This window comes from Bacteroidota bacterium, assembly GCA_016699695.1.
Lineage (GTDB): Bacteria > Bacteroidota > Bacteroidia > Bacteroidales > UBA10428 > UBA10428.
This window is the reverse complement of the sequence record CP065006.1, coordinates 57,672-115,342: the sequence shown is the minus strand read 5'-3', so window position 1 is coordinate 115,342 and position 57,671 is coordinate 57,672. Positions and strand designations below refer to the sequence as shown.

Sequence of the window (57,671 nt, the reverse complement as noted above, 5' to 3'; positions counted from 1 at the left end):
AAAGCCCTTCGGTATTTTGCCTGAAAATCACTACATCGACCAAGGGTTCTTCAATCTGTTCACCTTTGCCCCTTCTGATAAAATTGAGTGGGTTTCCTTTGTAGGTGCGACAAGGTCGTATGCAAATATCTAAATCGAAATACTGGCGCATGCCAACAATGGGACTTGAGTAAACCAAGTCTTTACCTTTCAGGGCTGGCGAAAGCTCCTCGTCGGCTTCGTTTTTTGGTTTGGAAGTAATGGCCCCAAACAGTCCGATTTTATGCTCTTCCAATAACTTTAATGTCCTGTCGGGCAAGGGATTTCCTTCCTTACACCAGAATTCCCAACCAATATCGCCTTCTACATAATTGGCTTCAAAACCAGCGGCATTCAGCACACGTATTGTTTCTTCAAGTACTACCCTGCCAATGCCATCGCCGGGCATGGATACAATTGTTCTTTTCGACATAGGATAAATATTTAGGCTATTCCTTATAATTAATTGATATATAAATATATAATTCTACTTATAGGATGCATAACATTATAGATTATGGATTAGGAATCACCTTCCGCACCACGTCAATCACTGTTCCATCAACCCATTTAATGGCAGCCACAATTTCTTCACCAGTAGTAAGTTTTTGTGGTTTTCCACATATAGCTTCCGCTTCCTGCTGAAGTTCATGGATTGTTTTAATGGGCAAACCGGAGTTTTTCGATTTTTCTATCAAATCAACACGTAGAGGATTGATGGCTATGCCTCGTTCAGTTACAATTACATCGATGAGTTCACCCGGGCCGCAGAGTGTTGTTACCTCATCGACAATAATGGGTATGCGGTCGCGGAAAAGAGGTACCGGCAGAATTACGGTTTTGGAAAACAAACAATTTTGCCAACCTCCGATGCCATGCAGAAGATATCCATCGGAATGGGTTACCACATTGGCATTGAAATTCAGGTCGACTTCGGTGGCGCCAAGTATGACTACATCAACCAGGCCGGCAAAGTTTCCCTTGCTGTGGTAGTTGTAACTGGTAAAAGGACTTGTCCAGACATGGTTAGGATTATCACGCATCGATCTTATTCCTTCCAGATCGAAAGTCTGACCATCGAGAATGTATTCTACAAGGCCTTCTTCCAGCATCTGCACCAGGTATTTGTTGCTCCCTCCCCGGGCAAAGCGGGCCTTTATTCCTTTTCGCCTCATGATTTCGCCAAAATAAATGCCAATTGATAAGGCGGTACCTCCGGCGCCGGCTTGAAACGAAAAACCTTCGTGAATGATTCCTGTATGCTCGCAGAATTTAGCAGTAAGCTCTGCAATGATCAGGCGATCGGGACTTTTAGTGACTTCGGTAGTGCCCGAAACTATCTTCTCCGGGAGACCTATTTTATCCACTTTTACTGTACAATCGACATAATTGCCTTGTATCTGCCAGGGAATGCATGGAAATGGCACCATATTATCTGTTACCACTATTACCTTGTCGGCGTATTGTGCATCACCTAATGCAAAACCAAGAGATCCGCTGGCAGAAGGGCCATTCAGTCCATTGGCATTTCCAAAGGTATCGGCGCAGGCTGCCCCTATAATGGCAATGTCTATTTTTACTTCTCCATCCTGTATAGCCTGATAACGTCCTCCATGAGAGCGAAGTATGGCTGTTTTTTTCATCTTGCCTTCTGAACAGTATTTCCCCAGCGGCCCATTCATGCTCCCTTCGATGTGGCTGATGGTTCCATCTTCGAGGTATTTGATCAGGTATTTGTGGCAGGGAAATGCTGCTGAAGGAAACCACCTTAGGTTTTTTATACCCAGTTCTGCTGCGGCATCGAACACCATATTAGCCAGCAAGTCGCCATCGCGAAAATGGTGGTGTGTTGAAAGCGTCATTCCATCTTTCAGACCCACTTTTACAAGCGCTTCTCTGATACTCCCCACCTGCTTGTTTCCGTCGGGTGCGAAAAGAGCATTGGAGGAAATTTTTGGAGCGTGTTTAATGCCCGTGGGAATGAATTTTCCTACGCCATGGTAGGGCACGGTGGGTTGACCGTTAATTTCCAGCGGAACCATGCGGCCAGCAGCATTTTTCACCAGTTTATTGTTCATTTTCAACCCTCCAGTTTGAATTGATCTTGCCCGTATCCACTGCCAGTTGTATTGTTTTTAATGCCCGGTGCACCACTGGTGGATCAATCATTTTTGAGCCGAGTGCTACCACACCCAGACCCTGTTTTTTGGCTTGCTCAAAGGCCAGCACAATTTTTTTCGCCTTTTCAATTTCTGTATTGTCAGGGCTATAATATTCATTTACCACTGGCACTTGTCGTGGGTGAATGCATCCCATGCCGACAAAACCCAGCGATTTCGACTCGAGCACGGTCGATTTAAGTGCTTCCATATCGCCCACATCAGAAAATACCGAGTCGATGGGCTGCAATCCGGCAGCCCTTGCAGCATTTACCACTGCTGTACGGGCAAAGAACGATTCGCGGGCTTGTTGAGTACGCTGTACTCCGAGGTCGGCTGTGTAATCTTCCAAACCTAAGGCCAGTGCCACATTGCGTTTGGAGGCAGTGGCAATTTCAAAGGCTTTCATCACCCCCAGTGCCGTTTCGATAATAGGCATCAAGTATATGTCGTTACGGTTGTTGCTGAATTTGCCAATAGCTTCGTCTACCTGCTTTACTTGCTCGGCGCTTTCGCATTTAGGCAATAGAATCAGGTTTGGGAACTGAGGTACTATCATTTTTAAGTCCTCCAAACCGGCTGGCAGCTGGTTGATGCGTACCATACGCTCGCTGCCCCTGAATTCAATAGTTCTAAGGGCATTGCGCACCAGCATGCGTGCTTCGGATTTTTTCTCAGGTGCTACCGAGTCCTCCAGATCGAGAATAATACCTCCGCTGCCATAGATTCCGGCATTTATCATCAGTTTAGGATTATTACCCGGAATGTACAGACGTGAAAAACGTTGGCAGTCTCTTGCGGTTGAATAATTGTTGGAAGGCAAAGAAGGTAAAAGAAATTCTTTATCGGCATTGATAAATTGCTTTATGGCCGATTCAATTCTGGAAGCCATCACAAACGGAAGGGCACCCTTATCGTCAACCAGCAGGCGGGCATGTTTTATTTCGAAGAATGAAAGCACTGAAAGGCACAATTCTTCGATGGACTGACCATACAGAGACTTTACTTTGCTTTGAATAGTGAGTTCGATTCCGCCCTGGTCGAGGATTTCAAGCTCTACCCAACAATCAGATCGGATTTGTTCGCCCTTATTTCCTGCGGTATATATCATATTGCTTTAGCATTGATTCATTATTTAAGGCTGATATGCATAAAAATATCTTCCTTAAAACATGGAAAATTTAAATAATTAATAAAAGCTAACTCCTGATAGTTATCAGTTGGCATGGTATGCCATGTCTGAGCAATCAACTTTTTTCTTCTTCAGCCGATTTTGTTTGCTTCAATTTGATTGAGAATAAAACAGCAATGCATATAAATATTATTTTGTAATTTTAAGAGTAAACGAATTGCAAATGAAACGCCGATCTGGAATTGTTTTGTGTCTGCTTCTCCTTATGAATCTTTATTGCAATGCCCAGGAAGCGGATTCAATTCTCTTGGAAGAGTATTGGAATATGAGCCTCGAGGAGTTGGCCAACATACAAATTTCGATTGCTTCGAAAAAGGAAGAAAGTCGTTTTGAGTCCCCTTTTTCGACCTATATTATTACCCAGGAAGATATGCAGCAGGCTGGTTGCCTGAATCTTATGGAAGCCTTTCGACTGATTCCGGGACTCATTGTGCGGCAAACTACACAAGGTGCCTACGACATTCACCTGAGAGGCTACGACAACATCCTAAATGTAAACAGGGAATTAACGCTGTATAGCAATTCCATCACACTTGTCATGATCGATAACCGACCAGTTTATAACTATTTTCAGGGAGGTACTTTTTGGGAATCCCTGCCCCTTGGTATTGCCGAAATCGAAAGTATTGAATTTATTAACGGGGCCTCATCGGCCATGTACGGCCCTAACGCAGTTTCGGGTGTCATTAACATTATTACCAAAAAGAAGGCCGCCGGAGAAGTGCGTGTAACGCAGGATTTACAAGCTAGTACCGGAAGAAATCTGGTGTCATCCACCAATGTGCTGGTACCGGTAAATTCCAAGCTCACAGTTGGAGGTTCGTTAAACCGAACTTTTTTCGAACGCGACTTTGACAAGTATTTTAGTTATTCAAAAAAGATATGGGTTCCGGTCGATTCATTGAGGTTTGGCAGTACTAGCTCCGATGCACGTTATCCGGATATTAGCAATGCCGCCGATTTAATTTCGGGTAACTTACGAATAAACTACCAGGATGATGCAGACAACTACCTTGACTTCACTGCCGGACACCAGGAATCGGAAGTACAAAAGATTTATGTGAACAACCAGGTTACTCCTCTCACCACCAATGGTTCAAAAAGCTCTTACTTCAACCTGATTACCCAAAAACAAGGTTTTCTGCTAAACCTTGCACACATGCGGGGATATCAGAACACCTATGGAATGATGGGTTGGGAATACGATTTTAACACCACCGATGCGCTAATTGAGTATACATACAACATAAAAGGTTTTAGTCTTAGACCCGGCCTGGGATTTCGAAATGCCATATACGATGATGCGAAAGCAATTGAAGAATATGGAACTGAAAGAGCCTTGTTAAGTGGCAGAAAATCCATCAACACATTTTCAGGATTAGTCAGAACCGAATATGATTTCAGCAAACTTAGGATCATTGCTGCCCTGAGGGTTGATAAATACAATGTTCCAGATAAATTTTATTTTTCCTACCAATTTGCTATTACGCACCAACCAAATGAGGATAACCTGCTCAGGTTGGTTTATTCAAAATCGAACAGAGGTTCTTTCTTTTTAGATTCATACTACAACCAGGAATTTGATTATGGTACGGTGCAGGTTAACCTGCAAGGTAATACCAATCTTGATTTGCTGACCCTGGATTTGCTTGAAGCCGGAATAAGGAATAAAAGTTCCAGGAATTTTCATTTCGATGCAGTCATCTATGGATCCCGCACCCGGCATTATGCCCAATTGCTGGAATCTCCTTTTACGACTGATAGTATAGTATTGTACGAATTTCAGAATCTTGATCTGAATGCCTTTCAGCTGGGAGCCAGCCTTGAGTTGGATTACATTCCTTCGAGAAATTTCAGAGTGAGAGCCTATTCAAACCTTCAAAACACCATGGTAGATGATTACCCACTCACCGACTCTACCTCCGAAACGCACAGCCAAGGGTCGACACCTATGTTATATGGTGGCTTAGTATTGAACTACAGCCCATTTAAGCGACTTAATATCAATCTGAATCCATACTATTTCACCAAACAAGTGCTTAATTCTGCCTCATCAAGAGACAGCCAGGGCAATTATTACTCAATCTCTACGCAACTGATTCTGAATGCCAAAATCTCTTACCAGCTAACAAAAGCGGTCATCCTCTTTGCCAATGGCAAAAACCTTTTGCATCACCAGCAGGAAGAAGTGATTTGGGGCGATAAAATAAGTGCCAGCTATTGGGGCGGAGTGCACATCGATTTATAGGCTTTTTAGTGTGGCAACTCCAGGTAATTGTTTCTTATTAATTGAGAAAAAAAGCAGACAATTCGCTGGTTGTTTCCAAAAAATGTTCCGGTTTATTTAGAAGCAAATTTTCTCTTTGTCCAAAGCCATATCCTACTGCAATAACAGCAATATCTGCTTGTTTTGCACCCATGATGTCGTAGGCAGTATCGCCAATCATTACCGTTTCTGATTTAATTAACTGATGTTTCTCCATCAAGGAAACAATTAGACTTGCCTTTGTGCGTGTGCCGGCATAGTCTGCCCCGGCCAGATCAAAGAAACAGGAATCAATTCCGAAATGTTCAAGTATTAATCGGGCATATTTTTCAAGCTTCGAAGTAGCTACAAAAAGTCTGTAGCCAGAAGCTTGCAGAGAGACCAGCAGTTCAGGAATGCCCTCGTAAATCTTATTTTCGAAAAGTCCTTTGGTGCCATAGTATTCGCGAAAAAAGGCTACTGCCTTGTGAGTAGCTTCGCTGTCGAGCTGAAATACCGTCTGAAACCCATGCTGGAGAGGCGGCCCGATAAATTCCTCTGGTACCGAATCAGGTAGGTTTTGAATTCCAAGCCTTTGTAGGGCATAACGAAGCGAATTGAGTATGCCATCTATGGGATTGCTAAGGGTTCCATCGAGGTCGAATATGATGTTTTTAAAGGGGTGCATGGTTTACTGGTATATTAATTTGCAACTATTCTATAATTTCCATTCACGAATAAGTAGATTTAATTTTGAAAATGCAAATATTTAACTCTATCTTTGCGGCGCTAAAAACAAATTATACAAACACAATGGGTAAAGGAGATTTAAGATCAAAAAGGGGTAAAATTGTTAACGGTTCTTACGGCAAAACCCGCCCCAGCAAAGATACCAAACCTGTTCAACAGGATAAAAAAGCGAACTAAGAAATACATTGCAAAGGTATGCGCCGCACATGTTTAATGATGCGGCTTTTTTTGTTTTTTGCCACCATACTATAAATCAGTAAAAAGCTTTTCGATAAAATGAAACCAATACGTAATGTAGCCATTATTGCCCACGTCGATCATGGCAAAACCACCCTGGTAGATTGCATTTTGCACCAGTGCCGGATTTTTAGGGATAATGAGCAAAAAGGCGATCTAATTTTAGACAGCAACGACCTGGAGCGCGAAAGGGGCATCACGATTCTGGCCAAGAATGTATCGGTCAATTACAACGATCACAAAATCAATATCATCGACACTCCTGGTCACGCCGATTTTGGTGGCGAGGTAGAGCGTGTACTCAACATGGCCGATGGGGTATTGTTGCTTGTGGATGCTTTTGAAGGACCCATGCCCCAAACCCGTTTTGTGTTGAGCAAGGCCATTCAAATGGGTTTAAAACCTGTAGTAGTAATTAACAAGGTCGATAAACCCAATTGCCGGCCCGACGAGGTGCAGGATGCGGTGTTCGACCTCATGTGCCATCTCGATGCCAACGACCATCAACTCGATTTTCATACCATCTATGGCTCGGCCAAAAATGGATGGATGTCGGCAGACTGGAAGAATCCGGCAACCGATGTAAAATACCTGCTCGACCAGATTATCGAGCAAATTCCACCCCCAAAAATTGAAGAAGGCACCCTTCAACTTAAAATAACCTCACTGGAGTATTCGAATTTTATCGGACGTATTGCCATTGGCCGCATAAGCCGTGGCAGCATTAAAAGCGGCCAGGCAGTTGCGCTGGTAAAGCGCGACAACAGCATTGTAAAATCGAAGGTAAAGGAGCTTTTCGAATTCGAAGGCCTCGGAAAGATTAAAGTGAACGAAGTACTGTGTGGCGATTTATGCGCTATTTCAGGCATCGACGGATTCGAGATCAGCGATACGGTGGCCGACATCGAAAATCCAGAGGGTTTACCTCCTATTCCTATCGATGAGCCTACCATGAGCATGCTTTTTACCATTAACGATTCGCCCTTTTTTGGAAAGGAAGGCAAATTTGTTACTTCGCGTCACTTGTACGACCGCCTGATGAAGGAAACTGAAAAGAACCTCGCCTTGCGTGTTGAGGCAACCGATTCGCCCGACCGGCACCGCGTATATGGCCGTGGTATTTTACACCTTGCTATTCTGATCGAAACCATGCGCCGCGAGGGGTATGAGCTTCAATTGGGTAAACCACGTGTAATTATCAAAGAACTTGATGGGGTGAAATGCGAACCGGTAGAAGTACTGAGCATCGACACACCTGAAGAATGTTCGGGCAAGATTATCGAATTTGTCAACCAGCGAAAAGGTGAACTTCTGATAATGGTACCTAAGCACGACCTCATTCACCTCGAATTTGAAATACCCGCCCGTGGACTGATTGGTTTCCGTCAGCCGGTAATGAACATTTCGGCAGGTGAAGCCATTATCTCAAGTCGTTTTAAAGAATACCAGCCATTGAAGGGAGATATTAAAGAACGCCAAAACGGATCGCTTGTGGCCATGGAAAGCGGCACCTCTATTGCTTTTGCCATTAATAAACTGCAAGACCGCGGCACTTTCTTCATTAAACCGGGCGACGAAGTGTATACCGGTATGATTGTAGGTGAGAATACCCGCGCCGGCGACCTGGTGCTGAATGTTACCAAAACAAAGAAATTGACCAACATGCGAGCCTCGGGCAGCGACGACAAGGTCCGTATAGCCCCTCCGGTTGTTTTTTCGCTCGAAGAAGCCATGGAATACATTCAGGACGATGAGTACGTAGAAGTAACCCCCAAAAGCATTCGTTTGCGTAAAATCCTGCTCGAAGAGCATGAGCGCAAAAGAGCCGCCAACAAATCGTTGAGCTAAACGATTATAAGTATTATGAAAGCCCGGTTAGATTTAACTTACCGGGCTTTTTTGTGTTGAAAGAATTTAACGAGGAATAATAGTTGCAATTAGTTTTAAAAATCCCAAAGACCTATTTCACAGGGTAATAGACAAGGGTTTCGAAAAGCGAGGTATCGCTCATAGTGCTGTCCGACGCATAAAGTGGCACTTCCCAGGGATCGCCATTTAGGGAATAGCCATTCTGGCGCATGTATTCTTTGAGCTCGCTGTGTGCTTTACCGGTATTCGAAGGTCTGCCAAAATGCGATTGTACAAGGGTTTTTCCTGCGGGAAGGGCATAATATTGAAGAGAAGCCCATACCCAGGTTCTTTCGTGCAATGGAATGCCTATGAAAAGCTCGTTGCTACCCTCCTGCTCTGCCTGTGGTACAAGCCTGAACCATTGACCTGCAGCCTGTAGTTGGCGGTTATTTAAAAAGCTGTTGAGCGTGGCTACCATATTACCAATTTGTTCATTGGTTTGGTCTGGTTTTAGCGATTCTTTGACCATTACGGTGTGCACAACAGGCATTTCAATGAGGCTAATTTCGCCTGTGCGACTGTATTTTAGTCCAATGCAATGTTGGTTTAATTGGGTCAGTCCTTGTTGCATAAAATGCTCCAGTTCTTTTTTCTTTATCCGAAATAAGATACGCTCAAACAAACCTAAATTGGACAGATTCATGGACCAGTTTACATTGCATCCCAGGCTTGTGGGTTCAAGGTACCAAAGTCCGGTTGTTTGAGATGTTTGTCCCAGGTTAAACTCCACAGCAATACTCTCGGGTGGCACAGCATGAATCATTTTCAGGTGTCCCTTACCGTAGGGGATACTCTTCCAGGTCATTTGGGCTTGTTTACCCCGGAAAGGAGGCTTTACATCCACTTGCATATTCGTGTCGTTCGCAATCCAGGGAGCCCAGCTCGTCCAGTTTCTGAAATCGACCAATTGTTCGTAAACCATCGAAGGCGGAAGGTTAATTTCCTGCATGGCAACGAGCTTTTGGTTTTTTGGTAGAAATGCTGCGACAACTGTCAGAACAACTGCCATAAATAATAGCACAACAAGGATTTTCAGAATGAATTTCATACAGTAGAGATTATTCGCCTAAAATACAGTCAATCTTGCCAACCTAAAAGCACTTGTTCACTTAATTTTCGAACAATTCTTCAACCGGTTGGTGTGATTGGTTATATTTGGGCACGAAACAAAGAAAGCATGCAAGCAGCAGTTCTCAACCAATGGGGAGATCCGGGAGTACTTCACCTGGCAGATATTCCCAAACCCAAGCCTTCCGAAAAACAATTGATGATCAGGGTTTTTGCCTCGTCAGTGAATCCCGTGGACTTTAAACAAAGGAAGGGAAAGCATCGGTTTATTTTTGGATCTCCTTTTCCGGTAGTTTTAGGTTATGATGTTTGCGGAAAGGTGGTTGAGGTAGGTAGTCTCGTGCATCGCTTTAAAGTGGGCGATTGGGTTTTTGGCGATCTGGACAATACATATGGAGGGGCATTGGCTGAATTTGCACTCGGGCATGAACAGTGTTTTGCCCTGAAGCCTGATGGAATCAGCCCAGAAGAAGCCGCAGGTTATCCCCTGGCTGCTCTCACCGCTCTGCAGGCCTTACGCGACAAAGCCGGCGTAAAACCCGGACAGACAGTGCTGATTAATGGTGCATCAGGCGGTGTGGGTCATTTAGCCTTGCAAATGGCCAAACTTATGCAGGCGAATGTAATTGCGGTGGCCAGTGGACGCAACGAAGCGTTTATATCTTCCTTCAATCCCGACCAGTTTATCGATTATCAGCGCATAAACTTGCTTTCTCTTTCAGAAAAAGTGGATGTGTTTTTCGATGTAATCGGCAACTATTCTTTTTTAAAAACAAAGCGTTTGCTCAAACCTAACGGTGTTTACGTAACAACCCTCCCACGGCCCAAAGTATTTTTCCATAAACTGTTCCAGGCTTTCAATGGCGGAAAAAAGGTAAAAACCCTGTTGCGGAAGCATTCCGCCGCGGATATGGACCAAATTGCAAGGTGGATAGAAGAAAAGAAGCTGCGTCTGCATATCGAAAAGGTATTTTCCCTTGAACAGACAGCAGATGCCCATGCCTATGCCGAAAAGGGCCGTACACAAGGTAAAAACATCATACAGATTGGAAAAGCATGAAAGAAAGTTCAGAATTTACTTTACCCATAAAAGGTTTTACAAGTTTACTGCTTAAGGTAGCAGCTATTTTTATTGTCGGTTTGCTTTTACTTATCCTATCGCTGCAATTTATGGTTCATTGGGGTATATTTGGCCCATTACCCGACGAAACCGAGTTACGCCAACTGAAAAACAACCAGGCTTCGGATATCATCTCGGTCGATAATCGTTTGTTGGGCAGGTACTATTACGAGAACCGTACCAATGCCAGTCTTGACGAAATTCCAGTGAGCTTTTTACACGCTCTGATTGCCACAGAAGATGTGCGTTTTTACAAACACAAGGGAGTCGATTTTCGCAGCTCTATGAGGGTATTGATTAAATCGGTGATTTTAGGTAATAAAAGTGCCGGTGGTGGCAGTACACTGAGCCAGCAACTGGCCAAGAACCTTTTCCCTCGTAAACAATACCGGCTGTTCAACATGCCCATAGCCAAAATCAAGGAGATAAAAATTGCCTTAAGGCTGGAGAAAATCTATACCAAAGACGAAATCCTAAGCTTATACCTCAACACCGTATCGTTTGGCGAAAACACCTATGGCATCGAAACAGCCTCGCTGGTTTATTTCAGTAAAAAGCCAGCGGAGCTCAATGTGCAGGAGGGTGCCCTGCTGGTGGGGCTTTTAAAGGCCAATACCAGCTATAATCCACGCCTGCACCGCGAAGCAGCACTTAAGCGTCGTAACACAGTGCTGGCGCAAATGAAAAAGCATAAATTCCTTATGAAAGAGGCTGCTGATTCAATCCTTGACTTGCCCCTCGAACTGCGCTACAGACCGTTTAACCATACCGAAGGTCCGGCACCTTATTTTCGCGAACAGCTGCGCCAGGAGCTAGGTGAAATTCTGAAAGACGCAAAAAAACCCGATGGAACGCCTTACAACCTCTACGCCGATGGCTTGAACATTTATACCACGGTGAATTATACCATGCAGCTATTGGCCGAAGAGGCGTTAAGCCTGCATCTGGCCAGCCTGCAGACAAGATTCGATGCGCATTGGAAAAACAAGGAGCCCTGGAAGAAGAATCCTGAAATGGCCCGTCGGCAAATAGAACAAAGCCAGACCTATAAAAGTCTCCGGAGAGAAGGCTTATCGCATAACGAGGCGCTCGCAGCCATGAAAACACCCGTTGCCATGGAGGTTTATGGCCCAAAAGGTGAGCACGACACACTCCTCTCTCCACTCGATTCGGTGCTTCATCATTTTAAAACCCTTCAGGCTGGTGTGTTGGTCATGAATCCTTTCAATGGCGATGTGTTGGTTTGGGTCGGAGGCGCCGGGTATAAGTTTTTCAAATTCGACCATGTAAAAGCCAAAAGGCAGGCAGGATCGACCTTTAAGCCCATTGTGTATGCAGCGGCACTTGAAAAAGGAATCTCGCCTTGCGACTATTTTGCCAACGACAGTGTGGCTTACCCCGATTACCAGAACTGGGTACCTCAAAATGCCGATTTAAAGTATGGTGGCTTCTATTCCATGAAAGGCGCCCTGGCTCAATCCGTAAATACAGTAAGTGCAAGAATCATTACAAAGGTTGGTATTCAGGAGACCATTGAACTTGCGCATAAAATGGGAATAAGCTCTGATCTTCCGGCTGTACCTTCTCTTGCACTTGGTGCAGGCGAAGTTTCGCTATACGAAATGGTACAGGCTTATTGCGTATTTGCCAACAATGGCCGCACGGTTGCCCCCCGACTTATTAGACGTATCGAGAACTCGCAGGGTCAGGTAATTTATTCCGATCCTGCCCATGAGCTCCAGGATTCTGTGCTGAGCGCACAATCGGCACAAAGCATGTTAGCTATGCTGAAGGGTACTGTGGAACGTGGAACTGCCCAAAGTTTGCAATCGAAATATGGCATTTCAAGTGATCTGGCCGGAAAAACGGGCACCACCCAGAACCATAGCGATGGTTGGTTTATGTGCCTGACGCCTAACCTGGTTATGGGAGTATGGGTAGGTGCTGACAATCCGGCAGTGAGTTTCCGTAATTTAAGTTATGGACAGGGAAGCGCAATGGCTTTGCCCATTAGCGCACTGTTTCTTACAAAGCTTTATGCCGATCCACTGTATAAATACCTTAAAACAAGCAGCTTTAAAATCGATCCGGAAATATCAGAAACACTTGCATGCAGCGACTATGTCGAAGAATACAAGCAACCACTCATTGATGTTTCAGCGATTAAGGAAGAAGGTGTAGGTGAATTTATTCGCAAGGTGTTTGGACGTAAGAAGAATCAATTGGAGGTAGATAAAGAATAACATTAGTGGGCACTTAAAACCCACTGATTTTTAATTGTTTAACTTGAAGTTCTTTGACATATTTGTAATCGCATTTTGTAAGTATCTCTCTTACAGGCGTTTTATCGAGTAGAGAAATGCTGAATATTTGTAATATTTCGTAGATTGGACGGTCAACTTTCAGTTTGTTTCCAATTATGGCGACTAAACAGTAAGCAATGATCCCACAATATATTTGGATCTTAACAGCATTCATTGAATTTCCCCAAAAGGATTTAATCTTTAAGTGTTGTTTCATCCATTTGAAAAATAGTTCAACTTCCCAGCGTTTCTTATACAACATGGCGATCTCTTTGGCTTCTAACTCGGTATTATTGGTTAAGAAAACAAGTTCATTTTTACTTTCCTGATCATAATACTTTATTCTGCGAAGTTTATCGGGATATTCCTTTTTCGAATAGTGTGTTTCTAGCTTTCCAACCTGATCATATTGTACTCCTTTTGTTTTGTCAACAACTCTGGAATATAGTCGCCTAAAACGCATATTTTCTTTGGCTCTTGTTACAAAATATGCGCCTTGAGAATGCAATCTATGCAAACGACGGAAGTCAATATATGCTTTATCAACCACATAAAAACTTCCAGCTTCAAATTGGATGAGATCAAGTATATTGACATCATGGACACTTGCTTTGGTGATATGTAAAAAGCTTGGGATGGATGTCTTCACATCATATAAGGTGTGAAGTTTTATGCCTCCCTTTGCCTTTCGGAACTCAGCCCACCAAAAAACACTCAAACATAGATCAATAGTTGTGGAATCTAATGCATAAACGTTACCGTCTACCTTGACTTCGAAATCGGTTTTGTAGCAACTCCTTCTGGCCTGCTCAATTAAAACGTAAGCAAACTCTTCAAATATTCTATAACTGCGTTTTGCATTTGAAGTGCCTAGATTTCGTCGGGATACTGAAGGCCCAAATCCAAGGTGATAATATTTGGGTTGATGTGCTTCCAAACTAAGCATTAGATCACGCATACTGTCTCTTGAAGTTAGCTGTCCAAAGACCATGCAAAGCATCTGATTCCAACAAGTGAATGTTCTAACATACTTATTCCCTTCATGATTTTGAACAATCCGATCAAAAACCCTGCGGGGTAAAAAATCTGTAAGTTGTGCGAAGATAAATTTACCTTGATTCATAGAATTTGCTTGTTTTGAAGCAAATATCTAACTATTCAATTCAAATCGTCACGCTATCAAAAAACGCTACAACTGCGATGTACAAAGAATTTCAAAGAACGTAACTTAATTTATAATGCCCACTAGTGAAAGAATAAATAAAATTGGCCATTGAAATGTGGCACCCAGTAATAGCATGCGCTAATCTCGAATTCGATTTAGGTAAATCAATTAAATTGAATTTTAAGAAGTTAAACATTTTATTGACTATCACGAAATCATTCTTAAACCTGAAAGAACTGTGTCAGCAAGCATCTATTCTGATAAAAACCTTAAGCCTGACGATAAGAGTTTATTCGCTGATTTGGCCGAGACGAAAGACTATTTGGATAAAATTGCAGAATTCATTGAAACGGAATATGGCAATTTTAAATCGGAGTGGAATTTTTATGGCCAAAAATCGGGTTGGATACTCAAAATGCTTACAGGGAATAGAAATGTAATGTTTGTAATACCGTGCGACAACTATTTTCAAGTAACGTTTACATTCGGCGGAAAAGCATCTGAATTGATTCATAGTAGCGATCTGCCAATTTCAATTAAGAACGAATTGCAAAAAGCAAAAAAATATGCCGAAGGTAGGTCCATAAAAATTGAAGTGAAATCAGCAATAGATTTAGATAACATTTTGAAAGTGATACGAATAAAACTTTTAAACTGATGATTCTTTTTGGCATATATAATAGAATAGAGAATACCATATGAAATAATCAGTCACCGAGCTTTGGAGGCTAATATTATTTCTTTATCGAAGTGCCTTTTTCTATAAATTGATTGTCAATCACATTTTGAAAGCAGTAACTTTAAGTAATAAACAGAATTCAATATGAAAACAATTTTTACTACCGTCGTTTTCCTTGCCATGGTTATGACCATAAGTGGACAACCAAACTTTTTGGAAATTATCGATTCGGCAAATCATATCAGCAATTTTGAGGATAGGATAACGTATATCGAATCGTATGTAGCCCATTTAGATACAGCCGGATCGCCGGTAATAGAAACGGATACGGCTAATTTTGTTTATTATGGATCTGCTACCAGCGTCGAAATTGCAGGCGACTTTAATGGATGGGGCGGCGATGGTACCTGGACTTGCAATAAAATAGATGGAACAGATTTTTTCTGGTATTCACATACATTCGAATCAACAGCACGACTCGATTATAAATTTATCATAAATGGATCAAACTGGATACTTGACCCCCTGAATCCACTTAGCGTTTCGGGAGGCTATGGTCCTAATTCCGAACTGGCAATGCCTGCTTATGTGCAACCTTGGGAAATTCATGAGTATCCGGGAGTTGAGAAAGGAACCATTGAAAGTTTCAGTATTAAAAGTCCGGAGTTGAATAAAAATTTCAGTGTTCAGGTATACCTTCCTCCTGGTTACGATGCGTCGGCTTATTCTTATCCGGTAGTCTATGTGCACGATGGTCAGGAATACCTGAGTTTGGGAGGTATGGATCATGTAATGGATAATTTGCTGGATAGCAATAAAATTGATCCGCTCATTGGAGTTTTTATCAGGCCAAATAACCGCAACGAAGAGTACGGATTTAGCCAACGTTATCAGTATGCCCAATTTATTGCCGAAACAATGGTTCCTTATGTCGATAGTGCATTCCGGACAATTGCTTCGAAGGATTTCAGGTTAACCATGGGTACCTCACTGGGTGGAAATATCAGTGGATTGATTTCCTATACCTATCCCGGGCTTTTTGCAAACAGTGGATGGCATTCTCCTGCCTTTTGGGTTAACAATTTGGAAGTGGCTAATCTCTATACAAGTGAGTATAAAGACATAAAAATCTATCTTACCGAAGGAACTTATGAAGATTTGGGCGTGGATTGGGCAGGTTTTACCGATGATTTAACACAAACAGGTTACCAGTACGATTGGGCTGAATACCACGAAGGTCATAGCTGGGGCCACTGGCGAGCCACCATTGATGATATTCTGAAGTATTTTTATCCATTAGGAAATGCTCCGCTTGCTCTGTCTGACTTAAGTTATCAGGAATCAGGAACTGTCCGGCTATTTCCAAATCCTTTATTCGATATTGCTGCTATTTCAATTGATATTAGTCAGTCAGGTAAATATACGCTGCATGTATACAACCAACTTGGTCAGACAATAAAAACTGAAAGTTACTTCCTTACTGGTCCAGGGTCTGCTACCATGAAATTCGATGGAAGCGAACTTGAATCTGGTGCTTATTATTTTACCATTTCAGGCATGAATAAATACTATTCGGGTAAGATGCTAAAGCATTAAGAATAATTTTTCGAAAGTGACGGCAAAATTGATGCAGGCTTGAAAAATTGGTACCAACCCAAAGCAGCTGTCTTTCATCCTGAACCAAATGTCATAGGCACAAGCAATCCAAAAAAAATTAAATTTGCGATATGAATTACACAGGCGAATTGGCGGCATTGCTCACCGCAGTTTTCTGGACCATCACAGCGCTGGCCTTTGAGCAAGCCAGCCTGAGGGTAGGCTCCCTGGCGGTAAATGTCATCAGGTTGCTGTTGGGTTTTATCTTTTTAAGCCTTTTCACACTGGTATACCGTGGTGCTTTGCTCCCACTCGATGCTTCGGCTGAGGCATGGGGATGGCTGGTTTTATCGGGTTTTATTGGCTTTTTGTTTGGCGATTTATTCCTGTTTAAATCATACACCCTAATCGGTTCGCGTTTTGCCATGCTGGTAATGACCCTTGTGCCACCCATCACAGCACTTACAGGCTGGTTGGTATTGGGCGAGAAACTTAGTTTGCTAAGTTATGCGGGCATGTTTCTAACTATCGCTGGCATTTCACTTGCCATTTTTAACCGCAACCGAGCCGATGGGAAGATTAGCCTGAAACTTTCGCTAAAAGGCTTGCTATTTGCCTTTTTTGGGGCTATCGGACAAGCAGTTGGCTTGGTAATAAGTAAGCTGGGCATGGGCGATTACGACCCCTTTGCCGCCACACAAATACGCATTTTGGCAGGTTTTGTGGGTTTTGTTGCTTTGGTTACCATTCTAAGGCGTTGGCCTCGTATTGTAAGTGCCCTGCAGCATACAAAGGGAATGGTAGGAATAGGCATTGGTTCCTTTTTTGGTCCCTTTTTGGGAGTTTCGTTTTCGCTGTTGGCCATACAATATACCCAAACCGGAATCGCATCCACTTTAATGGCACTTGTTCCAATACTTATTATTCCACCTGTTGTGATTTTCTATAAACAAAAAATTACCTGGGCCGAAATAGCTGGAGTAGTCATAAGCCTGTGTGGTGTCACGCTTTTGTTCATTCGTTAGTGGTTAAAGAAAATAGTATTCACATGAAAAAACTTGGCCTCATAGGCGGTATTGGTCCCGAATCGAGTATAGAATATTACCGTCAGCTAATTAAAGCCTACCAGGAAACCGCCGGAACCACAGATTACCCTGAAATGGTCATGCACAGCATCGACCTTACTGCATTGCTGGCTTATATAAATGCAAACCAACCAGAAGAATTGGTCGGTTTTCTGGCAGAACGTATCAACGTTCTCGATGCTGCCGGATGCGATTTTGGGGCCATGGCTTCCAATACCCCTCATATGGTTTTCGATAGCCTGCAAAAGAAAGTTGACCTTCCGCTGGTGAGTATTGTAGAAGTTACCTGCCAGGCTATTGCCCAAAGCGGGTTGACTAAGGTGGCACTTTTAGGCACCCGCTTTACCATGTCGCAGGGATTTTATCAAAAGGCAGCGGAAAAGTATGGTATTGAAGTCGTTTCCCCCGTACCCGACCAGCAGGAGTTTATTCATCGCATTTACATGGGCGAATTGCTTTTTAATCGTATTGTGCCCGAAACGAAAAAGCAACTCCTTCGAATTGTTTCAGACATCAAGGAAAAAGAAGCCATACAAGGACTTATTTTAGGTGGAACAGAATTACCCCTCATACTCCATCAATCCGATTTTTCAGGCCTTCAGGTTTTCGATACCACGCAAATACATGTAGCCAGTTTGGTGAAACGGATGACTGAAAGCAAATGACATAAAATGCATCTTAATGTTGTGTTATATTGGTGGCGGTAGCAAAACCCAAGTTTCCATCTTTGTCCAAAATTCACCATCTTTAACTGAAATTATATATTATTTGTGGACAAAGAACATCGCACGAGCCTGCTAAAACTTCATTTTGTAGTATTTATCTATGGTTTTACAGCCATTTTAGGCAAGCTGATCAGCATTTCTGCCATCGACCTGGTTTGGTACCGCATGCTGGTAGCGGTGGCGGGTCTAAGCGTCTTATTGTTCCTGCAGGGTTTTAATCTTAAAATATCCTTTCGTGCGGGCATACAAATTCTTCTGGTAGGGTTGATTGTGGCTGCCCATTGGATTAGTTTCTTTGGTGCCATTAAATTGTCGAATATATCCGTCACCCTCGGATGCCTGGCTTCCACCACCCTCTTCACCAGCATACTTGAGCCCCTTATTCTGAAGCGAAAAGTGAATGCTGTTGAAGTAATCATCGGACTGATTATCATTGCCGGACTTTACCTCATTTTTCAGTTCGAAATTCATTACCTCGATGGAATTCTTGTGGCACTGGCTTCGGCTTTTCTGGCAGGTTTATTTACTGTGCTTAACAAAAAACTGGTACAAAAGCATTCCACACGCCTTATAACTTTTTACGAAATGGTAGGTGGCTTTATTGGAATAAGCCTTTTCTTCTTATTCACAGAAGGCTTTAGTACAGAATTCTTTCTTCTGCCTGTAAGCGATGTGTTTTATTTGTTGCTACTTGGTTTGGTTTGCACAGCCTTTGCCTTTGCCATACAAGTCGATGTAATGAAAAAGCTGTCGGCCTACCTGGTGGCGCTTACCATTAATCTGGAGCCTGTTTATGGTATTATTTTGGCCTGGCTGTTTTTTCGCGATACCGAATTGATGTCGACAGGTTTTTACATAGGTACAGTTATAATTCTAGTGGCAGTGCTTGCTTTTCCGGTTTATCAATCGCGGCGAAGGAAGGCTGAGGTTTTGCAAAAAAAGCCTTAACTTATCGCTTCAATTTTGTTGGAGAAACCATTAAATCGATGAAAGGCATTAAATATTTGTACTAATTAGAAGAGCAAACAAAGAAATGGTTTTTTAATTGTGGATATAATGGAGTTAGAAGTAAGCACCTTTTGAATACATAGACAATTTATATGGATAGCAGAATTGATAATCTGACATCAGAAGAACGAATTGAATTGGAAAAGGAATTAAGATTGAATTATATCACATCTGCAACTCTTTTCATGATGATAATCGTATTAATTCAAATTTTTAAATTGGCTGACTCAGGGCTTTGGAATATATCAGCACTTGAGATTCTTATAACTTTTGGACTTTCATTAATTGTTTTTGTAATTACGCACATATTAACTAAGCAATTAAGGGACGACATCCATCGAGGTCAAAAAATAATTGAGTTTAGAATAATTGAAAATAAATTTGAATATCTCGACAGACAAGATAGACTTTCACCAGAGGTTAAAAAATATGTTGTGGTTGCAGATGGTGAAAAGTATGAGATTAGTGAAAAACAATATGAAGTAGCTGAGAAGACTGACTTAATTGCAATTCATAAAACAATAACTAGAGAAAAAAGACTAAAAATTGAAATCCAGAAAACACCAGCTGCCAACAGCTACTAAGAAATCTTTGAGTTGAAGCGCAGATAAGAAAGCATATATTACTCAAGTTTCTGTTTTCTTGGGGGAATAAGACGCTGCTTCGAACTCCCCTACGTTTTCTAGCAACATGCGTTTTACGTCATTGAAAATTACCCAAAGTAGTATACTTCAGATAAAATATTTACTCGGAAATAATTCAAATAAAATAAATATGTTGAAAAATGAAAATTGGCTATTAATACTCACTTTTGTTTATCCACATGAAGCACATTTTGCCAAAGCATTTCTTGAATCAGAAGGAATTGAATCGGAAATTCGAGATGAATTAACAGCACAAATGAATAATTTTTACTCTAATGCAATTGGTGGAGTAAAATTAATGGTGCGTGAAGCTGATTTTAATAGTGGAATTGAAGCACTTAAAAAAGGTGGCTATATAAATGAAACTATTGTTAATGAAGCTGATAAGATTGAAATAGTTTTTGTGGAAAAAGGCTTTAATATAAATATTTGCCCATATTGTAAATCTGAAAATATTAGTATTAAAAAGGTTCCTAATATTTGGACCGTAATTGTAATTTTCCTTTTCAATGCTGTATTTCCAATATTTAAAAAGTCATATAAATGTTATGAATGTGAAAAAGAGTGGAAATATCAAAAGAAATAATTATTAATAAAACGCTATAAAGTGCATGGTCTGCGAATAGGCTACTAAGAGAGGGCAGAATAAGTGGCTATAACATGGAAGATGGTGTACGATAATAGGTGAAAACTTTGCACTCAGCACATGACTCATAACTATCAACCAAAACCTCTTCAAGATGGAAAGTAAAATGACATATATACAATACATTTTTTCGGATAAAAAGGCAATGAAATATTGGATAAGTATTCTTGCTATTATCTCGATTTTTCCTATTATTTTCTTTTTTACAATTGGATTTAGAGAACTTTCTATTTGGGAATCCTTACGATTACTCAGAAGTTTATCTATTTTTATATTTATCTATCTGGGATTTTACACATCGGGGTACATAAAATACAGACTTCAAGAGAGATTTGAAAAATATTACAATTCAATGTTCGATAGCATTGCAAGCTTGCCAGTACTGATATTTCAAGACAAGTTAATTATTAAGCCACATAAGACGAACTATGAGGCCAAGATAAATGTCGAGCCGCGTTTAGATAATTACAAAGTATGCAGGATTGATAATACATTAGTAATTCTTGGAAAAGTTTATGATTTGGGGATATTTAGAAGACATATGAGGCCAATACAAATTAATATGGCCAATTCAGAAGTTGATAAACTGAAATATGTCTTAAAGCCAAAGATTAGAGATTTATTCTACGATGAAAATGATTTAGTAATTACATTTGAAAGAAGCATTAACGAGATAAACAAGCTAATATTAAAGGATTTTAAAAGTATTTACAGCCATTAGCTTATGAAATTGTACATGCGATTTTCGATAGTTAGTAGCTCGTAAATAAAAGTAGCTGTAAACTGATAGGAAATAGCTTCGTACTCCCGCACGACACCATACCAAAACTGTTAAGCGCAAGCCGATTAATTCTACCGTAATCACACAATATCATAACTTACGGTGAATTATATCACGAAAAGTATTATCTTCGAATAAAAAACAAAAGATGTATTCAAGATATTTAAGAGAAATAATTGAAAGTAGATTAGGTTCGGGTAAAGCTATAGTTGTTATTGGACCAAGACAAGTTGGAAAAACAACTCTTATTGAATTGATACTCGAAACAAAAGATTATTTATTGCTTGACGGGGATGACCCCAAAACAAGAACACTATTAACAGAACCTAATACTGAACAGATTAGGGCAATTTTAGGGAAATATAAATTTGTATTTATAGATGAAGCTCAAAGAATAGAAGGTATTGGGCTTACCATGAAAATTATTACGGATAGGTTTAAAGATGTTCAATTATTCACAAGTGGTTCTTCTTCTTTTGCCTTAACCAATAAGATTAATGAGCCATTGACTGGCAGGAAATGGGAGTATCAACTGTTTCCTATTTCATGGGAAGAATTCGAAAATCATCATGGGTATTTGAGTTCCGAGCAACAATTAGAAAATAGACTACTGTATGGATTTTACCCTGATGTCTTAAATAATGTTGGAGATGAAATTAGTATCCTAAGAAATTTGGTAAATAGCTATTTATACAAGGATATCTTTTCATATTCCGACATTAGAAAGCCTGAGGTGCTGGAAAAGTTGGTTCAGGCATTAGCCCTTCAATTAGGTAGCGAAGTGAATTATTCAGAATTAGCTCAGATTGTTAATGTTGATAAAAATACTATTAGCAAGTATATTGACATACTTCAACAAGCTTATATTATTTTCAAATTGGGTAGTTTTAGCAGAAATGTTCGTAATGAAATAAAAACGAACAAGAAAATATATTTCTACGACAATGGTGTTCGTAACATGGTTATAGGGAATTTTAATCCTCTGGATTTAAGAACAGACAAAGGTGCATTATGGGAAAATTTTTTAATTTCTGAGAGAATGAAACAAATCGAGTATAAGCAAAGTCTAGCTCGAACATATTTTTGGAGAACTAAACAGCAGCAGGAAGTTGATTTTGTCGAAGAAAATAGTGGAAAGATAATTGGTTATGAATTTAAATGGAATAAAAAAAAGACATCAAAATTACCTAAGACTTTTGTAGAATCATACAATGCAGAGAGTAATGTTATTGATAAAGATAATTTTAGAGAATTTGTAATATTGCCAGCGCCCAACAATGTATATACAAAATAGGCGCAAAATCAATAAATTCAAGGCTCGCAGCCCGCTTCAACTTTGTAATGGTTTGATAAGTTTGAAGCCCGCAACCGCCTACTTTGTATTTACTAAATGTTAGCCACAATTAATACAGAAGATACCGCATCATGAAAAAAATAAAAATTTACCAAATCGATGCTTTTACCGATAGACTGTTTTCTGGCAATCCTGCAGCCGTTTGCATTTTAGATAATTGGTTAGAGGATGATGTGATGCAGTCGATAGGAAATGAGAACAATCTGGCTGAAACAGCCTTTGTTGTTCCAAAGGAAAAGGATTTTGAGATACGATGGTTTACACCTACCACTGAAGTTGATTTATGCGGTCATGCCACACTTGCTGCGGCCTTTGTGTTATTTGAGATACTTCACTACCCTCCATCGGTGGTCAGATTCCATTCAGTGAAAAGCGGATTGTTAACAGTATCGAAAAAGGACGGTATGTTATTTCTGGATTTTCCAACCGACAAATTGGATATTGTGAACAACGATTTTAAAACTACGATAGAAAATTGTATAGGGATTAAGCCCATTGAACTCTTCAAAGGTAAAACAGACTATATAGCTATAATTGAAAGTGAAAAGCTATTAAAAAATCTTCAGGTTAATTTGAGCGAAATTTCAAAACTAAATGCACGAGGATTAATAGTTACGGCTAAAGGTGACACAGTTGATTTTGTCTCTCGTTTTTTTGCCCCACAATCGGGTATAAACGAGGACCCTGTGACAGGTTCGGCGCATACTTCTTTGATACCCATTTGGTCAGAAAAATTAGGAAGAAAGCAATTGACAGCAAAACAGTTGTCAAAAAGGGGCGGACAACTTTTTTGTGAGTATCAAAATGAAAGGTGTTTAATTGGGGGTCAGGTCAAATTGTTTCTTACAGGAGAAATATACCTCGATTAAAATGAAAAGAATAGCAATAGAAGGGGAAATTAAATGAGCTGAAGGGATAATGACGGTCCATTTGAGGAGGCCTGGATTATTTGCTATCGCTAATGAGAACACTGTGCTACGTTTCGAAGTTCCAACCTATCAAAGCCTAGCATTTTTTGAGTAATTGTCCAAAAAATTGTTGAAATATAATTTTAGGAATAAATTTGTTAGCTGCGAGCAAATAATTAGATAGGTATAGATTTATGAAAAGAATAATATAAGTTCAATTAATTATTGGGTATAATTAGCAGCAACATTTTATTATACAAAATCTATTGAGTTCTGAAGTATATGTTTGTTTTACCTGGCTAAATTAAACAGTAAATTTTTGCTAAAGATTTAAAGTAAATAGTAATAACAAAACTAATATTATTGTAAAAATGAGAAAAATTCACTTTATCATTGTTTTTTATGCTTTCGTAGCCATATTCTCTTCAAATATAATGGCTCAACAATTCGAACTAGGATGGAAAGGAACTGATATTCTCCAGAAGGATTTATTTACCGATAATTCCAAATGGGACCTCGCATATACTAAAGGGGACAGTTGCTATTTAACAACCGACTCGGCTAACATTTATCTTCACTGGAGTTTTGGGCCAGGTGCCCGGAAAAAAAGTATAATTTGTAAACAGATACTAAATAATCCCATACAAATTTCAGATAAACTAATAGGTGTTGATATAAAAGGGTCGATCTGCAATGATAATCGACATGTTAAATTAGGATTTGAAGACACAAAAAATGAAGCATATCATACATGGCATGGGTTAGCTAGCTTAAACAGGTGGTTTGAACGACTATCATTACTTAAGGAACAGTTCAAAGGAAATATCAACTGGAATGAAATCAATGCAATTAAATTTGAGGTATTTTCAGATAGTTCTGCTAATGATACACTAGAAGATTCTGGTGTATTGGTTATACGAAAACTTCAATTGGGCAATCCATCAGAATGGCAAAGGATAAACTATTTTGAAACATTAATTGACAGTTCTATTTTAGACACAATAAAAAACCAGGCTATTAAGGGTATCTTGGCCCGCCAGGTTCCAAACGGCCTTTTTTATACCTGGAAAGAAGACCCTACCTCTTGGCTATATGGCCACGGTATGCTTTTAAAACTTTTATCAATTGAGGGGGAATGGGAAAATTCTCTACCAATTAATGATTGCGCTAAGGCTGCAGAAAAATTAGCCTTGTTTTTTGTTGAAAATCAGGATAGCATAGGTTTTTGGCCCAGGGCCTGGTATACAGAGTCAGGTAAAATAAAATGGAGAATTGAATCTTATGGCGAGGTTTTCATGGGTGATTTTCCATGGGTTATCACAGGCCTGGTCAATTATTATGCAAAATCCGGAGATAAACGCGTTTTGAATTCCATTTCAAGGGCAAAAGCATTTCTTTACAACCTTATTGAAGAAGATGGAAGTTTTTACACGTTAAATGTAATTAAAAATACCAAAGTCGAAATTACAAGCTCCGAACTTTATTCATCTGCAATTCAAAGTTTATATGAACTGGGCGATACTGCAAAAGCCGCTAAATTGTTAAATTATATTTCTTCAAAAACATGGGACAGCAACTTAAAATACTGGAGAGAAGGAATTCATTATCCGGCGATAATTTTATTTGCAAATACATGGTTATCGCAACTTAGTTATATTAGCCATGATTATCAGAAAGCGTATGATGCTCTATCTTTTGTTGGAAAGGCACTTTATACAAAAGGATCCGGAGAGCCGGATGGCTTTGATGGAATAGGCCCGGTAGCAACCTGGTTCGAAGGTACGCTGACTTATATTTGTGCAGGTGGCCCCGGAAGCCAGGAGCTTTTTTACAACCTGGTTCAATACAGAAATCCGGATGGCACTGTACCGGCATACAACGATAATATTGGAGGTAAAGTTGATGTGTGGGCAGTTAACTGGTCGAGCCTCGATGGCACAATATGGTTGTATTTTGCAGCGTCAAAAAGTTCACCTTTTAAAATTTACTACAAATCAAATCTACCAGATTAAATTAATAATTAGCTGGCATTTTTCGAAGGTAAACCAATTTCGAAAACACCTTTAAGAGATAATTGCGGCTAGATTTAAGGATTTAATTTCGAATGAAAATTAAATATCAGCTTGAAAAATATAATGTTAAGTTTTAAACTAATTCTAAAGATTAATGCATTTGTAAACTGTTACCTGCACTTCACTAAACTTTAAAGTCATGAAAAGAGCTATTATTCTGTTAATGGGTATTATTTCCCTTTCAGCACTTCGTGCCCAAACAACTGCGGGCTGTATCGAAGGAAATTGCAAGCAGGGTTATGGAAAATTCGTGTATGCCAATGGCGATAGCTATGATGGAAACTGGGTCGCCAGTCAGCGCAGTGGCTCAGGAAAGCTTAAAAACAGCAACGGCGATACCTATGACGGCATGTGGCTGAACGATGCCTTTCACGGGCAAGGAACTTATGTGTGGCCCGATGGCTCAAAATATACCGGCGAGTGGAAAAATGGCCTGCAGGAAGGCTATGGAATCTTTTTCTATCCCAATGGTGATAAATATACTGGCTACTTCAAAGCCAACCGTTTTCATGGAAAAGGGAAATATACCTGGGCCGATGGCAGCAGCCAGGAAGGGCTTTACGAAAACGGTGATTTCATTAAATAGTTAGATTTACAGTGGGATACAAAGAAATTGAATTGCGCCTGCCGGTGGGTATGAGCGACAGTGAGCTGGAAAAACAGGTAGGTAAAAGCACTGGGCTAAAGGAATTCACTTTCGAGATTTTGCTTAAAAGTCTCGATGCCCGTAACAAGCAAAAAATATGCTGGCAGTACCGTTTGGGAGTAAAGTCCGAAGCGCTGCGCACCGGTGAGGCTCCAGCTGTTCCGCTCATTGAAATTCCACTCCAAAAGCATGTAGAAAAGGTGGTGGTGGTAGGTAGCGGTCCTGCAGGGATTTTTGCGGCTCTGGTATTGGCCGAGGCTGGAATGAAACCTATTCTACTTGAGCGGGGCAGTAAGGTAATGAAACGTAAACATAGCATCGACCATTTCGAAAGCACTGGTCAGTTCGATTCGTATAACAATTATTCTTTTGGCGAAGGAGGTGCCGGAACCTTTTCCGATGGCAAGCTCACTTCGCGCACCAAGGGCATTTCACTTGAACGCAATTACATCTACAAGAGCTTTATCGAAGCGGGCGCACCTGCCGAAATTATGTACATGACCCACCCCCATGTAGGAAGCGACAACCTGCTCGAAGTGACTACCCGCCTGCGCCAAAAGCTAATAGACCTTGGTGGGCAGGTTCATTTCGACACCATGCTGGAAGATATTGTTTTAAAAAACAAGAAAATAGAGAAAGTGCGCACCTCGAAAGGCGATTTTGAGATCGACTATCTTGTGCTGGCCATCGGCCATTCAGCTACCGAAACCTACCGCATGCTGATGAGACGTGGGGTACCCTTTCAGACCAAGAATTTTGCCCTTGGAATGCGGGCAGAACATCCGCAGGAAATCATTAACAAGGCGCAATGGGGCAAGCCTTCGCTTCCAGGCGTAAAGGCTGCCGAATACAGGCTTACAGCCCAGAGCGAAAGTGGCAAAGCGGTGTATTCGTTCTGTATGTGCCCCGGAGGTATCATTGTACCGGCCACCGCTTATGAGGGTTCGAACCTGGTAAATGGCATGAGTTATTACAAGCGCAACGGAAAATTTGCCAATGCCGCGGTAGTGGCTGCCGCGCATCCCGATGAGCTGCTGCAAAAAACAGCCACACCCGAAGAGACCCTCGACTGGTTGGAAGCGCTCGAGCAAAGATTTTATGTTTATTCGCAGGGATACAAAGCTCCTGCGGTAAGTATTGCCGATTTTACTCAGAACAGGATTACAAAAAAGCTCCCTGAATCGAGTTATCCATTGGGACTTGTGCCTGCTGAGGTAGATGCCCTCCTGCCGAATAGCATAGCAATGGCCATGCAGCAAGGATTAAAACAATTTGCCCAGAAATTAAAGGGCTATGAACTAGGATTACTAGTAGGGCTCGAAAGCAAAACCTCATCACCCGTGCAGGTGATAAGAGACAAGGAATCTTATAGTTGCGGGTACGACAACCTTTACCTTGCAGGCGAAGGCAGCGGTTGGGCCGGTGGAATTATCAGCTCAGCAGCCGATGGCATTAAAGTGGCCATGGCTGTGTTAAAAGTGGCCAGATAGTATCAGCGAGCCAGGGAACATTTGTTTAAATTCACATCCATCAGATAACCACGGCAAATACCTTTAATGCTTACCATATCCCCCACTTTCAGTGCTTCGAGGCCATGGGGAGTTTCACTAAAACCGCACAAAACTCCTGACATGGTATCCGGATTTTTCAAGTAAATTGAAACTCCGGTTTCTGTGGAACTAATTTCGGCAATGGTGCCGCTTACCTTAATTACTTTATCGAGATATAAGGTATTGGCCCTTACCTCATCCTGTTCAAAGTAAAACAACAAACTATCTGAGCTTATTTCAAGTTCTGCTTTGGCTGAATTTACGTTGGTGGCCGATTTGCGGAATACAAAAGCATAAGTGATGAGTGCCCCTAGCACTCCGAGGACAAGCACGATTAGAATAATCCTTTTCATATGGATAGGCTTTAAATTAGTTGGCCTGATAAGAAATATCTACAGTAACTTCAATCTCTTTGGCAATTTTTTCTTTTACCAGGTCTGGTATTACAATCTTATAGTCTTCGCTAATCACCATAAATTTCGATTGCACAGTGGGCAGTCCATTTTTAATAATTATTTTTCCGGGTATCGAAACATGTTTTGTTACACCATGTATGGTTAAATCTCCCTCAACAAGGGCATCATAACTTCCATCGGTTTTGAAGTTAATCTTATCAAGATTCGTAATTTTTCCTTTAAAACTTGCCTTAGGGTAGGTTTCTGATTCCATGTAATTTACATTGAAGTGCTCTTGCATAAGGGCAATTTTAAACTCAAAGGAACGAATTAAAAGACTGAATTGAATATCTCCGGTAGCAGCATCTAAAATACTGGCAGCCTGATTGTTATGCGCTTCGATATCTTCAATGGCAGTATGGGAATAAAACCAGATGTGTCCGGTTTTTGAAATGTATTTCTGGGCATTTACAATTAAAGTGGATGCAAGAAAAACCAGAATCAAAAATCTTGTTTTCATATTAATTAATTTTAAAGTGAAGTTTAAGATTAAACAATCGAGCGTGCTTTTTGCTCATTTTAAGGCAAAAACCCTCGAAATGTTGAAACCAAAATGGATATCTCCATCAAGCCAATTACCTGTTGTTTCAGCAATATAACCTTTTTCGATCATAGCCAGCGAATTGGATACATGCAACTGAAATACATGGCCTCCGGTTTCGATGTCAAGTCCAATGGACAAAGGATTGTATGTTTTCAGACTTCGAAAATCATTTTTTGGCGGAAAAACATAATAATACTCTGCGTTCACCGATAGTCTTCGGGTTAATTTATACCTGCCTCCACCTCCAATGGAAAATACATCGTTCGGGTCGAGTTCCGTTTCAACCAGGTTACGGTGAATATAGGTTGGATTGATTTCTATTGATATTTGTTCATTAAATTTCCTGGCCACTAAAATCTGTGTAGTATAGCTAAACCGGTCCCATTGAGGCAAGGTGCCTGCTTCTTCCCATTTTAGGCTGTTATAGGCTGCTGTGGTAAGCAGCGAAAACGAAACCGGAATATTTTTTTTGCCTTTCGATTGCCTTAGAATGGAAAACTTCAATAATCCATCATACGTCTTTTCATAAGTGCCACGGCCTATTCCAAGCATTAACCAGTTTGTAATACCGTAATCGAGGCCGAGATGAATATTCGCCTGGTCAAGACCCCAAAGCTCGTAGGCGCCTGAATTTAGTGTGCCAAAGCGGTGCGAAATTCGAAAATCGAGCTGGCCCGCTAACATGCGTTCTATCGAATGGCCTGTAACTATGCGGGTAGATTTAAAAGTTTCGATTACTTCTTCTGTATTCTCAGAAGTAGCTTCCGCAAGTAAATCGTCAATATCCTGCGCGCCTGTATTGGTGGTCAGCAGACCAAGTATCAGTAAAAGTATGGAATACAATTTTGGCATCGTAATAGAATTTAATTATTTGGAGCACCTGCATTAACCCATGTTTCTAAAATGCTAATGTTACAGGTGCTAAGCTTAGCAGATCCTTTGGGCATAGGAGAATAGCCAGAAGCGTGTGTTATTGATCCAATAAGTTTTCCGTTGTCAGCTTGTATCTTTACATCGGCATAGGTTTCTAATTTTATAGAGTTTCCAATCGGTACACTACCATGACAGCTCACACAATATTGGCTGATAACAGGCTCCACCGAACCAGAATAGGTCATGGAGGTTGAATCACAGGCGTTATCTGTTTGTGGGAAAAGAGACTCTTTGCTATCGTAATAGCATGCAGTGATAAGGAAAGCTGCTAAAATCAAAGCACAGGGCCAGCATTTGATAAACTTTATCATATGTTGTGTATTTATTAATTATTCAGAGACCCCTGGTCAATCCAAAGCTCAATTTGTCGAATGGTACAATCGTCCAATTCTCCGGATGGTGGCATGCCAACAAATCCAGTTTCTTTGCGGATTACTCCCAATAGAATTGGAACACCATTGCGCAAAGTATTTGCATAATAGTTAATCTGATCATAATTGCTCAGATCCACTCCACCACTCGAAGAAATAGAGTTGTGGCATCCTACACAAGAGCGGTCAATGGCAGGCCACACAGTTTGTGAATAGCTTATCGGATTTATTGTATCGCAGGTGGTTGTGGGACAGTTGCTATTTAAGGCACCTTCGGCTATCCATTTTCGAATGATTTCTTTTTCTTCCAAGGTAAATGCAGGCATAGGTGAAGGGGGCATTCTGTCGTCGCCGGTTTCGTTTAATACCTGGTACATTTCGCTATTAGATGGATCAAACGGATCTACAGCGTCGTCACTTGCCATGATATGCGCATAGGTGGTAAAGATATAGCCTTCTGTTGCAGTGATTTCGTCGTGGCAGCCAGTAATGCCGCAACTAGATAGAACTAAAGGTTGAACATCCTGAACAAAACAAACGCTATCAGGTGTTTGTGGTGGTGTATTAGTACAACTTGTGTTGTTTGCGCCCTGTTCAATCCACACTAAAATTAAATTCCTTTCGGCCTGTGTGAGGGGGTACATCAGGTGGCATCAGACCTTTTTGATATACCCGGGTGATTGACTCGTAAAGCAGGCTTTCTTTGGCATTGCCAGGCTTCACAAATGAGCGGACCGATTGGTAACTGGTTGCATCTAAGCCTTCGCTTTTTGTGGTGCTATTATGGCAACCCGAAAGGGCACAAGATGCTTGAAGAATAGGAGCAATTGTGCTGTCGTAGCATACCGTATCGAGTTCGGAAATAAAATTGGGTTCGTGGTAGCATGAAGTCATCAGGATCTGACTTATAATAACCATAACCGGAAAAATGGTAAGAAACAATAGATGCCTTCTGTTCATAGCGGTATAGATAATAGAATGAAAAAATACAAAAAATGCTTCACAAACAAATTGTTTATTTCAGTTAATTTTTTGATTGCAAATATTAATTGGAGCTATATGCCAAGTCTTTTTACCTTTGTATTGAGCAAAATGAAAAATATACTACCTGATACCATATGCGCCATTTCTACCGCTCCCGGTGCGGGGGCTGTTGCCATGATTCGCTTGAGCGGAGACGAGGCATTTGAAATCGGCGAAAAGCTAATTCAATTTCCGGGTCAGCATCAGACAATCAAAAATCAAGCAGTAAACAGTGTTCATTTTGCAAGGTTTATGCTGAACAACCAATTGCTTGATGAGGTGATAGTGGCCAAGTTTATAGCCCCCCACTCCTACACCGGCGAAGATACCCTCGAAATTACCTGCCACGGTTCGGTATTTATTCAACAAAAGATACTCGAAATCCTTATCAGGCAAGGGGCACGACTGGCCCGCCCGGGTGAGTTTACCCTTAGGGCTTTTTTGAATGGCAAACTTGATTTGTCGCAAGCCGAGGGTGTGGCCGACCTGATTGCCTCCAACTCCGAAGCTGCACACCGTTTGGCCATAAACCAGATGCGAGGAGGTATATCGGACGAATTAAAAGGACTGCGTAACCAACTTTTACACTTTATTTCGTTGGTGGAGCTTGAACTCGATTTTAGCGAAGAAGATGTTGAATTTGCCGACCGCGAGAAACTCTACCAGCTTACCGATGCCATCGAAAGGCTGCTGCGCAGGCTGGTTAAATCTTTCTCCTACGGCAATGCCATTAAAAATGGTATTCCTGTTGCCATAGTGGGTCGAACCAATGCCGGAAAGTCTACCTTGCTCAATCGGTTACTCAAAGAAGAAAAAGCAATTGTAAGCGCCATTGCCGGTACTACCCGCGATTACATCGAAGACACCATTGTACTGGAAGGTATTAACTTCAGGTTTATCGATACAGCCGGACTGCGCAAAACCCACGACGAAATAGAAATCATAGGCATTGAACGGGCTTTGAAAAAATACCGCGAGGCTGAAATAGTAATTGTGGTTATCGATGCCGGCGATCAACCCGAAGAGATAGCCCATTCACTTGCCATGTTGCGCCACGAGGGTTATGAGAAAAAGCATTTGATTTTTGCATTGAATAAAATTGATAAGGTATTAAACCCCGAGGCTTTACTCAAAGACTTACGACAACGCATTGGTGCAGAAGGAGATTATCTCACCCTATCGGCTAAAGAAGGTTTTCAGGTCGGATTATTGGAAAAAAAACTGGTGGAAGCCGCTGTGAAAAACAAACCTTCGGAAACGGATGTAATCATTACCAATGTCAGGCATTTCGAAGCCTTGCAGCGTTCGCACGAATCCATTCTACGCGTGTTGGAAGGCCTCGACAATATAATACCCACCGACCTTCTGGCCATGGATATCAGGCAAGTGCTGCACTACCTGGGCGAAATCACCGGCGAAATCACTACCGACGAAATACTGGGCAACATCTTTAAGAATTTTTGTATCGGAAAGTAACCAACTTAAAAGTATATCAGTATTCACTTAGGCAACTTTTGTAATTCTCAAGCCGAACAAAAAGGTAGTAGGTTGTCATGCAAAAGTATATGAACCAGAGACATAAAAATCTCTGTAAGCATTGAATCTTCACCCGCAAATTTTTCTTTTCACATACTTGACTTTTGAGTGCAAATGGTTTAACTTTACTTATTGTCAAATAATAATAATTCTCGTTTAAAACTATTTATAAATGAAAGCCGAAGAAATCAGCAATAAGCTTTTCGGGAAGGGATTAAAAGTTACTCCCCAGCGCATTGCCGTTTTTGCGGCCATCGTAAAGCTGAACAACCATCCGACGGTGGATAACATTATCGAATACATCCGAAAGAATAACCCCAATATTTCCATTGCCACGGTGTATAAAGTACTGGATGCATTGGTCGAAAATAAACTAATTCAGAAAGTAAAAACCGAAAAAGATGTAATGCGGTACGATGCCATTTTAGAGAGCCACCATCATATTTATTTTTCCGATTCAGACCGTATTGAAGACTATGTTGACGAAGAATTAAATAATCTGCTTTCAAGCTATTTTGAGAAAAAGAAAATACCCGGTTTTAAAATAGAAGACATTAAACTTCAGATTATTGGCAAGTACCACAAGTAATTCAACACTATAACTAAATTCAATCAAATATGGAAAACATGAGCAAATGCCCGGTAACAGGTGCCGTAAGCAAGCATAGTGCCGGAACAGGCGGTACAAAAAACATCCATTGGTGGCCTAATCAATTGAAATTGAACATTCTTCGTCAACATTCTTCCTTGTCGAACCCTATGGGAGAAGGTTTTAATTATGCCGAAGAATTTAAAAGTCTCGATCTGGCAGCCCTAAAAAAAGACTTACATCACTTAATGACCGATTCACAGGACTGGTGGCCGGCAGATTTTGGACATTACGGCCCATTTTTTATTCGAATGGCCTGGCACAGCGCAGGCACCTACCGTACCGGCGATGGTCGTGGAGGTGCCGGAGGTGGCCAACAACGTTTTGCCCCACTGAACAGCTGGCCCGACAATGTCAACCTCGATAAAGCCCGCCGGTTGCTATGGCCTATCAAGCAAAAATATGGCAGGAAGATATCCTGGGCCGACCTGATGATTCTGGCTGGCAATGTGGCCCTGGAGTCTATGGGCTTTAGAACCTTTGGCTTTGCCGGCGGACGCGAAGATGTATGGGAGCCTGAGGAAGATGTATACTGGGGCAACGAAACAAAGTGGTTGGAAAACGACGAACGGAAATTGGAACTGAGCGAAGTGGACAATCCTTTGGCGGCCATTCAAATGGGTCTTATCTATGTAAATCCTGAAGGACCGGACGGAAACCCCGACCCGCTTGCTGCTGCCAAAGACATTCGCAATACTTTTGCCCGTATGGCCATGAACGACGAAGAAACCGTAGCGCTTATTGCGGGAGGGCATACCTTTGGCAAGACTCACGGAGCAGCCGATGCTTCTCATTTGGGACCAGAACCCGAAGCAGCCGACATGGAAGAGCAAGGCCTTGGATGGAAAAACAAATTTGACACTGGAAAAGGTGGCGATACCATTACCAGCGGCCTCGAAGTAACCTGGACACAAACACCGGCCAAATGGAGCTATTACTTCTTCGAAAACCTTTTTAAATACGATTGGGAATTAACTACCAGTCCTGCCGGGGCAAAGCAATGGTTGGCCAAGAATGCCGGCAACATTGTTCCCGATGCCCACGACCCATCGAAAAAGCATGCCCCTGCCATGCTTACTACCGATCTATCTTTGCGTTTCGATCCTGAATATGAAAAAATATCCCGGCGATTCTACGAACATCCGCTGGAATTTGCAGATGCCTTTGCCCGGGCCTGGTTTAAACTCACGCACCGCGATATGGGTCCGCGTAGCCTTTATCTGGGCCCGGAAGTGCCATCAGAGGTACTGATCTGGCAAGATCCGATTCCAGCCATAAATCATCCGCTGATTGATGAAAATGACATGGCCGAAATAAAATCCAGGATATTGAAATCAGGTCTATCCGTATCACAATTGGTATCTACAGCCTGGGCTTCTGCATCTACCTTTAGAGGATCGGACAAACGCGGAGGAGCCAATGGTGCGCGCATTCGCCTGGCACCGCAGAAAGACTGGTCTGTTAACAATCCACCTCAGCTTGCAAAGGTCTTAGAAAAACTTGGAAGCATTCAAAAAGAGTTGAATAGTTCCCTTGCACATGGCAAAAAGATTTCCCTTGCCGACCTGATTGTTTTAGCAGGTTGTGCCGGAGTTGAGAAGGCAGCCAAAGATGCAGGTATACAGGTAAGCGTGCCATTTACTCCCGGACGCATGGATGCTTTGCCGGAGCAGACAGATGTGGAATCATTTAAAGTATTGGAACCTGTGGCCGATGGTTTCCGCAATTACCTGAAAACAAAATACAAAGTATCTACCGAAGAGTTGCTGATAGATAAAGCACAGCTGCTCACTTTAACTGCTCCTGAAATGACGGTGCTTGTTGGCGGCATGCGTGTTTTGAACACAAACTTTGATCAGTCGAAACATGGTGTGTTCACCAAACGCCCAGAGGTATTAACCAACGATTTCTTTGTAAACCTGCTCGACATGCGCACAGCCTGGATGCCAGCCTCCGAAGACAAAGAGACCTTCCACGGACGCGACCGGAAATCGGGCGAAATAAAATGGACTGCAAGCCGTGCCGACCTGGTATTTGGATCCAACTCAGAACTCAGGGCACTTGCAGAAGTATATGGTAGTGCCGATGCACAGGAAAAATTTGTGCACGACTTTATAACAGCCTGGAATAAGGTGATGAACCTGGATCGTTTTGATCTAAATAATTGAAATTCAAATTTATCATCTCAATAAAATTAGTATGAAAGAAAGAAGTATAGAACTTTTAAACAAGGCAATTGCCGATGAACTCAGTGCATCAGTACATGTATTTCCATTTTCGCTGCGACGATCTTGGTTACGACCTTATCTCGAACCTCTTTAAGCGCACAGCCATTGAGGAAATGATGCATGTTGAAAAACTTGCAGAAAGAGTCTTATTTCTCAAAGGTGAAGTGGAAATAAAAGCATCAGACGAGGTGCAAAAAATTCACGATGTAAAAAAAATGCTCGAATTGGCTGTAAAAATGGAAACAGGAAGCGTGAAGGATTATAACGAATGGGCGAATGAATGTGCCAGAAATGCTGATTCCGCATCGAAGAAAATTTTCGAGTTGCTTGTGGACGATGAAGAACGTCACTATGATCAATATGACAAGGAAATGGAAAACCTCGATAAGTTTGGTGATAATTATCTGGCACTTCAATCTATTGAACGAAGCAAGAATTTAGCTTCGGGCCGACCAATGGATTAACTTTAACATTGAACCAAGCAGGCTTTATTGCTGCACACACGTAATAATGCTATCTGCAATTGCTGTGATCCTATATGCAAAAGAGCATGCTTTTATTTGGTTTTTTTAGCTTTGACTAAAAAACTTGCTTTTTGCTTGTTCGTGACTTCTCTCCCATTCTGTTTGCCATAACCAAGATTTTTAAAACAGAAGGCATTAAGAAATCCCACTTTCCACCTATTTGGGGTATTGATCTTTAGGGAGCCTATTCTCCAGAAAAACCTTTGAGCTTTGAAAATGAATTTACCTGAAGGGCAAAAAAAAAATCCCGCCACCAGGGCGGGATTAAGTTTTTAAATGTTTATGATGTTGTAAACTACAAGAGTTTCACATTTACTGCATTTAATCCTTTTTTTCCTTCTTGCAAATCAAATGATACTTCATCATTTTCATTGATACGATCAATTAATCCTGAAGAATGTACAAAATACTCTTTTGGTGAATTTGCATCTTTAATGAATCCGAATCCTTTCGATTCATTGAAAAATTTTACTGTTCCTGTGTTCATTGTGTTAAAATAAATTTGTGGGCGCAAGTTACGCTTTATTTTCGAACTAAACACATATTTACAGAATTTTATTCTAATTCCATTTTAAAAGATTATTTATTAGTGCTTCCGATCTATACTTTTATGAATATTCGTTATCGTGCCAGGAAATAAAATATTGGTTTGTATTAATCATAAAATATAACGTTTATTCTATGATTGCCAACTCTCATATTATGCTTCGCGCTTGGCTCATCCCCTTAGGGGAAGAATGGGTGAGCGTGGGCAAAATATAAAATAAGGTTGTAACTGGTATACTGGAGTCTTATCATATACTTTTTTAGTTTTACATGTTCAAATATTATATCGATGAAAAATTCTGTGTTGGTTTCGATGATCGAATATTTTGGATGCGATGTACGCCGCATCAACCATGCCCTGAAGGTTTATGGATTTGCCAGTGCCATTGGCTACGGTGAGGAATTGGATTTGCCTACTATGAAAATTCTTGAAATCGCTGCTGCCTTGCACGACATCGGCATTCCTGTAGCTGAGGCTAAATATGGCTCATGCAACGGAAAGTATCAGGAAATCGAGGGTCCACCAATAGCCCGCGAAATACTTCAGAAATTAAAGGTTGAATCTAATTTGCTAGACCGTGTGTGTTACCTGATAGGGAATCATCACAGCTATTCAAAAATCGATGGTATCGACTTTCAGATTCTGATAGAGGCCGATTTTCTGGTGAATATTTTCGAAGACCAGATGAGTCAGAAAAACATTGAAAGTATCGGAAAGAAGTACTTTAAAACAGCCACAGGTTTATCTATTTTAAAAAGCATGCATCATTTTAATCAATCAAGCAATTAAGTTTTCTGCTGCAAATCAGGAGTACTTGAGAAATACCAATTTTACCACTGGATATAATGGACCATCCAGGTAATTTCTTCCGAAAAATTTCGTTTTTCATAAAAACTCTCACATGAACAAACCCTTAAAAGTCCTGATTAAAATTTTTTCAAGCCTTACAGTTATTTTCCTTCTCGCAGCATGCAAGGACGATAATCCGCGACCTTCAGCCCAATTTCACAACCCGCTCGAAAACCCTGCCGATGGTCCACCGGCAGGATATACAGATGGGAACTATTCCATTCCTTCGGAAGCAGCTCCCGAAGATGTTTCGATACCTGACCAGGTAGTAGGCAATGGAACCCCCGAAAGTTGCAATTGCGATGCGGTGGTGGAAGCGGTGGCAAAGGGCGGTGTAATTGTGTTCGACTGTGGCCCCGAACCGCATACCATTGTCATGGACAGGCCAGCCAAGGTGTTTAACAATGCCGATCCCGATATTGTAATAGACGGCGGGGGCTTAATAACCCTCAGTGGTGGCGGACGAACGCGTATCCTGTACATGAATACCTGCGATGCAGACCAGGTGTGGACTACTCCGCATTGCCAGGATCAGGATCATCCGCGCCTTACGCTCCAAAACATCACTTTTGCCGATGGTAATTCCACTGCCGAAGGCGAATACGATGGTGGTGGTGCCGTATGGGTTAGAGGAGGCACTTTAAAAATAGTCAACTGCCGTTTTTTTAATAATGTATGTGCAGCTACTGGTCCAGATGTAGGTGGTGCAGCCCTTCGGGTGTTTAGTCAATACCAAAGTCGTCCCGTATATTTGGTGAATAGCACTTTTGGCGGTGCTGAGGGATATGGCAATTCCGGCTCAAACGGTGGGGGAATCAGTAGCATTGGGGTAAGCTGGACCATTATCAATTGTCTGTTTTCGCACAACAAGTGTACAGGAAATGGCGCTAACCCTGCGCAAGAAGGGACTCCCGGGGGCGGTAGCGGCGGAGCCATTTACAACGATGGCAACACCATGACCCTCACGGTACTTGGTTCGCTCATCGAGCTTAACGAAGTAAATGCCCATGGTTCTGCTATTTTCTTCGTTTCCAACGACCACACTGGCAACATACGCATCGATCAGTCCATTATCCGCAACAACATTGGCGGATCGTGGTATCCGGTATATCCGCAAATATCCATGCATGCCGATACACCCATCGAGGTAAGCAATACTCAGTTTGAATGAAAGTTTTATTCTTCCTGCCGCACTAGAGCTTCACTTTCGAATGAAGTTGCAAGATTGTTTTTTATAAGCCTGATCGTCATTTTGAAACTGTCATGGGCATGGTCATGGTAATCTGGGTTTATTGTTGAGTTGGCTGTCAGCGTAAGACAGCAAAACCATAAAAGTTAGACTGTAAACTTGGAAAAAGATAACTTTTGAGTTAACTTTGTCGAATGGAAGCTCAAAGACAAATCATTTTTCACGGAAACTATTTCACGGACTTTTATTTGGAACAGCCAGAAAAAGTTCAAGAGAAAATTGATTTCGTTTTCAAAGTAATTCGGACCGTTCAGAATGTTCCGAAAAAGTTTCTTGAACATTTGACAGGAACTGATGGACTTTATGAAATCCGCGTAGAATTTGAAAGCAATATTTATCGAATATTCTGCTGTTTTGACAAAGGAAAATTAGTGGTACTTTTCAATGGATTCCAAAAGAAAACGCAGAAAACACCAAAGAAGGAAATCGATTTGGCATTGAGACTTAAAGACGAATATTTTAACTCAAAAAAGAAATAAAATGGACAAAGAAAAAATTAAAAATGCTAAAAACTTTGATGAGTTATTAGACATTAAATATGGAAATATCGGAACTGAGAAGCGAGACAGTTTTGAAAAAAGAGCTCAATATTTTGTGATTAGTGAAATATTGAAAAACGCTCGAAAAGAAGCCAAAATGACCCAGGAACAACTTGCAGAAAAAGTTGGTACTAAAAAGAGTTATATATCACGACTTGAGAATGGAAAATGCGATATTCAACTTTCAACTCTCTACCGAATATTTGAATTTGGACTTGGGAAAAAAGTGAATTTATTATTCGGATGAAATATACGCCGAACAACCAACATGTGGTATAAAAAAATGCCAGGATAGTAAGTTATTCAAGGGTAGTAGCCCGCTTAAACCGTTTTGTAACTTGATAGGAAATCGCCTGCAATCGGCAACTTTTCATACCGCCCAACGATTGCATCATCCCGATGCATCGGGATTCGTGACGTGCTTTATTTTTGACTTTGCTATACAATATTGAATTGAATAAACTAAAAGGTTTCGGAGGCCGCTAAATAAAAGCCTGCCGATTGGTGCCCAAAACCAATATCCACGGCTAGGTTGGTCCTTGAGTTTTTATCGGCTTTAATCCGCAACCCAAAACCTGCCGCAGGCTTGATTACATCGAACAAATCCACTGATAATACCGGGCTATTGGCTGCTGTAGCATTCACAAACAATACACCTCCCAACACACCCCCACAGGGCGATATGGGAAACCGGTATTCGGCTTCGGCATATACCATATTGGTTCCACGAAAACGTCCTTGTGTATACCCGCGCGAACTTCTTCCGCGCTGGTCGTAAGCTGTGGCTGGTAAAACCATGTAAGGCAAGGCCCCTTCTTCGGAAAAATCACCCAAAACCCAGAAAGCAATCAGATGGCTGGGATCGCGCTTCGAAAGCCCATGAAAACTGCGCCATTCGACCGATAAGAGGTTCGATGTACGGTCGCTACCCAGAAATTCAAAACCTCCGCGGTATTTTAGCGAAAGATAATAGCCCTTGTAAGCCATAATCATGTTGTCGCGTTTATCGATCACAAAACTGGCATTCAGAGCCGAAACAAGGTATTTTTCGGTATCGAAACCGTATTTTTTGTTAAAGGCATAATGACTGGTAATGAGCGAGTCGCCGGGATTAAGACTGAGTTTTTCATCGATAAGCTTCGAATACGAATCGTAGGAATAACCTAAGCCCACATAAATGTTTTGGGCAATTTTATAGCCTAAAGATTGGTGCAGCCTGATAAAATTAAATTTCATTGGTTGTGCCAGCGAGTCGGGCGAGGTTTCGAGTCCCGCTAAACTGTATTGATAGTCGATTATGCCACCTTCAGGTGCTTGCGTACCAAGTCCGTAGGTCGATTGTGAATAGATCAGGTACCGCCAATCGCCTGTAAGAAAGAAATTGTCGTATTTGGTATATATGTTATTCTTAAGCATAAAGATGAACTGGTTCTTAGTAGTGTATTGTACGCTTCCCATTACCAAAGAATAATTGTTGCTATGCAATACTTTAAAAGCATATTGCCCTCCAACTCCAAAGGCAAATCCGGTAGCGGGGTTCGACTGAATAATGGGCAGAAGCAACAAGCTGCCCTGGTCTGAAGGTTTTTCTTTCGCAGGTTTATCCAATAATTCGCGCACAACGTCCGATAAATCCCTTTGGGGACAAAGGCTATCGGTAGGTAAAACTTCCGTACTCTGTGCCTTTACTGGAGGCGCAATGAAGAAATTAAGCATTATAATGGCTGGAATAAACAAGAACCTGATGGGTATCTTCATAGCTGTAAGTTTGAGAGGTTGAAGATAAGAATTTGATGGTGAATCGCTACAAGCCTTAGAAAATATTTTTTTTTTAACAATCCAGGGAAAAAGGAAGCCACTATATAGAACAAATTGGTTGATGGAAATATAAACAAAATCAGTAAGTTTGCTTGTCTGTAAAATCATTTGGATCGAACATTTATAAATCATATTTAAACACTCAAATCAATGAACAAAGTACTTTTTACAATGGCAGCTTGCCTATTATTGGCGCTCACGATGGTTCCGGATGTTCAGGCGCAATCGAACAAAGAAGAGATTGAATATTACCAATCGATTTTTGGAATGGAGAAAAAAGCTGTAATAGCCGATTTTCTTCAACTCGACCCCAGCAATCCTTTTTGGCTTATTTATGACGAATACGAAACACAGCGCAAAGAACTGGGCAAGCAACGGATTGACATGATGAACAACTATGTGGAAAATTACGATAAGCTTGACGATGCGGCTTATGATGAACTTATAAAAGGGATGATTGGCCTGCGTAAGAGCAGCGACAAGTTGGTAGATACCTATTACAAGAAGATTCACAAAGCATCAGGCCCTAAGGTGGCAGCCCAGTTTTTCCAGCTCGAAGCGTTCTTCCTGAGCGCTATCCGCATCGAAGTAATGTCGCAAATACCTTACATTGGCGAATTTGATATGTAAAATCCCTGTTCAACGCAATCAAAGTACCCGAATTCGAAGCGGGTACTTTGATTGTATAATTTTCAGTTGTATTCTAGTTTAACTTTCATTCATCCTTTGAATATGCAGATTCGCCTGCTCTTTCTTCTTGTTGTTTGCTTGGCTTGTTATACCAGTGTCCATGCTCAGCTGCTTACAGGCCATGCCCGTTCGGAAATTAATTTCCGCGAAGGGCCCGGCACAAACTTTAAAGTCTTGCACACCATCGATCATTCCAATCTGTTGGTCATTCTGCCACGCGAGGCGCAAAATGGTTTTATAGAAGCGTTTGATGTGGAAACAAGTTCACGCGGATATATTTTCGAAAACCTCATTGTGGTGACCGACACACTTCATTTTCAGACACAGCAATTCTTCGAAAAAGCTGGAGAAAATGTACAAGGCGATACGGAAATAGAACTGATAAACCGCACCAGCCATTCATTATTTGTTTGGATTAACAAGAATTCCTATAGCCTGGCTCCGCTTGAGAAAAAGGTTTTAATACTTGAATCGGAAGAGATTATTTATTTTGTCTCTGCTCCTGGGCTGTTTCCTGTGTTTGGCAGGGAAATCTTGCAAAAAGGAAATACTTTCAGGTGGAATTTTTCGCTTTAAACCGACAGGCACATGAACAAAAAAATTCTCTCCGGCATATTTGCACTCATCAGTATAACACTTTTCGCGCAGCAAAGAGATACACTTAAACTGAGCATTACGAAAATTGAAAAATCTTTTGTTACCGACACGGTTTACTATTTTTCGAGCCGGATCGATACCATAGCCCTTCAACCCCTTAAAACCGATACCAGCAAAGTTGTGAAGGATGTAAACCCACAGGATTTAACAGAATCGAAATATAAAATAAAACTTCTGGGCAGCATTCGGGTAAATTCGTTTTACGATTTTAACGGCATGACCAGCACAGAAGGCTTTCTTCCTTATGATATACCCGTAGGTGAGCAAAAGGTTGAAGGACTTTCGAGCGTGTACATCGGAGCCAGGCAATCGCGACTGGGTTTGGAAGGTACCGCCAACACCAAGGTAGGAAGCATTAAAACTTATATGGAGGTTGATTTCGCATCAAGTACTTCTTCTTTTTGGCGCTTGAGGCATGCTTTTGCCGAATGGAATTATTTTAAGATTGGCTATACCTGGAGCACCTTTATGGACAATGCTTCCTTGCCCAATACCATCGATTTCGAGGGGCCCAACAGTTCAATTTCAAAGCGGCATGGACTCATTCGTTACGAAAGTAAATTTACTGAAAACAGTATCGCAGGGTTTTCAATTGAGTCGCCACAAACCGATTATTTTAATCCCGCAGATTCGCTGATTGAAAATAAAAATAAGCAAAGCAATTTCGATCTTGCAGGCCGATACAAATACATTCAGCCCTGGGGGCATGTGCAAGTGGCAGGATTATTCCGCCAGATAAGCTACCTGCATGTCGATAAAATGGATAAGCTATATGGTTGGGGTTTACTGTTCAGCTCCATTTTTGAATTGAATGAGAAAAATAAGCTTTATGGACAATATTCACTCGGTGAGGGCATTTCGCACTATGTAGTAGGTTTTAGCAACAGATTGCTCGATGCGGTTTATAACCCTAATGTAAACGATATGGCCATAAAGCAGGCAAATGGTGGTTTTGTCACTTACATTTACAGTCTCAACAAAAAAACAACCTTTTCTCTTACCTCAGGATTATCTTTTATAAAAGTTTACGATTTTGAAGCCCAAGATAACTTCTCTTCAAGTCAGTACCTTGCGGTGAATGGCTTTTATTATCCGATTGAGACCATAAGGCTGGGTGCAGAAATTACCACGGGCTCGCGAATCAACGCCAATGGTCAGAAAGGGTCTGCAACCCGTATCTCTTTCCTGGGTAGCTTTAGTTTTTAGTTGGCTGCAATTTCTTTATGCCCTTTCCACGATAGAGATCTTATTGAATTGGCATAATACGTATGCATACAGGCTTGGAAAGCTGAAGCGAATGAGAAGTTTTTTCCAGTCGGCCGTTATCCGGATCAATACGGAAGACCACTACATTGTCCGAATCCTGGTTGGCTGTCAAGAGCCATTTTCCGGTGGGATCAATGGTGAAATGCCTTGGAGCCATCCCTCCGCTCTGAATCCAGTCTATGGTTTTTAATTCACCACTTACCGGATCAATTTCGTAGTGCACTATGCTATTATGTCCGCGATTGGAAGCATAGAGAAACCTGCCTGCGATATCCACTTCAATTTCTGCAGTGGTATTTTCACCGGAATAATCTTCGGGAAGTGTGGCAATTTGCTGTTTTAAATGCATCCCTGCAGTGATAGTATCAAAGCTAAAAACGCTAATGGTCGAATTTAATTCATTCAGAACATAAATCACTTCGCCCTTTGGATGAAAGGCAAAATGTCTTGGCCCCGCTCCCGGTTCGAGCTGTATAAATGCCGGATTGTGTGGTTCTACAGAACCGGATGTATTATCGAAGTGGTAAAGCATAAGCTTATCGATACCCAGGTCAGCTACCAGCAAAAACTTGTCGTTATTTGTGCTTGCTATGCAATGTGCATGGGGAGCTTCCTGGCGATTGGGGTTTGCCCCGGTACCTTCATGTTGAACAAATGCAGAGGGTTTAGCAAGTTGCCCATTTGCATCGATTGGATAAACTGCGATGTTTCCGCCGGTATAGTTGGCAACAAAAAGATACTGCCCAGTCTGGCTCAGCGAAAGGTGAGCCGGATGTGCTCCCATCGATGAAATCTGCTTTAGCAATTGCAAGTCGCCTGTTTTGTTCCGTATGGCAAAAGCACTTACTGAACCTGTGGATTCGTTCAGGTAATTTCCGGTTTCATTAACAGCGTAGAGAAACCTCCCCTTTTTGTCAATCGCCAGAAAGGAAGGATTCTCAGACAGCCCGGCCAGTTTTAATTCGGTTAGTTGACCTGTTTCGGTATTGAACAGGCAGATATAAATACCCTCGCTTCCCTGACCGGTATAGGTTCCAAGATAAACCCGATAAGTTGCAGGTTGGTTTTGACAGGATAAAAGAGGCAATAAAAAGGCTATCAGATTAAGCGGAACCAATCGGTTTAACCAATGACAGAATACAGGCTGTTTTTTTTTCATGGAACTATTTTTTATGCGTCAACTTATTTTTATCGAACAAAAGTTTCCTCAGGGTTTTAACAAGAATTCCATTGGAATAGCTAAACGTTTACTCCAGGCTTGCTCGCTATGGCTTTCTCCCGGAAATTCTTTGGTAATCCAGTTTTGTTCTGTAAAACCTTTTTGTTTCACAGTAATATCGACTATAGCCTGAGAAGGCGCATAGAGGCTATCGAGGGTTACAGTACCATAGTCGAAATAAAGTTTATGATTAGCTGGGTCAGGCAGGTTATTTTGCAGGTAAGTGTTGATAGCCTGTGGAATTTCTGTATGCAAATTAGTCAGGTTTCCTGGCCAGTGGGTTGATAGGCAAGCTGCACCACCAAAAACCTCCGGATATTCGCAAACAGCATAGAGCGAAATCAGTGCGCCCATGCTCGATCCGGCAATGAAGGTATTCTGGCGGTCGGTAAATGTAGAAAAACTACTGTCGATAAAAGGTTTTAACTCTTCCACAATAAATTTCAGGTAATTATCCGATAAAACTGCGCCAGCATAGTCTTTGGCTAAAAGCGAATCTTGCAAATCCTGTTTCAGAGTATTAAATGGTTTTTGCGGCATGTATTCGCCACGGCGTTTTTTGCCGTTGTTCCAGATGCCTACTACAATACAGTCGCGGATTTTATTTTCGCCCATCAGCCTGGTCATGGTTTCATCCACCTGCCATTCCTGGTGATTCCAGGTAGCAGTGCTGTCGAAAAGCATTTGCCCGTCGTGCATGTACAGCACGGCATATTTTTTATCGGCTGTGTAGTCCGAAGGAACCCAGACATCGACATTGCGGGCATCGACATATTTTGAACCGAAATCGGAATAGTGCAACAATATACCGCTTGTCTGAATCGGAGCCAGAGCAAAACTTAACGAAACAAACAGAACCAGAGCGGTAATTAGTCGGGGAAGTAATTGATGTCTCATAGTATTAATTTGGATGCAAAATAATAAATATGTCCATCAATCTGAAAAAGTTGTTCGAACTATAAGTTAAAAAATATTTGTTACCCTTTCAAATTACCACCAAATCGGAAAATTTTAGGTTATCTGGCAGGTAGCGCTTACCTTTGTATACAATCAGAAAAAAGCATGGCACAACTCGGACGATACAATACCCTTACAGTAGCAAAAGAAGTCGATTTTGGTCTTTACCTCGAAGATTCTGAGTATGGCGAAATATTGATTCCTAAACGCTATGTGCCGGAAAATTGCAAGGTCGACGATCAGCTCGAAATATTTCTCTACCTCGATTCGGAAGACCGGCCTGTGGCCACTACAGAAAAGCCATTGGTGCAGGTAGGTGAATTTGCTTTTCTCGATGTGGTATCGCTTACTCCTGTGGGAGCCTTTCTCAACTGGGGTTTGCCAAAAGATCTGCTCCTGCCCTTTCGCGAGCAAAAAGCTCCACCCGAAGAGGGTCAAAAATTGCTGGTATATGTTTATTACGATGCTGAAAGCAAGCGAATAGTAGCCAGCGAGAAAATAGACAAGTTCCTCGACAATGTACCGGCGGAATATACGCCCAATGAAGAAGTGGATATTCTGATTGTACGAAAAACCAACCTGGGCTTTAATGCCATCATCAATCACCAGCACTGGGGTTTGCTTTATCAGAACGAAGTGCACCAGCCCATTGCACCAGGACAAACACTAAAAGCCTATATCAAGGCCATTAGGCCCGACGAAAAAATAGACCTGAGTCTCTACAAAGCCGGCTATGCACGTGTTGGCGATTCCACTCTGCATATTCTTGCCTACCTGAAAGAGAACAATGGCTTTATGCCTTTTAACGATAAAAGCGAGGCCGAAGAAATCAACTGGGTATTTGGTATCAGCAAAAAGAATTTTAAGAAGGCACTGGGAGCGCTTTATAAAAACCGGCAAATCGACATTACTCCTGAAGGTGTAAAACTGACTTAATCAATCAGGTTGAAGTTGCCTTAAAAAACCATTGTGAATGAAGCAGGAAAACCGGGTTATAAAAATACTTTTTATTTGCATGGGTAACATCTGCCGGTCTCCCAGCGCCGAAGCGGTAATGAATTTCTTTGTTGCGAATAGCACTCTTTCTGATATAATACAATGCGATTCGGCAGGCACTCTTTCTTATCATGCAGGCGAACCTGCCGATGCCCGCATGCAGCGTCATGCCAGCAAACGTGGCTATGAATTAACCAGCATCTCGCGTCAGGTAAGACCCGCTGATTTCAATGAATTCGACTATGTGGTTGCCATGGACGATGAGAATGTGGCAAACCTGCAGCCCTTTTTACCTGCACCAGGTCATGCCTCTAAAATTTCGAAAATGACCAACTATTGTTCAGGACCGAATCCTGGCTATGTGCCCGACCCCTATTATGGCGGATCGGAAGGTTTTGAGCAGGTGCTCGACCTGCTCGAAGATGCCTGTCAGGGTTTATTAACCCACATTCGCCATGCACATCAATGCTGAAATACAAATTCAGATAGAAGAATTTCTGCACGAAAAGGTGATTTCGGTACAAAGTATCGGCGGAGGCTGCATAGCACAATCGGTAGCTGTTCAAACCCAATCGCATAAAAAATACTTCTTAAAAACACACTCTGGAGCATCGGATATGTTTTTAAAAGAAGCCAATGGATTGAAAGAACTGGCAAGGGCTAATATTATTCGTGTGCCATCGGTGATATTGGTTACTTCTGAATTTTTATTGCTCGAGCATATCGCATCAGGCATTAAAAGACCCGATTTTTTTAAAACATTTGGCATTTTACTGGCTGCTTTGCATACATCTACATCCGATAGTTTTGGCCTTTTCGAAGACAATTATATTGGAGCAACCCCTCAGCTCAATTTGGCAGTTGAAAAAGAAAAGCAACATTGGCCGACCTTCTATTTAAATAAACGGTTATTACCTCAATTGCGGCTTGCAGAAAAGAATGGCTATGCCACAAGTGAATTTTCAAGCCGCATGAGCCTGCTTGAAACCAAAGTTGAATCCATTTTGCAAGGTAGCGAAGAAGCACCAGCTTTGCTCCATGGCGATTTATGGGGAGGCAATTTTATGTGTGACGAAGAGGGTCACCCTGTGCTGATTGATCCGGCTGTGTATTACGGGCACCGCGAAGCTGAACTGGCCATGACCCGGATGTTTGGCGTCTTTTCGGAAGATTTTTATCTGGCATACGATAAAAAATATCCCCTGAAAGAGGGCTGGCAATACCGCCAGGCGATTTATCTTCTGTACCATCAACTCAACCATCTTAATCTTTTTGGCAGAGGATATTATGCAGGGTGTATCGAAATTTTAAAACAATATACCTGAAGACAGACAATTTAGGCAATGGCTTTTATACTTTCTGCTTTTCTTGTTAGTTCGGCCGGAATGGGCTATTTTTGCGCACCATTTTTACCGATACGCGAGAGATTGACAGTATGATTGAAAAAGAGTTAGCACGCCGCCGCACCTTTGCCATTATCAGCCACCCCGATGCCGGGAAAACCACATTGACAGAGAAATTGTTGTTATTCGGCGGTGCCATTAAAACTGCAGGCGCTGTAAAGAGCAACAAAATAAAGCAATTCTCAGCTTCCGATTTTATGGAGATAGAGAAACAAAGAGGTATTTCGGTAGCCACCTCGGTGATGTCGTTCGAATACCACGATACAAAAGTCAATATTCTCGATACTCCTGGCCACAAAGACTTTGCCGAAGATACCTACCGTACCCTCTCTGCAGTCGACTCTGTGATTCTGGTGGTCGATTGTGCCAAGGGTGTGGAAGAGCAGACCGAAAAGCTCATGAACGTTTGTCGCATGCGCAACACGCCTGTAATTATTTTTGTCAACAAACTCGACCGCGAAGGAAAAGATCCACTCTCCTTGTTGGAAGAGCTGGAAAAAAAGCTGAATATATCCGTACGTCCCCTTTCTTTGCCGGTTAACCAGGGTTACGATTTTAAAGGTGTCTACAGCCTTTACCGCAAAGAGATGCACTTGTTCGAACCGGGTAAAAACAGGCTGAGCGAAACCATGTTCAAGCTCACCGATATTTTTAGTACCGAAATTGAGCAATATTTTCACCCGAAAGACATTAAGCAATTGCGAGACGATACCGAATTGGTAGAAGAAGTTTATGAACCCTTCGATGTGGAATTGTACCGCGATGGCTTGCTGGCTCCGGTATTTTTTGGCAGTGCCATCAATAACTTCGGGGTAAAGGAATTGCTGGACACTTTTATCGAGATAGCCCCTTCTCCCCGTGCCCGTGAAACCGTGCAACGCATGGTAAAACCAGAAGAAGATGCTTTTAGTGGTTTTGTGTTTAAAATTCATGCCAACCTCGATCCCAATCACCGTAACCGAATTGCCTTTTTAAGGGTTTGCTCCGGAAAATTCGAGCGCAACAAGTTTTACATCAACACTCGTTTGCAAAAGCAAATGCGGTTTAGTAATCCGGTTGAATTTATGGCCAATTCGCGTAGCATTACCGAAGAAGGCTATCCTGGCGATGTAATTGGTCTTTACGACAGTGGTAATTTTAAAATCGGAGATACCTTTACCGAAGGGGAAATTCTTCAATATAAAGGCATTCCAAGTTTCTCGCCGGAGCTGTTCCGCGAAGTGGAAAACCTCGATGCTATGAAAGCCAAACAACTCGATAAGGGCATCAGGCAGCTAACAGAAGAAGGTGTTGCCCAGCTTTTTGTGCAGCAGCATGGGGCTAAAAAAATTATTGGCACTGTTGGCGAGTTACAGTTCGAAGTAATCCGTTTCCGGCTCGAGCACGAATACGGTGCAAAATGTTCGTTTCGTTCACTTGATTACCGCAAGGCCTGTTGGTTTCATTCCGACGATAAAAAGGCTTTGGAAGAACTATATGCCCGCAAGGCGCATAATATTGCCCTCGACCGCGACGATCGTCCTGTGTTGTTTGTAGAGAGCGATTGGATGCTGCAAATGGCCCGCGAAGGTTTTCCAAAGGTGCAGTTTTTCTTTACCTCTGAATGGGAAGCCGTTAAAAATTAACACCGGCAAGCGGGCACTCACACGATAAAAAAAAGCGAACAATTCAAGCCTTATCGTGTTTAATTTTGTTGAACTAAACTATTATTCTGCCCATGAAAAACCTGCATAGCCGTAAAGAATTTTTAAAGCGATTGGGTCTTTCCCTCACCGGTGCTGTAGCCTCTGCAGTTACTTTTGCCAAATCGCCCGAAACCACTGAGCTCATCGATGAACAACAAGCCTTTCTCGATGAGTATGAGGGCTGGCTAAAAGAATTTCAAAGCTACATCAAAGTACGTCGGCAGCAACCGGAGAATATGGAAAATCACAAAAAGCTTATGGAGTTGTCGGCTCAGTCGGAGCAAAGAAAAAGCACTCTTGAGATCTACATGAAAGACCCACTTTTTGCAGCCAGATTTCAAGAGATCACTCAATCAGTTACCGATTCGATTTAATGGTGTTGAATGCCCCTTAAGCTTAACCCTAACTACCTTCTATGCAAATGTCTCCCGAACTGCTCAAAAAACGCAATTTCGAGATCGAAATGGAATTTTCATCCAGCCGTAGCAGTGGTCCGGGCGGGCAGAATGTGAATAAAGTCAACACCCGAATCGAACTCCGGTTTGATGTTCAAAATTCTCAGGCACTGAGCGAGTTTGAAAAATACCGGCTGCTACACACACCTTCGAGGCATTTGCTGGCTAGTGGAATATTGCAATTTAGTTCTCAGGAATACCGCACGCAACTTCAAAACAAGCAGGATGCCATCGAAAAGTTTTATCAATACCTGGCACTTAACCTTAGCACCCGGAAAAAACGCACTCCTACCCGCCCTACCCGCACAGCGGTAGAGAAAAGACTTACAGCCAAAAAAATTATGTCCGACAGAAAAGCTCACAGGCAAAAGCCCGATCTTTAGTTATTCAAAACCAACACCTATGGAATTCGATGCCAGCTTGCTTACTGAGCTTACTACCCAAAAAATGCCTTTTGGAAAATACAAAGGTACCACACTGTATAAACTGCCCGAATACTACCTTGTTTGGTTCAAGCGACAAGGATTTCCGAAAGGCAGGCTGGGAATGATGCTGGAAACTCTTTATGAAATCAGGCTGAATGGATTGGAATACCTGCTCGATCCGCTAAAGCGATACAATTCCTAAATAGATTTTGTATTTTAGTTCGATGTACAGCAGCGAAGAAAAAAAGCAAATCCGCCAAAATTTTTGGGATCAGTTTAAAGCCTTTTCGAACAAAAGGAAATTGCGTGCCGGAAAAAAAGGAAAGTGGATACTGGACCAGACTGGCATAAGCCAACTGAAACTGAAATTTCATTTCGACGAAATTCAAGCTTGGGCAGGTCTGGAGATTGATACCCGAAACCTCGATAAGCGCATCGAACTTTATGAAAAACTGGAACAACTCAAAAGCATTCTGCAAAAGGCTGTACCTTTTGAATTGCAGTGGAAGCTTGAAACAGAGAAAATGCCTGGTAAAACAGTTTCGCGTGTTTTTATGCTGAAAGAGGGTGTGAATATTTACAATCAGGATTGCTGGCGTGAAGTATCGGTATTTCTGTACGAGGCAATGGCCCCCCTTGAAGAAGTGTTTGTGGAATATGCCGATTTTATCAAGTACCAATAAAAAAGGGTACCTGCTAAAAGATACCCTTTACTATAGATAATTTGAACTGTTAGACAATCTCAATCGGATAACCCTCCTCAGTAAGACTTTCAAGTACCTTCTCGGCATAGCTCAGGTCGAAATATACCTTGGGTTTATTTCTGGCAAACACAGGGTAGCGCCCTACTGCATCTTCGCTATTTAGGTAATTGTAGCCAACCAGAAATAAGTCGGTACCCGAATGTTTTACCCTGTAAACAGGACGGTGTTTGCATGCTTCAATCACCTCTTGCAGCTCAAGCCTGGTAATTTCCGGATCGTGTTTTAACTTAACTGTTTTTACTATCTCATCGCTGAAAGGTTCACGTGTAAAGTGCAAGTCGAAATTTTTTACATAACACGATATTACCACATGTTCATCCATAATCACGGCTGGTTTCTGCTCATCTCCTACCAACCTTACATCAATACCGTTTACTACAAACAAGTTCTTTAAACGCTTGTTGCGCCTGGATACCATATCTTCCAGACTCTCCTCCCTTTTAGAAACCATAAACCAAAAAAATAATTAGAATAACATTTTAACTGCAGGCAAATATAAAAAGATTGTGTATTAAACAGCAAAGCAATTCGAAATAGACACGTTTTTAACGTTTATTTATCTTTTTACAAGTCAATGTGAGAGTATTTATTTCTATATGATTGCCCGGTATTGTTCCAGGAAATTTTAAGAAGGCTACAGCTAAGCTGATAATTTGATAATGCATTGCTTACCGACAGTATAAACATCCTGAAATGGTTTCATTATATCTGCTAAAAACATGGGTAAAAACCCTCTTTTTTCGCTTACCATGTAAATAGCATCGTTGGTCAACTAATCTGCCCTACTGGTTAAAATTAACTATTAGTTCCATTTTTATAGCTGTAAATTTATTCAACCAAAAGCCAAAGCCACACTATGTCTATCCGAATAAGCCGTCACAAACTCATTAAATTGTTTTTAGGGTTTATCGATCTTAAGGTAACCCTTACAACCCTGTTTATAGCTTCTTATCTTGTACACCGCTATACTTGGGAAGAAGTGAACTTCGCCAGTGAATTTTTCATTGTAGCAGCAATTGTACTTTTCATATGGGTTGTACTTTTAAAGGCCACTAACCTTGCCCGCATACCACGTACCAGTTCTGCCATGGTTATTTTGGGCGATTTTATCAGGTTATCGACCATTGGTGGATTTATACTTTTTGTATTGGACCTGATTATAAAGTTCGATAGCTTCCCTTCGATAGCTATCGGATTGTTTGTGATCTTAAATTTTATCAGTTTGTTTGTTATCAGGCTCATTACTTTTAAAACCGTGCGGCTATTCAGGGCCAATGGGCACAATATTCGTAACGTAGCCATCATAGCCAACGACCAAAGTGGACCCATCATCGAAAAAATTCTGAGCCAGAAGGAATGGGGAATCAAAATCCTGTATATTATTACCGATTCAGCCATCATTCGTCAACAATTTCGCAAAGTGGTAAAAATACATCCAAAGAATGTCAACATTAAAAGCTTGCTCCGTTACGACATTGTGGATGAATTGATCTGTTTCGACTGTACCTCGCATCCTGAAAAGCTATACAAGCTTATCGACTTTTGTTCCACTCTGGGCATTACTGTAAGAGTGCAGGCGAAAATTCCCCTCCCGGTAAATTACTCTTTCCGTACACGCTACCTTTACAATATTCCATTTCTAACCATCGAGAATACCCCAATTAACAATTACCTTCATTCGGTAAAATCCATACTGGAAATTGGCATTGCATTTTGCATCTTAATTACACTTTCGCCTTTTCTGTTAGCCATCGGGCTGGCTATTAAATTAACTTCCGATGGGCCCATTGTTTTTAAACAGGAAAGAGTCGGGCTGCATGGTCGGAAGTTTTACATCTATAAGTTCCGCACCATGGTAATCAATGCCGAAGAATTGAAAGCCAAACTGCTGGCTCTGAACGAAAGCGACGGACCAACCTTTAAAATAAAACGTGATCCGCGTATTACGCACGTAGGACGTATTTTACGCAAAACCAACCTCGACGAGGTTCCACAACTTTTTAATGTGATTAAAGGAGAAATGTCATTAATCGGCCCCAGGCCACCGCTGCCCTGTGAAGTAAGCAAATACGAAGAGTGGCAACTGAAAAGGCTTGCCGTGAAACCTGGTCTGACATGTACCTGGCAAATAGTGCCGAACCGCAACGATGTGAAGTTCGACAATTGGGTGCGTATGGATATCCAATACATCGATAACTGGTCGTTGAAATCCGATGTGGAGTTGTTTTTTAAAACCTTTAAAACTGTACTTTTTGCTCGTGGAGCATAGGTTGTTTGATAATTATTTGATTTTTTACAATTTAAGTCTGAAAGCACCTGCCTTGCGCAGGTGCTTTTTTTGTTGATTAAAAATTGCTCTTGCATATTGCGACTTTGCTAATTTTGACTGCTGTGATGTACGCCATTATCGATATAGAAACCACTGGTGGTAGCCCGGTTAATGACAAGATTACCGAGATAGCGGTCTTTATTTACGATGGTGAGAAAATTGTCGATGAATTTGTAAGTCTCATCAATCCGGAGCGACAGATACCCTATCACATTACCCAATTAACCGGAATCTCGAATGCCATGGTGGCCGATGCACCGAAGTTTTACGAACTGGCGCGGAAGATAATTGAAATTACCGATTCGATGATATTTGTAGCACATAACGTAAGCTTCGATTATGGTTTTGTTTGTCAGGAATTTAAAAATCTTGGCTATGAGTATCATCGCGACAGACTTTGTACCGTTCAACTTAGCAGGAAGATCATTCCTGGCCACCGTTCCTACAGCTTGGGTAAGCTTTGCTATGACCTGAATATTGCCATTGCCGGAAGGCACCGTGCTGCTGGCGATGCTATGGCAACTGTAGAACTTTTTAAATTGCTTCAGCAGAAAAACAATGACCAGATTGAACTCAGCACGCTGGCCGGCATAGTAAAAAAAGACTTGCATCCTTCCTTTGATCCTACACAACTGAAAGCACTGCCTGAAAGCGCCGGAGTGTATTATTTTTACAACGAGCACAACGATTTAATTTATATTGGCAAAAGCAATAACATACGTTCAAGGATATTGTCGCATTTTCGGAATGTTTCTACAAAGAAAGCATTCGATATGCGAAACGAAATCAGCACACTCGATTATGACCTTACGGGTTGTGAGTTGGTGGCCTTGTTGCGTGAGTCGCATGAGATCAAGCAAAACAAACCCAAACACAACCGCGCTCAACGAAGGAGTATTTCGGGCTATGCCTTGTACACCTTTACTGACGAAGCGGGTTATATTCGTTTCGAAATTTCCAAACACAGCTTGGACCGGACTGGTGTTTTGCATAGCTTCTCAAGCAAAATGTCAGGTTCGATGTACCTTCAGCGCCTGGTGGACAGCAAAGAGCTTTGTCAAAAATTATGTGGCTTGTATCAGACCATGGGATCCTGTTTTCATTACGAAATTGGCTGTTGCCGGGGTGCCTGTATTGGAATCGAAAGTGCGGAAAACTACAATCGACGGGCATCTGAGGTAATTGAAATGCACCGATTCAGGCATAACAGCTTTTTTATCATCGACAAAGGCCGCACAGAGCAAGAACTGGCTGCCGTAATGGTAGAGAAGGGAAAATACAAAGGTTTTGGCTATCTTGACAGGCAGGAATACGAAAAGGATCCTTCCCTGCTTCCTGATTGCATTCATTCTTACTCCGATAACAGCGATATTCAGCAGATATTAAGACATTACCTTCGCGAAGGTACACCGGAAGACATTATTACTTTTTCCAATACATTTTTCTAAAAATTGCCTGAAAACAATTAGAATACCCGGAATATTTAGTAATTTAAATTCCGAATGAAACCTTTTTTAATACATGAGCAGCAGAAAAGAAGTAATCCGTCAGCAGGCAGCTAAGGGTGCCTATGTAAAGCGTATTTCTGACGAAGAGATGGAAACCACCTGTTTGTTTGAAATTGCATGGGAGGTATGCAATCAGGTTGGTGGTATTTATACGGTTATAAAATCTAAAGCACCCACCGTACTGGAGCACTGGAATTATGATAACTATGTGTTGCTTGGGCCTTATTTTGAACAAAGTGCAGCAGCATTGTTCGAACCCATAAGCCATTCCGACGATCCGGTTGCACAAGCAGTAAATGAATTAAACCAACATGGCTATAGAGTTTTTTATGGTACCTGGCTAATTGAAGGACGGCCAAGGGTTGTATTGTTCGACTACAGGACCAGCTATTCCTATCTTGGAAATTTAAAATACCTGATGTGGGAACATCACCACATCTCCATACCCGATCACGATGATTTGCTGAACCAGATTTTTCTGTTTGGTCATCAGGTGCACCAGTTTTTAAGTGTTTTCTCGGGAAGGGTTGGTCACCAGAAACGGATTATCGCACATTTTCACGAATGGATGGCTGCATCATGCATTCCGGAGTTAAGGCGCGAAAACCTACCTGTAAGCGTGGTTTTTACAACCCATGCAACCATGCTGGGGCGTTACCTGGCCATGAACGACAGCAATTTCTACAATAACCTCCCTATCTATAACTGGGCCCACGAAGCTAAACACTTTAACATCGAAGCCCAGGTAAACATCGAACGTGCAGCTGCTCATGGCTCGCATGTGTTTACCACGGTGAGCGAAATAACTGGTGAAGAATGCAAATACCTTCTTGGTCGTGAGCCAGATATTTACCTGCCCAATGGGCTCAACATCAATCGCTTCGAAGCTTTGCACGAGTTTCAGAACCTGCACATGCATTACAAAGACAAAATCAGCGAGTTTGTGATGGGGCATTTCTTCCACAGTTATTCTTTCGATTTAAATAAAACCTTATACTTCTTTACCTCCGGCCGTTTCGAATACGTGAATAAGGGATATGACCTTACTCTCGAAGCTCTTGCACGCCTGAACCACAAACTAAAAGAATCGCGTTCGGACATGACGGTGGTAATGTTTTTTATTACCAAAAACCCTGTTACCGGCTATATTCCCGATGTACTTCAGCACAAGGCTATGCTCGAAGAAATACAACGCAATTGTCAGCAGTTGAATGATAAACTGGCGAAAAAGCTTTTTAATTCCATAACTTCTAACGAAGAAGGTTATAAAATGCCCGACTTAAATTCCCTGCTCGACGATTATACCAACCTTTTGTTGAGGCAGAATGTGCAGTCGTGGAAATCACGCCGGCTGCCCGCAGTAATCACCCACAACCTAAGCAATGAGGCCGGCGATCCTATTATGAATTTTTTAAAAATGAGCCGCTTGCTCAATCATAAAGAGGATAGAGTAAAAATCGTCTATCACCCCGATTTTATTTCCACCTCCAACCCTCTTTTTCACATGGAGTATTACCAGTTTATTAGGGGCTGTCACCTTGGTATTTTTCCAAGTTATTACGAGCCCTGGGGCTACACACCCCTTGAATGCAGTGCAAGTGGTATTCCCTCTGTTACAAGCGACCTGGCTGGCTTTGGGTCCTTTGTGTCAAACCACATACCCGAACACGAAAAGGCAGGTTTATACCTCATTCGACGAAAAAATGTAAGCTATTACGAGGCGGCAGAAAATCTGGCCAACATGATGTTCAGATTTATTCGTCAAAGCCGGCGCGATCGAATAGCACAGCGAAATAAAGTAGAGGCAGCCTCGGTGCAGTTTGATTGGAACAAACTTGGAAAATTCTATATGAAAGCCTATGGACTTGCCATGAAAAGTTTTAAATAAAAGGCACAGATAATTCCGAAAGTTTATCCACAAATTATAGTGCATAAATATCGCTTCTGAACATCGAAATTCGTACAGGTATTTACTACTTTTGCAGCGAGTTAAATAACCTGATATTTATAGCATGGTCGCTTTCTTTCGTAACAATTCTGGCAATGTAATTGCCGTGGATACCCCTTCACTTCCAGATTCATTAACCATTCAAAAACTTTGCTGGCTTTTTTCCGGTGCTGCTCATCTTTCGGCTGAGCAATTGGATGGCACCTATATCGGTCCACGCAAGGAAATGATAAGCCCCTGGA

At 41.6% G+C, this 57,671-nt stretch carries 57 protein-coding genes and 1 pseudogene (2 of these 58 cut by a window edge); 41 read left to right on the top strand and 17 right to left on the bottom strand.

Going from position 1 to position 57,671, the window contains the following annotated elements:
* The 3 genes from IPM71_00485 to IPM71_00475 all read right to left on the bottom strand — a co-directional run.
* On the bottom strand, nucleotides 1-451 hold the start of the coding sequence (locus IPM71_00485) for an isocitrate/isopropylmalate dehydrogenase family protein (GenBank protein QQS51235.1). The gene continues 743 nt to the left of window position 1, outside the view; 451 of the gene's 1,194 nt are visible here — the first part of the coding sequence; the start codon lies at nucleotides 449-451; the stop codon falls past the left edge of the window.
* 82 nt (nucleotides 452-533) lie between these two features.
* Nucleotides 534-2,096, bottom strand: coding sequence for a citrate lyase subunit alpha (gene citF / locus IPM71_00480; protein QQS51234.1), 1,563 nt, complete (start codon nucleotides 2,094-2,096; stop codon nucleotides 534-536).
* The gene (locus IPM71_00475; protein QQS51233.1) at nucleotides 2,086-3,288 is read right to left on the bottom strand and encodes a citrate lyase ACP; all 1,203 of its coding nucleotides are present in this window, start codon (nucleotides 3,286-3,288) and stop codon (nucleotides 2,086-2,088) included. Before IPM71_00475 ends, citF begins: the two co-directional genes overlap by 11 nt.
* 244 nt (nucleotides 3,289-3,532) lie before the next feature.
* On the opposite strand from IPM71_00475, the gene IPM71_00470 reads away from it, so the two are divergent.
* Nucleotides 3,533-5,617 carry a TonB-dependent receptor plug domain-containing protein gene (locus tag IPM71_00470; GenBank protein QQS51232.1) on the top strand — a complete coding sequence of 695 codons (2,085 nt, stop codon included), beginning with the start codon at nucleotides 3,533-3,535 and terminating at the stop codon, nucleotides 5,615-5,617.
* Nucleotides 5,618-5,654: 37 nt separating this feature from the next.
* On the opposite strand, the gene IPM71_00465 is transcribed toward IPM71_00470, so the two are convergent.
* Nucleotides 5,655-6,302, bottom strand: coding sequence for an HAD-IA family hydrolase (locus IPM71_00465; GenBank protein QQS51231.1), 648 nt, complete (start codon nucleotides 6,300-6,302; stop codon nucleotides 5,655-5,657).
* A 125-nt stretch (nucleotides 6,303-6,427) separates the two neighbouring features.
* On the opposite strand from IPM71_00465, the gene IPM71_00460 reads away from it, so the two are divergent.
* Both IPM71_00460 and typA read left to right on the top strand, forming a co-directional pair.
* Nucleotides 6,428-6,541, top strand: coding sequence for a 30S ribosomal protein THX (locus IPM71_00460; protein ID QQS52750.1), 114 nt, complete (start codon nucleotides 6,428-6,430; stop codon nucleotides 6,539-6,541).
* Nucleotides 6,542-6,640: 99 nt separating this feature from the next.
* Nucleotides 6,641-8,449, top strand: a complete 1,809-nt coding sequence (gene typA, locus IPM71_00455; GenBank protein ID QQS51230.1) for a translational GTPase TypA — start codon at nucleotides 6,641-6,643, stop codon at nucleotides 8,447-8,449.
* Nucleotides 8,450-8,561: 112 nt separating this feature from the next.
* On the opposite strand, the gene IPM71_00450 is transcribed toward typA, so the two are convergent.
* The gene (locus IPM71_00450) at nucleotides 8,562-9,560 is read right to left on the bottom strand and encodes an SRPBCC family protein (protein QQS51229.1); all 999 of its coding nucleotides are present in this window, start codon (nucleotides 9,558-9,560) and stop codon (nucleotides 8,562-8,564) included.
* A gap of 129 nt (nucleotides 9,561-9,689) precedes the next feature.
* Between IPM71_00450 and IPM71_00445 the strand changes: the two genes are divergently transcribed.
* Together IPM71_00445 and IPM71_00440 are read left to right on the top strand one after the other, a co-directional pair.
* On the top strand, nucleotides 9,690-10,640 hold the full coding sequence (locus tag IPM71_00445; protein ID QQS51228.1) for an NADP-dependent oxidoreductase: 951 nt from the start codon (nucleotides 9,690-9,692) through the stop codon (nucleotides 10,638-10,640).
* The gene (locus tag IPM71_00440; GenBank protein ID QQS51227.1) at nucleotides 10,637-12,943 is read left to right on the top strand and encodes a transglycosylase domain-containing protein; all 2,307 of its coding nucleotides are present in this window, start codon (nucleotides 10,637-10,639) and stop codon (nucleotides 12,941-12,943) included. The genes IPM71_00445 and IPM71_00440 overlap by 4 nt, the downstream gene beginning before the upstream one ends.
* Nucleotides 12,944-12,956: 13 nt before the next feature.
* On the opposite strand, the gene IPM71_00435 is transcribed toward IPM71_00440, so the two are convergent.
* Nucleotides 12,957-14,126, bottom strand: a complete 1,170-nt coding sequence (locus IPM71_00435) for an IS4 family transposase (protein QQS51226.1) — start codon at nucleotides 14,124-14,126, stop codon at nucleotides 12,957-12,959.
* Between the two features lie 280 nt (nucleotides 14,127-14,406).
* Here IPM71_00435 and IPM71_00430 point away from each other — a divergent pair, with 280 nt between their 5' ends.
* The 13 genes from IPM71_00430 (at nucleotide 14,407) to IPM71_00370 (ending at nucleotide 27,802) form a co-directional block, all read left to right on the top strand.
* Entirely contained in the window at nucleotides 14,407-14,826 is a 420-nt protein-coding gene (locus IPM71_00430) for a DUF3788 domain-containing protein (protein ID QQS51225.1), read from the top strand.
* 165 nt (nucleotides 14,827-14,991) lie between these two features.
* The gene (locus IPM71_00425; GenBank protein ID QQS51224.1) at nucleotides 14,992-16,443 is read left to right on the top strand and encodes a T9SS type A sorting domain-containing protein; all 1,452 of its coding nucleotides are present in this window, start codon (nucleotides 14,992-14,994) and stop codon (nucleotides 16,441-16,443) included.
* A gap of 131 nt (nucleotides 16,444-16,574) precedes the next feature.
* A complete protein-coding gene (locus tag IPM71_00420) occupies nucleotides 16,575-17,468 on the top strand; it encodes a DMT family transporter (GenBank protein ID QQS51223.1) in 894 nt (297 codons plus the stop codon).
* Nucleotides 17,469-17,491: 23 nt separating this feature from the next.
* The gene (locus IPM71_00415) at nucleotides 17,492-18,193 is read left to right on the top strand and encodes an amino acid racemase (protein ID QQS51222.1); all 702 of its coding nucleotides are present in this window, start codon (nucleotides 17,492-17,494) and stop codon (nucleotides 18,191-18,193) included.
* Between the two features lie 105 nt (nucleotides 18,194-18,298).
* Nucleotides 18,299-19,201 (top strand): DMT family transporter, encoded by a 903-nt coding sequence (locus tag IPM71_00410; protein QQS51221.1) that lies wholly within the window; start codon nucleotides 18,299-18,301, stop codon nucleotides 19,199-19,201.
* A gap of 152 nt (nucleotides 19,202-19,353) precedes the next feature.
* Nucleotides 19,354-19,845 carry a hypothetical protein gene (locus tag IPM71_00405; GenBank protein ID QQS51220.1) on the top strand — a complete coding sequence of 164 codons (492 nt, stop codon included), beginning with the start codon at nucleotides 19,354-19,356 and terminating at the stop codon, nucleotides 19,843-19,845.
* 190 nt (nucleotides 19,846-20,035) lie between these two features.
* Nucleotides 20,036-20,491 (top strand): DUF2007 domain-containing protein, encoded by a 456-nt coding sequence (locus tag IPM71_00400; protein QQS51219.1) that lies wholly within the window; start codon nucleotides 20,036-20,038, stop codon nucleotides 20,489-20,491.
* Nucleotides 20,492-20,645: 154 nt separating this feature from the next.
* Complete coding sequence (locus IPM71_00395; GenBank protein QQS51218.1) at nucleotides 20,646-21,272, top strand: hypothetical protein; 627 nt, start codon at nucleotides 20,646-20,648, stop codon at nucleotides 21,270-21,272.
* A gap of 208 nt (nucleotides 21,273-21,480) precedes the next feature.
* On the top strand, nucleotides 21,481-22,626 hold the full coding sequence (locus IPM71_00390; GenBank protein QQS51217.1) for an ATP-binding protein: 1,146 nt from the start codon (nucleotides 21,481-21,483) through the stop codon (nucleotides 22,624-22,626).
* A 131-nt stretch (nucleotides 22,627-22,757) separates the two neighbouring features.
* Complete coding sequence (locus IPM71_00385) at nucleotides 22,758-23,555, top strand: PhzF family phenazine biosynthesis protein (protein ID QQS51216.1); 798 nt, start codon at nucleotides 22,758-22,760, stop codon at nucleotides 23,553-23,555.
* Between the two features lie 410 nt (nucleotides 23,556-23,965).
* Nucleotides 23,966-25,606, top strand: a complete 1,641-nt coding sequence (locus tag IPM71_00380) for a hypothetical protein (protein QQS51215.1) — start codon at nucleotides 23,966-23,968, stop codon at nucleotides 25,604-25,606.
* A gap of 199 nt (nucleotides 25,607-25,805) precedes the next feature.
* The gene (locus tag IPM71_00375; GenBank protein QQS51214.1) at nucleotides 25,806-26,252 is read left to right on the top strand and encodes a hypothetical protein; all 447 of its coding nucleotides are present in this window, start codon (nucleotides 25,806-25,808) and stop codon (nucleotides 26,250-26,252) included.
* An 11-nt stretch (nucleotides 26,253-26,263) separates the two neighbouring features.
* Nucleotides 26,264-27,802, top strand: a complete 1,539-nt coding sequence (locus IPM71_00370; protein QQS51213.1) for an FAD-dependent oxidoreductase — start codon at nucleotides 26,264-26,266, stop codon at nucleotides 27,800-27,802.
* 2 nt (nucleotides 27,803-27,804) lie between these two features.
* On the opposite strand, the gene IPM71_00365 is transcribed toward IPM71_00370, so the two are convergent.
* Genes IPM71_00365 through IPM71_00340 form a run of 6 tightly spaced genes read right to left on the bottom strand, consistent with a single transcriptional unit; the run spans nucleotide 27,805 to nucleotide 31,125 of the window.
* Nucleotides 27,805-28,215 carry a hypothetical protein gene (locus IPM71_00365; protein QQS51212.1) on the bottom strand — a complete coding sequence of 137 codons (411 nt, stop codon included), beginning with the start codon at nucleotides 28,213-28,215 and terminating at the stop codon, nucleotides 27,805-27,807.
* Nucleotides 28,216-28,231: 16 nt separating this feature from the next.
* Nucleotides 28,232-28,777 (bottom strand): YceI family protein, encoded by a 546-nt coding sequence (locus IPM71_00360; GenBank protein QQS51211.1) that lies wholly within the window; start codon nucleotides 28,775-28,777, stop codon nucleotides 28,232-28,234.
* Between the two features lie 54 nt (nucleotides 28,778-28,831).
* On the bottom strand, nucleotides 28,832-29,713 hold the full coding sequence (locus tag IPM71_00355) for a hypothetical protein (protein ID QQS51210.1): 882 nt from the start codon (nucleotides 29,711-29,713) through the stop codon (nucleotides 28,832-28,834).
* Between the two features lie 11 nt (nucleotides 29,714-29,724).
* Complete coding sequence (locus IPM71_00350; GenBank protein ID QQS51209.1) at nucleotides 29,725-30,105, bottom strand: hypothetical protein; 381 nt, start codon at nucleotides 30,103-30,105, stop codon at nucleotides 29,725-29,727.
* Nucleotides 30,106-30,119: 14 nt separating this feature from the next.
* Nucleotides 30,120-30,809: a hypothetical protein gene (locus IPM71_00345; protein QQS51208.1), complete on the bottom strand. Its 690-nt coding sequence runs from the start codon at nucleotides 30,807-30,809 to the stop codon at nucleotides 30,120-30,122.
* Entirely contained in the window at nucleotides 30,760-31,125 is a 366-nt protein-coding gene (locus tag IPM71_00340; protein QQS51207.1) for a hypothetical protein, read from the bottom strand. The genes IPM71_00345 and IPM71_00340 overlap by 50 nt, the downstream gene beginning before the upstream one ends.
* 132 nt (nucleotides 31,126-31,257) lie before the next feature.
* Here IPM71_00340 and mnmE point away from each other — a divergent pair, with 132 nt between their 5' ends.
* The 4 genes and pseudogenes from mnmE (at nucleotide 31,258) to IPM71_00320 (ending at nucleotide 36,065) form a co-directional block, all read left to right on the top strand.
* Nucleotides 31,258-32,664, top strand: a complete 1,407-nt coding sequence (gene mnmE, locus IPM71_00335; GenBank protein QQS51206.1) for a tRNA uridine-5-carboxymethylaminomethyl(34) synthesis GTPase MnmE — start codon at nucleotides 31,258-31,260, stop codon at nucleotides 32,662-32,664.
* Nucleotides 32,665-32,896: 232 nt separating this feature from the next.
* Nucleotides 32,897-33,313 (top strand): transcriptional repressor, encoded by a 417-nt coding sequence (locus tag IPM71_00330; protein QQS51205.1) that lies wholly within the window; start codon nucleotides 32,897-32,899, stop codon nucleotides 33,311-33,313.
* Between the two features lie 29 nt (nucleotides 33,314-33,342).
* The gene (gene katG, locus IPM71_00325; GenBank protein ID QQS51204.1) at nucleotides 33,343-35,541 is read left to right on the top strand and encodes a catalase/peroxidase HPI; all 2,199 of its coding nucleotides are present in this window, start codon (nucleotides 33,343-33,345) and stop codon (nucleotides 35,539-35,541) included.
* A 31-nt stretch (nucleotides 35,542-35,572) separates the two neighbouring features.
* A pseudogene (locus IPM71_00320) lies at nucleotides 35,573-36,065 on the top strand (bacterioferritin).
* 355 nt (nucleotides 36,066-36,420) lie between these two features.
* On the opposite strand, the gene IPM71_00315 reads toward IPM71_00320, so the two are convergent.
* Nucleotides 36,421-36,612 carry a cold shock domain-containing protein gene (locus IPM71_00315; protein QQS51203.1) on the bottom strand — a complete coding sequence of 64 codons (192 nt, stop codon included), beginning with the start codon at nucleotides 36,610-36,612 and terminating at the stop codon, nucleotides 36,421-36,423.
* A gap of 348 nt (nucleotides 36,613-36,960) precedes the next feature.
* Between IPM71_00315 and IPM71_00310 the strand changes: the two genes are divergently transcribed.
* From IPM71_00310 to IPM71_00295, 4 genes are all read left to right on the top strand, one after another.
* Nucleotides 36,961-37,461 (top strand): HD domain-containing protein, encoded by a 501-nt coding sequence (locus IPM71_00310; GenBank protein ID QQS51202.1) that lies wholly within the window; start codon nucleotides 36,961-36,963, stop codon nucleotides 37,459-37,461.
* 112 nt (nucleotides 37,462-37,573) lie between these two features.
* Nucleotides 37,574-38,692 carry a hypothetical protein gene (locus IPM71_00305; GenBank protein ID QQS51201.1) on the top strand — a complete coding sequence of 373 codons (1,119 nt, stop codon included), beginning with the start codon at nucleotides 37,574-37,576 and terminating at the stop codon, nucleotides 38,690-38,692.
* A 212-nt stretch (nucleotides 38,693-38,904) separates the two neighbouring features.
* Nucleotides 38,905-39,249, top strand: coding sequence for a type II toxin-antitoxin system RelE/ParE family toxin (locus IPM71_00300; protein ID QQS51200.1), 345 nt, complete (start codon nucleotides 38,905-38,907; stop codon nucleotides 39,247-39,249).
* Between the two features lies 1 nt (nucleotide 39,250).
* Nucleotides 39,251-39,556: a helix-turn-helix transcriptional regulator gene (locus IPM71_00295; GenBank protein ID QQS51199.1), complete on the top strand. Its 306-nt coding sequence runs from the start codon at nucleotides 39,251-39,253 to the stop codon at nucleotides 39,554-39,556.
* A gap of 215 nt (nucleotides 39,557-39,771) precedes the next feature.
* Here the strand turns inward: IPM71_00295 and IPM71_00290 are convergent, their stop codons facing one another.
* Nucleotides 39,772-41,067 carry a BamA/TamA family outer membrane protein gene (locus IPM71_00290; protein QQS51198.1) on the bottom strand — a complete coding sequence of 432 codons (1,296 nt, stop codon included), beginning with the start codon at nucleotides 41,065-41,067 and terminating at the stop codon, nucleotides 39,772-39,774.
* A gap of 210 nt (nucleotides 41,068-41,277) precedes the next feature.
* Between IPM71_00290 and IPM71_00285 the strand changes: the two genes are divergently transcribed.
* From IPM71_00285 to IPM71_00275, 3 genes are all read left to right on the top strand, one after another.
* Entirely contained in the window at nucleotides 41,278-41,757 is a 480-nt protein-coding gene (locus tag IPM71_00285) for a hypothetical protein (protein ID QQS51197.1), read from the top strand.
* Nucleotides 41,758-41,859: 102 nt separating this feature from the next.
* Nucleotides 41,860-42,393 (top strand): hypothetical protein, encoded by a 534-nt coding sequence (locus IPM71_00280; protein QQS51196.1) that lies wholly within the window; start codon nucleotides 41,860-41,862, stop codon nucleotides 42,391-42,393.
* A 12-nt stretch (nucleotides 42,394-42,405) separates the two neighbouring features.
* The gene (locus tag IPM71_00275) at nucleotides 42,406-43,680 is read left to right on the top strand and encodes a porin (GenBank protein QQS51195.1); all 1,275 of its coding nucleotides are present in this window, start codon (nucleotides 42,406-42,408) and stop codon (nucleotides 43,678-43,680) included.
* Nucleotides 43,681-43,720: 40 nt separating this feature from the next.
* Here the strand turns inward: IPM71_00275 and IPM71_00270 are convergent, their stop codons facing one another.
* Both IPM71_00270 and IPM71_00265 read right to left on the bottom strand, forming a co-directional pair.
* On the bottom strand, nucleotides 43,721-44,899 hold the full coding sequence (locus IPM71_00270; GenBank protein QQS51194.1) for a lactonase family protein: 1,179 nt from the start codon (nucleotides 44,897-44,899) through the stop codon (nucleotides 43,721-43,723).
* 48 nt (nucleotides 44,900-44,947) lie between these two features.
* On the bottom strand, nucleotides 44,948-45,856 hold the full coding sequence (locus IPM71_00265) for an alpha/beta hydrolase (GenBank protein ID QQS51193.1): 909 nt from the start codon (nucleotides 45,854-45,856) through the stop codon (nucleotides 44,948-44,950).
* 165 nt (nucleotides 45,857-46,021) lie between these two features.
* On the opposite strand from IPM71_00265, the gene IPM71_00260 reads away from it, so the two are divergent.
* The 8 genes from IPM71_00260 (at nucleotide 46,022) to IPM71_00225 (ending at nucleotide 51,563) form a co-directional block, all read left to right on the top strand.
* A complete protein-coding gene (locus IPM71_00260; protein ID QQS51192.1) occupies nucleotides 46,022-46,852 on the top strand; it encodes a GntR family transcriptional regulator in 831 nt (276 codons plus the stop codon).
* A 37-nt stretch (nucleotides 46,853-46,889) separates the two neighbouring features.
* Nucleotides 46,890-47,384: a low molecular weight phosphotyrosine protein phosphatase gene (locus tag IPM71_00255; GenBank protein ID QQS51191.1), complete on the top strand. Its 495-nt coding sequence runs from the start codon at nucleotides 46,890-46,892 to the stop codon at nucleotides 47,382-47,384.
* Nucleotides 47,368-48,237 carry a fructosamine kinase family protein gene (locus IPM71_00250; GenBank protein QQS51190.1) on the top strand — a complete coding sequence of 290 codons (870 nt, stop codon included), beginning with the start codon at nucleotides 47,368-47,370 and terminating at the stop codon, nucleotides 48,235-48,237. The genes IPM71_00255 and IPM71_00250 overlap by 17 nt, the downstream gene beginning before the upstream one ends.
* 110 nt (nucleotides 48,238-48,347) lie before the next feature.
* Entirely contained in the window at nucleotides 48,348-49,940 is a 1,593-nt protein-coding gene (locus IPM71_00245) for a peptide chain release factor 3 (protein QQS52749.1), read from the top strand.
* 92 nt (nucleotides 49,941-50,032) lie between these two features.
* Complete coding sequence (locus IPM71_00240; protein QQS51189.1) at nucleotides 50,033-50,374, top strand: hypothetical protein; 342 nt, start codon at nucleotides 50,033-50,035, stop codon at nucleotides 50,372-50,374.
* A 47-nt stretch (nucleotides 50,375-50,421) separates the two neighbouring features.
* On the top strand, nucleotides 50,422-50,838 hold the full coding sequence (gene arfB, locus IPM71_00235) for an aminoacyl-tRNA hydrolase (GenBank protein ID QQS51188.1): 417 nt from the start codon (nucleotides 50,422-50,424) through the stop codon (nucleotides 50,836-50,838).
* A gap of 19 nt (nucleotides 50,839-50,857) precedes the next feature.
* Nucleotides 50,858-51,082, top strand: coding sequence for a DUF3820 family protein (locus tag IPM71_00230; GenBank protein ID QQS51187.1), 225 nt, complete (start codon nucleotides 50,858-50,860; stop codon nucleotides 51,080-51,082).
* Between the two features lie 22 nt (nucleotides 51,083-51,104).
* The gene (locus tag IPM71_00225) at nucleotides 51,105-51,563 is read left to right on the top strand and encodes a DUF4268 domain-containing protein (GenBank protein QQS51186.1); all 459 of its coding nucleotides are present in this window, start codon (nucleotides 51,105-51,107) and stop codon (nucleotides 51,561-51,563) included.
* Between the two features lie 49 nt (nucleotides 51,564-51,612).
* On the opposite strand, the gene IPM71_00220 is transcribed toward IPM71_00225, so the two are convergent.
* Entirely contained in the window at nucleotides 51,613-52,095 is a 483-nt protein-coding gene (locus IPM71_00220; GenBank protein ID QQS51185.1) for a hypothetical protein, read from the bottom strand.
* 405 nt (nucleotides 52,096-52,500) lie between these two features.
* Between IPM71_00220 and IPM71_00215 the strand changes: the two genes are divergently transcribed.
* The 4 genes from IPM71_00215 to purL form a co-directional block, all read left to right on the top strand.
* Nucleotides 52,501-53,913 (top strand): sugar transferase, encoded by a 1,413-nt coding sequence (locus IPM71_00215; protein ID QQS51184.1) that lies wholly within the window; start codon nucleotides 52,501-52,503, stop codon nucleotides 53,911-53,913.
* A 122-nt stretch (nucleotides 53,914-54,035) separates the two neighbouring features.
* Nucleotides 54,036-55,421 carry a GIY-YIG nuclease family protein gene (locus tag IPM71_00210; protein QQS51183.1) on the top strand — a complete coding sequence of 462 codons (1,386 nt, stop codon included), beginning with the start codon at nucleotides 54,036-54,038 and terminating at the stop codon, nucleotides 55,419-55,421.
* Between the two features lie 73 nt (nucleotides 55,422-55,494).
* Nucleotides 55,495-57,369: a glycogen/starch synthase gene (locus tag IPM71_00205; protein ID QQS51182.1), complete on the top strand. Its 1,875-nt coding sequence runs from the start codon at nucleotides 55,495-55,497 to the stop codon at nucleotides 57,367-57,369.
* A gap of 124 nt (nucleotides 57,370-57,493) precedes the next feature.
* Nucleotides 57,494-57,671, top strand: partial view of a phosphoribosylformylglycinamidine synthase gene (gene purL / locus IPM71_00200; protein ID QQS51181.1) — the start only. Its footprint extends 3,518 nt past the window's final position; only the first 178 of its 3,696 coding nucleotides appear in the window; the start codon lies at nucleotides 57,494-57,496; its stop codon lies beyond the right edge, outside the window.

Excerpts from the sequence above, each read along its gene's own strand:
- citF (QQS51234.1), bottom strand. The coding sequence starts at position 2,096 with ATGAACAATAAACTGGTGAAAAATGCTGCTGGCCGCATGGTTCCGCTG.
- IPM71_00265 (QQS51193.1), bottom strand. The coding sequence starts at position 45,856 with ATGAGACATCAATTACTTCCCCGACTAATTACCGCTCTGGTTCTGTTT.
- IPM71_00405 (QQS51220.1), top strand. The coding sequence starts at position 19,354 with ATGGATAGCAGAATTGATAATCTGACATCAGAAGAACGAATTGAATTG.
- IPM71_00460 (QQS52750.1), top strand. The coding sequence starts at position 6,428 with ATGGGTAAAGGAGATTTAAGATCAAAAAGGGGTAAAATTGTTAACGGT.
- IPM71_00475 (QQS51233.1), bottom strand. The coding sequence starts at position 3,288 with ATGATATATACCGCAGGAAATAAGGGCGAACAAATCCGATCTGATTGT.
- IPM71_00230 (QQS51187.1), top strand. The coding sequence starts at position 50,858 with ATGGAATTCGATGCCAGCTTGCTTACTGAGCTTACTACCCAAAAAATG.
- IPM71_00290 (QQS51198.1), bottom strand. The coding sequence starts at position 41,067 with ATGAAGATACCCATCAGGTTCTTGTTTATTCCAGCCATTATAATGCTT.
- IPM71_00365 (QQS51212.1), bottom strand. The coding sequence starts at position 28,215 with ATGAAAAGGATTATTCTAATCGTGCTTGTCCTCGGAGTGCTAGGGGCA.
- IPM71_00205 (QQS51182.1), top strand. The coding sequence starts at position 55,495 with ATGAGCAGCAGAAAAGAAGTAATCCGTCAGCAGGCAGCTAAGGGTGCC.
- IPM71_00330 (QQS51205.1), top strand. The coding sequence starts at position 32,897 with ATGAAAGCCGAAGAAATCAGCAATAAGCTTTTCGGGAAGGGATTAAAA.
- IPM71_00470 (QQS51232.1), top strand. The coding sequence starts at position 3,533 with ATGAAACGCCGATCTGGAATTGTTTTGTGTCTGCTTCTCCTTATGAAT.
- IPM71_00225 (QQS51186.1), top strand. The coding sequence starts at position 51,105 with ATGTACAGCAGCGAAGAAAAAAAGCAAATCCGCCAAAATTTTTGGGAT.
- IPM71_00240 (QQS51189.1), top strand. The coding sequence starts at position 50,033 with ATGAAAAACCTGCATAGCCGTAAAGAATTTTTAAAGCGATTGGGTCTT.
- IPM71_00315 (QQS51203.1), bottom strand. The coding sequence starts at position 36,612 with ATGAACACAGGAACAGTAAAATTTTTCAATGAATCGAAAGGATTCGGA.
- IPM71_00295 (QQS51199.1), top strand. The coding sequence starts at position 39,251 with ATGGACAAAGAAAAAATTAAAAATGCTAAAAACTTTGATGAGTTATTA.
- IPM71_00220 (QQS51185.1), bottom strand. The coding sequence starts at position 52,095 with ATGGTTTCTAAAAGGGAGGAGAGTCTGGAAGATATGGTATCCAGGCGC.
- mnmE (QQS51206.1), top strand. The coding sequence starts at position 31,258 with ATGAAAAATATACTACCTGATACCATATGCGCCATTTCTACCGCTCCC.
- typA (QQS51230.1), top strand. The coding sequence starts at position 6,641 with ATGAAACCAATACGTAATGTAGCCATTATTGCCCACGTCGATCATGGC.
- IPM71_00435 (QQS51226.1), bottom strand. The coding sequence starts at position 14,126 with ATGAATCAAGGTAAATTTATCTTCGCACAACTTACAGATTTTTTACCC.
- IPM71_00380 (QQS51215.1), top strand. The coding sequence starts at position 23,966 with ATGAGAAAAATTCACTTTATCATTGTTTTTTATGCTTTCGTAGCCATA.
- IPM71_00350 (QQS51209.1), bottom strand. The coding sequence starts at position 30,105 with ATGATAAAGTTTATCAAATGCTGGCCCTGTGCTTTGATTTTAGCAGCT.
- arfB (QQS51188.1), top strand. The coding sequence starts at position 50,422 with ATGTCTCCCGAACTGCTCAAAAAACGCAATTTCGAGATCGAAATGGAA.
- IPM71_00425 (QQS51224.1), top strand. The coding sequence starts at position 14,992 with ATGAAAACAATTTTTACTACCGTCGTTTTCCTTGCCATGGTTATGACC.
- IPM71_00450 (QQS51229.1), bottom strand. The coding sequence starts at position 9,560 with ATGAAATTCATTCTGAAAATCCTTGTTGTGCTATTATTTATGGCAGTT.
- IPM71_00390 (QQS51217.1), top strand. The coding sequence starts at position 21,481 with ATGTATTCAAGATATTTAAGAGAAATAATTGAAAGTAGATTAGGTTCG.
- IPM71_00440 (QQS51227.1), top strand. The coding sequence starts at position 10,637 with ATGAAAGAAAGTTCAGAATTTACTTTACCCATAAAAGGTTTTACAAGT.
- katG (QQS51204.1), top strand. The coding sequence starts at position 33,343 with ATGGAAAACATGAGCAAATGCCCGGTAACAGGTGCCGTAAGCAAGCAT.
- IPM71_00385 (QQS51216.1), top strand. The coding sequence starts at position 22,758 with ATGAAAAAAATAAAAATTTACCAAATCGATGCTTTTACCGATAGACTG.
- IPM71_00310 (QQS51202.1), top strand. The coding sequence starts at position 36,961 with ATGAAAAATTCTGTGTTGGTTTCGATGATCGAATATTTTGGATGCGAT.
- IPM71_00415 (QQS51222.1), top strand. The coding sequence starts at position 17,492 with ATGAAAAAACTTGGCCTCATAGGCGGTATTGGTCCCGAATCGAGTATA.
- IPM71_00275 (QQS51195.1), top strand. The coding sequence starts at position 42,406 with ATGAACAAAAAAATTCTCTCCGGCATATTTGCACTCATCAGTATAACA.
- IPM71_00250 (QQS51190.1), top strand. The coding sequence starts at position 47,368 with ATGCACATCAATGCTGAAATACAAATTCAGATAGAAGAATTTCTGCAC.
- IPM71_00395 (QQS51218.1), top strand. The coding sequence starts at position 20,646 with ATGGAAAGTAAAATGACATATATACAATACATTTTTTCGGATAAAAAG.
- IPM71_00420 (QQS51223.1), top strand. The coding sequence starts at position 16,575 with ATGAATTACACAGGCGAATTGGCGGCATTGCTCACCGCAGTTTTCTGG.
- IPM71_00340 (QQS51207.1), bottom strand. The coding sequence starts at position 31,125 with ATGAACAGAAGGCATCTATTGTTTCTTACCATTTTTCCGGTTATGGTT.
- IPM71_00360 (QQS51211.1), bottom strand. The coding sequence starts at position 28,777 with ATGAAAACAAGATTTTTGATTCTGGTTTTTCTTGCATCCACTTTAATT.
- IPM71_00260 (QQS51192.1), top strand. The coding sequence starts at position 46,022 with ATGGCACAACTCGGACGATACAATACCCTTACAGTAGCAAAAGAAGTC.
- IPM71_00400 (QQS51219.1), top strand. The coding sequence starts at position 20,036 with ATGTTGAAAAATGAAAATTGGCTATTAATACTCACTTTTGTTTATCCA.
- IPM71_00305 (QQS51201.1), top strand. The coding sequence starts at position 37,574 with ATGAACAAACCCTTAAAAGTCCTGATTAAAATTTTTTCAAGCCTTACA.
- IPM71_00215 (QQS51184.1), top strand. The coding sequence starts at position 52,501 with ATGTCTATCCGAATAAGCCGTCACAAACTCATTAAATTGTTTTTAGGG.
- IPM71_00345 (QQS51208.1), bottom strand. The coding sequence starts at position 30,809 with ATGTACCCCCTCACACAGGCCGAAAGGAATTTAATTTTAGTGTGGATT.
- IPM71_00375 (QQS51214.1), top strand. The coding sequence starts at position 25,806 with ATGAAAAGAGCTATTATTCTGTTAATGGGTATTATTTCCCTTTCAGCA.
- IPM71_00445 (QQS51228.1), top strand. The coding sequence starts at position 9,690 with ATGCAAGCAGCAGTTCTCAACCAATGGGGAGATCCGGGAGTACTTCAC.
- IPM71_00355 (QQS51210.1), bottom strand. The coding sequence starts at position 29,713 with ATGCCAAAATTGTATTCCATACTTTTACTGATACTTGGTCTGCTGACC.
- IPM71_00280 (QQS51196.1), top strand. The coding sequence starts at position 41,860 with ATGCAGATTCGCCTGCTCTTTCTTCTTGTTGTTTGCTTGGCTTGTTAT.
- IPM71_00245 (QQS52749.1), top strand. The coding sequence starts at position 48,348 with ATGATTGAAAAAGAGTTAGCACGCCGCCGCACCTTTGCCATTATCAGC.
- IPM71_00270 (QQS51194.1), bottom strand. The coding sequence starts at position 44,899 with ATGAAAAAAAAACAGCCTGTATTCTGTCATTGGTTAAACCGATTGGTT.
- IPM71_00255 (QQS51191.1), top strand. The coding sequence starts at position 46,890 with ATGAAGCAGGAAAACCGGGTTATAAAAATACTTTTTATTTGCATGGGT.
- IPM71_00465 (QQS51231.1), bottom strand. The coding sequence starts at position 6,302 with ATGCACCCCTTTAAAAACATCATATTCGACCTCGATGGAACCCTTAGC.
- IPM71_00300 (QQS51200.1), top strand. The coding sequence starts at position 38,905 with ATGGAAGCTCAAAGACAAATCATTTTTCACGGAAACTATTTCACGGAC.
- IPM71_00285 (QQS51197.1), top strand. The coding sequence starts at position 41,278 with ATGAACAAAGTACTTTTTACAATGGCAGCTTGCCTATTATTGGCGCTC.